Origin of the sequence: Kitasatospora sp. NPDC089509 (genome assembly GCF_044749365.1) — a bacterium.
Taxonomy (GTDB): Bacteria; Actinomycetota; Actinomycetes; order Streptomycetales; family Streptomycetaceae; genus Kitasatospora.
On record NZ_JBIVHS010000012.1, the window covers coordinates 1 to 56788 of the forward strand.

General features: G+C 72.9%; 48 protein-coding genes (1 of these 48 cut by a window edge). 23 read left to right on the forward strand and 25 right to left on the reverse strand.

The features are described 5' to 3' along the window. The first annotated feature begins 244 nt into the window (after window positions 1-244). The 4 genes from ACIP4P_RS24135 (at window position 245) to ACIP4P_RS24150 (ending at window position 4088) form a co-directional block, all read left to right on the forward strand. Window positions 245-1726: an FAD-binding protein gene (locus tag ACIP4P_RS24135; protein ID WP_400921571.1), complete on the forward strand. Its 1482-nt coding sequence runs from the start codon at window positions 245-247 to the stop codon at window positions 1724-1726. A gap of 42 nt (window positions 1727-1768) precedes the next feature. Continuing rightward, a complete protein-coding gene (locus ACIP4P_RS24140; protein ID WP_400921573.1) occupies window positions 1769-2257 on the forward strand; it encodes a hypothetical protein in 489 nt (162 codons plus the stop codon). Window positions 2258-2530: 273 nt separating this feature from the next. Next, the gene (locus tag ACIP4P_RS24145) at window positions 2531-3310 is read left to right on the forward strand and encodes a class I SAM-dependent methyltransferase (protein WP_400921576.1); all 780 of its coding nucleotides are present in this window, start codon (window positions 2531-2533) and stop codon (window positions 3308-3310) included. Window positions 3311-3419: 109 nt separating this feature from the next. Continuing rightward, window positions 3420-4088 (forward strand): calcium-binding protein, encoded by a 669-nt coding sequence (locus ACIP4P_RS24150; RefSeq protein ID WP_400921578.1) that lies wholly within the window; start codon window positions 3420-3422, stop codon window positions 4086-4088. 49 nt (window positions 4089-4137) lie between these two features. On the opposite strand, the gene ACIP4P_RS24155 is transcribed toward ACIP4P_RS24150, so the two are convergent. Both ACIP4P_RS24155 and ACIP4P_RS24160 read right to left on the reverse strand, forming a co-directional pair. Continuing rightward, window positions 4138-5037, reverse strand: coding sequence for a DUF1906 domain-containing protein (locus tag ACIP4P_RS24155; protein ID WP_400921580.1), 900 nt, complete (start codon window positions 5035-5037; stop codon window positions 4138-4140). Window positions 5038-5146: 109 nt separating this feature from the next. Then, a complete protein-coding gene (locus ACIP4P_RS24160; RefSeq protein ID WP_400921582.1) occupies window positions 5147-5899 on the reverse strand; it encodes a TetR/AcrR family transcriptional regulator in 753 nt (250 codons plus the stop codon). 89 nt (window positions 5900-5988) lie between these two features. Here ACIP4P_RS24160 and ACIP4P_RS24165 point away from each other — a divergent pair, with 89 nt between their 5' ends. Beyond that, a complete protein-coding gene (locus ACIP4P_RS24165; RefSeq protein ID WP_400921584.1) occupies window positions 5989-6534 on the forward strand; it encodes a DUF1707 domain-containing protein in 546 nt (181 codons plus the stop codon). Window positions 6535-6589: 55 nt separating this feature from the next. Here ACIP4P_RS24165 and ACIP4P_RS24170 read toward each other — a convergent pair whose 3' ends face one another. Continuing rightward, window positions 6590-7402, reverse strand: coding sequence for an SAM-dependent methyltransferase (locus ACIP4P_RS24170; protein WP_400921585.1), 813 nt, complete (start codon window positions 7400-7402; stop codon window positions 6590-6592). 226 nt (window positions 7403-7628) lie between these two features. Between ACIP4P_RS24170 and ACIP4P_RS24175 the strand changes: the two genes are divergently transcribed. Both ACIP4P_RS24175 and ACIP4P_RS24180 read left to right on the forward strand, forming a co-directional pair. Then, entirely contained in the window at window positions 7629-8378 is a 750-nt protein-coding gene (locus tag ACIP4P_RS24175; RefSeq protein ID WP_400921587.1) for a hypothetical protein, read from the forward strand. A 165-nt stretch (window positions 8379-8543) separates the two neighbouring features. Next, window positions 8544-9881: a M64 family metallopeptidase gene (locus ACIP4P_RS24180; RefSeq protein WP_400921589.1), complete on the forward strand. Its 1338-nt coding sequence runs from the start codon at window positions 8544-8546 to the stop codon at window positions 9879-9881. Between the two features lie 220 nt (window positions 9882-10101). On the opposite strand, the gene ACIP4P_RS24185 is transcribed toward ACIP4P_RS24180, so the two are convergent. The 4 genes from ACIP4P_RS24185 to ACIP4P_RS24200 all read right to left on the reverse strand — a co-directional run bounded on the left by ACIP4P_RS24185 (window position 10102) and on the right by ACIP4P_RS24200 (window position 13137). Continuing rightward, a complete protein-coding gene (locus ACIP4P_RS24185; RefSeq protein ID WP_350517133.1) occupies window positions 10102-10458 on the reverse strand; it encodes a hypothetical protein in 357 nt (118 codons plus the stop codon). A gap of 277 nt (window positions 10459-10735) precedes the next feature. After that, on the reverse strand, window positions 10736-11338 hold the full coding sequence (locus ACIP4P_RS24190; protein WP_400921591.1) for a DUF1772 domain-containing protein: 603 nt from the start codon (window positions 11336-11338) through the stop codon (window positions 10736-10738). 248 nt (window positions 11339-11586) lie between these two features. After that, window positions 11587-12234 (reverse strand): hemerythrin domain-containing protein, encoded by a 648-nt coding sequence (locus ACIP4P_RS24195; RefSeq protein WP_400921593.1) that lies wholly within the window; start codon window positions 12232-12234, stop codon window positions 11587-11589. Between the two features lie 60 nt (window positions 12235-12294). Next, window positions 12295-13137 carry an NmrA family transcriptional regulator gene (locus ACIP4P_RS24200; RefSeq protein WP_400921934.1) on the reverse strand — a complete coding sequence of 281 codons (843 nt, stop codon included), beginning with the start codon at window positions 13135-13137 and terminating at the stop codon, window positions 12295-12297. Between the two features lie 524 nt (window positions 13138-13661). Here ACIP4P_RS24200 and ACIP4P_RS24205 point away from each other — a divergent pair. Further along, window positions 13662-15209, forward strand: coding sequence for an MFS transporter (locus tag ACIP4P_RS24205; RefSeq protein WP_400921594.1), 1548 nt, complete (start codon window positions 13662-13664; stop codon window positions 15207-15209). 9 nt (window positions 15210-15218) lie between these two features. Here ACIP4P_RS24205 and ACIP4P_RS24210 read toward each other — a convergent pair whose 3' ends face one another. Beyond that, window positions 15219-16859: an alpha/beta hydrolase gene (locus ACIP4P_RS24210; protein WP_400921596.1), complete on the reverse strand. Its 1641-nt coding sequence runs from the start codon at window positions 16857-16859 to the stop codon at window positions 15219-15221. Between the two features lie 222 nt (window positions 16860-17081). Between ACIP4P_RS24210 and ACIP4P_RS24215 the strand changes: the two genes are divergently transcribed. From ACIP4P_RS24215 to ACIP4P_RS24240, 6 genes are all read left to right on the forward strand, one after another. Continuing rightward, window positions 17082-18803, forward strand: a complete 1722-nt coding sequence (locus ACIP4P_RS24215; protein ID WP_400921598.1) for a serine/threonine-protein kinase — start codon at window positions 17082-17084, stop codon at window positions 18801-18803. 233 nt (window positions 18804-19036) lie between these two features. Further along, window positions 19037-19858 carry an AfsR/SARP family transcriptional regulator gene (locus tag ACIP4P_RS24220; RefSeq protein WP_350517126.1) on the forward strand — a complete coding sequence of 274 codons (822 nt, stop codon included), beginning with the start codon at window positions 19037-19039 and terminating at the stop codon, window positions 19856-19858. Between the two features lie 50 nt (window positions 19859-19908). Further along, entirely contained in the window at window positions 19909-20697 is a 789-nt protein-coding gene (locus tag ACIP4P_RS24225) for an SDR family NAD(P)-dependent oxidoreductase (RefSeq protein WP_400921600.1), read from the forward strand. A gap of 59 nt (window positions 20698-20756) precedes the next feature. After that, a complete protein-coding gene (locus ACIP4P_RS24230; protein WP_400921602.1) occupies window positions 20757-23111 on the forward strand; it encodes a condensation domain-containing protein in 2355 nt (784 codons plus the stop codon). 120 nt (window positions 23112-23231) lie between these two features. After that, entirely contained in the window at window positions 23232-25163 is a 1932-nt protein-coding gene (locus tag ACIP4P_RS24235) for a PIG-L family deacetylase (protein WP_400921604.1), read from the forward strand. 56 nt (window positions 25164-25219) lie between these two features. Continuing rightward, complete coding sequence (locus ACIP4P_RS24240) at window positions 25220-25702, forward strand: SRPBCC family protein (protein ID WP_400921606.1); 483 nt, start codon at window positions 25220-25222, stop codon at window positions 25700-25702. On the opposite strand, the gene ACIP4P_RS24245 is transcribed toward ACIP4P_RS24240, so the two are convergent. Both ACIP4P_RS24245 and ACIP4P_RS24250 read right to left on the reverse strand, forming a co-directional pair. Beyond that, window positions 25692-26507: a hypothetical protein gene (locus tag ACIP4P_RS24245; RefSeq protein ID WP_400921608.1), complete on the reverse strand. Its 816-nt coding sequence runs from the start codon at window positions 26505-26507 to the stop codon at window positions 25692-25694. The genes ACIP4P_RS24240 and ACIP4P_RS24245 overlap by 11 nt on opposite strands. Window positions 26508-26663: 156 nt before the next feature. Further along, window positions 26664-27605, reverse strand: a complete 942-nt coding sequence (locus ACIP4P_RS24250) for a TIGR01777 family oxidoreductase (RefSeq protein WP_400921610.1) — start codon at window positions 27603-27605, stop codon at window positions 26664-26666. 298 nt (window positions 27606-27903) lie between these two features. Here ACIP4P_RS24250 and ACIP4P_RS24255 point away from each other — a divergent pair, with 298 nt between their 5' ends. Continuing rightward, window positions 27904-29280 carry a sugar porter family MFS transporter gene (locus tag ACIP4P_RS24255; protein ID WP_400921612.1) on the forward strand — a complete coding sequence of 459 codons (1377 nt, stop codon included), beginning with the start codon at window positions 27904-27906 and terminating at the stop codon, window positions 29278-29280. 27 nt (window positions 29281-29307) lie between these two features. Here ACIP4P_RS24255 and ACIP4P_RS24260 read toward each other — a convergent pair whose 3' ends face one another. Continuing rightward, the gene (locus ACIP4P_RS24260) at window positions 29308-30111 is read right to left on the reverse strand and encodes an NAD-dependent epimerase/dehydratase family protein (RefSeq protein ID WP_400921614.1); all 804 of its coding nucleotides are present in this window, start codon (window positions 30109-30111) and stop codon (window positions 29308-29310) included. 200 nt (window positions 30112-30311) lie between these two features. Between ACIP4P_RS24260 and ACIP4P_RS24265 the strand changes: the two genes are divergently transcribed. Both ACIP4P_RS24265 and ACIP4P_RS24270 read left to right on the forward strand, forming a co-directional pair. Beyond that, window positions 30312-31235, forward strand: a complete 924-nt coding sequence (locus ACIP4P_RS24265; protein ID WP_400921616.1) for a 5-dehydro-4-deoxyglucarate dehydratase — start codon at window positions 30312-30314, stop codon at window positions 31233-31235. Next, window positions 31232-32425 carry a hypothetical protein gene (locus tag ACIP4P_RS24270; protein WP_400921618.1) on the forward strand — a complete coding sequence of 398 codons (1194 nt, stop codon included), beginning with the start codon at window positions 31232-31234 and terminating at the stop codon, window positions 32423-32425. Before ACIP4P_RS24265 ends, ACIP4P_RS24270 begins: the two co-directional genes overlap by 4 nt. A gap of 36 nt (window positions 32426-32461) precedes the next feature. Here ACIP4P_RS24270 and ACIP4P_RS24275 read toward each other — a convergent pair whose 3' ends face one another. Then, a complete protein-coding gene (locus ACIP4P_RS24275) occupies window positions 32462-33244 on the reverse strand; it encodes an IclR family transcriptional regulator (RefSeq protein ID WP_400921621.1) in 783 nt (260 codons plus the stop codon). A gap of 212 nt (window positions 33245-33456) precedes the next feature. Between ACIP4P_RS24275 and ACIP4P_RS24280 the strand changes: the two genes are divergently transcribed. Both ACIP4P_RS24280 and ACIP4P_RS24285 read left to right on the forward strand, forming a co-directional pair. Then, window positions 33457-34317 (forward strand): polysaccharide lyase, encoded by an 861-nt coding sequence (locus tag ACIP4P_RS24280; protein ID WP_400921623.1) that lies wholly within the window; start codon window positions 33457-33459, stop codon window positions 34315-34317. A gap of 29 nt (window positions 34318-34346) precedes the next feature. After that, entirely contained in the window at window positions 34347-35690 is a 1344-nt protein-coding gene (locus ACIP4P_RS24285) for an alginate lyase family protein (protein ID WP_400921625.1), read from the forward strand. A 168-nt stretch (window positions 35691-35858) separates the two neighbouring features. Here ACIP4P_RS24285 and ACIP4P_RS24290 read toward each other — a convergent pair whose 3' ends face one another. Both ACIP4P_RS24290 and ACIP4P_RS24295 read right to left on the reverse strand, forming a co-directional pair. Next, window positions 35859-38003 carry an alkaline phosphatase family protein gene (locus tag ACIP4P_RS24290; protein WP_400921627.1) on the reverse strand — a complete coding sequence of 715 codons (2145 nt, stop codon included), beginning with the start codon at window positions 38001-38003 and terminating at the stop codon, window positions 35859-35861. Then, on the reverse strand, window positions 38000-38509 hold the full coding sequence (locus ACIP4P_RS24295) for a hypothetical protein (RefSeq protein ID WP_400921629.1): 510 nt from the start codon (window positions 38507-38509) through the stop codon (window positions 38000-38002). Before ACIP4P_RS24295 ends, ACIP4P_RS24290 begins: the two co-directional genes overlap by 4 nt. 158 nt (window positions 38510-38667) lie before the next feature. Between ACIP4P_RS24295 and ACIP4P_RS24300 the strand changes: the two genes are divergently transcribed. Both ACIP4P_RS24300 and ACIP4P_RS24305 read left to right on the forward strand, forming a co-directional pair. Continuing rightward, window positions 38668-39930 carry a haloacid dehalogenase-like hydrolase gene (locus tag ACIP4P_RS24300; protein WP_400921631.1) on the forward strand — a complete coding sequence of 421 codons (1263 nt, stop codon included), beginning with the start codon at window positions 38668-38670 and terminating at the stop codon, window positions 39928-39930. 73 nt (window positions 39931-40003) lie between these two features. After that, window positions 40004-40420, forward strand: coding sequence for a hypothetical protein (locus ACIP4P_RS24305; protein ID WP_400921633.1), 417 nt, complete (start codon window positions 40004-40006; stop codon window positions 40418-40420). A 115-nt stretch (window positions 40421-40535) separates the two neighbouring features. Here ACIP4P_RS24305 and ACIP4P_RS24310 read toward each other — a convergent pair whose 3' ends face one another. The 11 genes from ACIP4P_RS24310 to ACIP4P_RS24360 form a co-directional block, all read right to left on the reverse strand. Then, complete coding sequence (locus ACIP4P_RS24310) at window positions 40536-42350, reverse strand: APC family permease (protein ID WP_400921635.1); 1815 nt, start codon at window positions 42348-42350, stop codon at window positions 40536-40538. Between the two features lie 181 nt (window positions 42351-42531). Beyond that, window positions 42532-44502 carry a LamG-like jellyroll fold domain-containing protein gene (locus tag ACIP4P_RS24315; protein WP_400921637.1) on the reverse strand — a complete coding sequence of 657 codons (1971 nt, stop codon included), beginning with the start codon at window positions 44500-44502 and terminating at the stop codon, window positions 42532-42534. A 254-nt stretch (window positions 44503-44756) separates the two neighbouring features. Next, complete coding sequence (locus ACIP4P_RS24320; protein ID WP_400921639.1) at window positions 44757-45452, reverse strand: alpha/beta fold hydrolase; 696 nt, start codon at window positions 45450-45452, stop codon at window positions 44757-44759. A gap of 213 nt (window positions 45453-45665) precedes the next feature. Then, window positions 45666-46391, reverse strand: coding sequence for a siderophore-interacting protein (locus ACIP4P_RS24325; RefSeq protein ID WP_400921641.1), 726 nt, complete (start codon window positions 46389-46391; stop codon window positions 45666-45668). A gap of 42 nt (window positions 46392-46433) precedes the next feature. Then, window positions 46434-47609, reverse strand: coding sequence for a CopD family protein (locus ACIP4P_RS24330; protein WP_400921643.1), 1176 nt, complete (start codon window positions 47607-47609; stop codon window positions 46434-46436). Between the two features lie 47 nt (window positions 47610-47656). After that, window positions 47657-48352, reverse strand: a complete 696-nt coding sequence (locus ACIP4P_RS24335; RefSeq protein ID WP_400921645.1) for a DUF2470 domain-containing protein — start codon at window positions 48350-48352, stop codon at window positions 47657-47659. A 107-nt stretch (window positions 48353-48459) separates the two neighbouring features. After that, on the reverse strand, window positions 48460-49881 hold the full coding sequence (locus ACIP4P_RS24340; RefSeq protein WP_400921647.1) for an MATE family efflux transporter: 1422 nt from the start codon (window positions 49879-49881) through the stop codon (window positions 48460-48462). 8 nt (window positions 49882-49889) lie between these two features. Continuing rightward, window positions 49890-50918, reverse strand: a complete 1029-nt coding sequence (locus tag ACIP4P_RS24345) for a cysteine synthase family protein (protein WP_400921649.1) — start codon at window positions 50916-50918, stop codon at window positions 49890-49892. Window positions 50919-50938: 20 nt separating this feature from the next. Further along, the gene (locus ACIP4P_RS24350) at window positions 50939-52279 is read right to left on the reverse strand and encodes a Y4yA family PLP-dependent enzyme (RefSeq protein WP_400921651.1); all 1341 of its coding nucleotides are present in this window, start codon (window positions 52277-52279) and stop codon (window positions 50939-50941) included. Next, on the reverse strand, window positions 52270-53259 hold the full coding sequence (locus tag ACIP4P_RS24355; protein ID WP_400921653.1) for an ornithine cyclodeaminase family protein: 990 nt from the start codon (window positions 53257-53259) through the stop codon (window positions 52270-52272). Before ACIP4P_RS24355 ends, ACIP4P_RS24350 begins: the two co-directional genes overlap by 10 nt. Window positions 53260-53297: 38 nt before the next feature. Next, a complete protein-coding gene (locus ACIP4P_RS24360; RefSeq protein WP_400921655.1) occupies window positions 53298-54287 on the reverse strand; it encodes a TauD/TfdA family dioxygenase in 990 nt (329 codons plus the stop codon). 373 nt (window positions 54288-54660) lie between these two features. Between ACIP4P_RS24360 and ACIP4P_RS24365 the strand changes: the two genes are divergently transcribed. Next, window positions 54661-56220: an ABC transporter substrate-binding protein gene (locus ACIP4P_RS24365; RefSeq protein WP_400921657.1), complete on the forward strand. Its 1560-nt coding sequence runs from the start codon at window positions 54661-54663 to the stop codon at window positions 56218-56220. After that, on the forward strand, window positions 56217-56788 hold the 5' portion of the coding sequence (locus ACIP4P_RS24370; protein WP_400921659.1) for an ABC transporter permease. 427 nt of this gene lie beyond the right edge of the window; 572 of the gene's 999 nt are visible here — the first part of the coding sequence; its start codon is at window positions 56217-56219; its stop codon lies off the right edge, out of view. The genes ACIP4P_RS24365 and ACIP4P_RS24370 overlap by 4 nt, the downstream gene beginning before the upstream one ends.

The window sequence follows — 56788 nt, forward strand, 5'->3', positions numbered from 1 at the left end:
CGCTACCAACACCAAACCCGCACCTTCGACCTCACCAACTACCACACCACCACCCACACCCCCACCAACCCCAACCCCCCAACCCCCTAACCCCCACGGCCCGCCGCCCGACCCCCACACGGGCGGCACCCACCCACCCCCACGGCCTGCCCCCTGGCAGGCCGCACGCATACCACCACCCCGAACCACCAGCCCCACCCGACCGACTCACCACCCGCAACCAACCCGAAGGAATCGACCCCGAATGAACCGCCCACCCCTCGCCCGACGCACCCTCCTCACCGGCCTGGCCGCCACCGTCATCGGCTTCAACACCACCACCCGCGCCTGGGCCACCACCAACACCCCCACCACCGGGTGCATCACTCCCGTCCCCCCGCTCGACGGCACCCTCACCACCAACGCCGCCACCATCACCGCCCACGCCCACGACTTCGGGCGCCTCACCACCAACACCCCGCACGCCGTCCTCAACCCGGCCTCCGACCAGGACATCGTCAAGATCATCAACTACGCCCGCGCCAACGGCCTCAAGGTCGCCATGAACGGCCAGGCCGGCACCGACAACGACCTCGAATCACACTCCAACTACGGCCAGGCAGGCGCCGCCGGCGGCATCAGCATCAACGCCCGCGCCCTCAACCGCATCCACACCATCACGCCGACCAGCGCCACCGTCGACGCCGGCGTCACCTGGGCCGAACTCACCGCCGCGGCCCTCGCCCAGGGCCTCACCCCGCCCTGCCTCACCGACTACCTCCACCTCACCGTCGGCGGCACCATCTCCATCGGCGGCATCGGCAACACCGTCCAGAAGTACGGCCTTCAGACCGACACCGTCGATTCCCTCGACATCATCACCGGCACCGGACGCCTCGTCACCGCCACGCCCACCAAGAACGCCCGGCTCTTCCACGCCGCCCTCGCCGGCGCCGGCCAGGTCGGCCTCATCGTCCGCGCCACGCTCAAGCTCATCCCCGCGCCCGAACGCGCCCTGGTCTTCAACCTGTTCTACACCGACCTCAGCGCCTACATGAGGGACCAGGAAGCCATCCTCGAAGACGGGCGCTTCCAGGGCCAAGTCGGAGAAATCCAGCCCCAGCCCGCCGGACAGCCCACCCGCTTCAAAATCGAAACCGCCATCTACTACAACGGCAGCACACCCGCCAACCCCCAAGCCCTAATTGCCGACCTCACCCCCCTCCCCCAAGAAACCACCATCACCGACACCACCTACCAGGAATACATCTACCGCGCCAACGCCTTCGCCCAGAACCTCAAGAGCATCGGCTACTGGGACCAGCCCAAACCCTGGCTCTCCCTCTTCCTCCCCGCCACCACCACCCACCAATTCATCACGCAGGCCCTCTCCGTCCTCACCCCCGACGACCTCGGCCAGGGCCTCCTCCTCTTCTACCCCTTCCACACCAACAAGGTGACCACCCCGCTCGCCATCACCCCCGGCGAACCCGTCGCCTACCTCTTCGACTTCCTCACCTTCCCCCACCCCGGAACCGACCCCCAACCCGCACTCGCCCGCAACCGTGCCCTCTACGACAGCGCCACCCGACTCGGCGGCAAGCGCTACCTGGTCGGTGCCGTGCCCAACATGACCACCACCGACTGGCAACGCCACTACGGCCCCCACTGGCGCACCCTCACCGCCAACAAGAACACCTACGACCCCACCCACACCCTCACCCCCGGACAGCGCATCTTCCAGTAACCGCACCCCCGACCCACCCCCGACCAGGCCAAAGGAAAGATCATGCACACCATCAACCACACCCACGAAACCGTCTACCCCCACCCCACCCACACCATCTGGCACCACCTGATCAACCAACTCAACAACACCGGTACCTGGCAACACCCCAAGAACACCTTCCAACCGGGCCCCACCCCGCCCCAGGAAGTCACCGGAACCACCCTCACCACCGTTCACACCAACGGCCCCGGAAAGCCCGGCCCCAAGATCCACTTCACCAGCACCACGACCCACACCACCCCCAGCTCACCCACCGACGACCGGTACCACTACACCGCCACCCACAGCGGCCACTTCACCGGCACTACCACCATCACCCTCACTCCTCTCGACAACAACACCCGGACCCGCCTCAGCTACACCTTCACCGCCACCCCCCAGGGATGGACGAAGCTCCTCCCCACCGCCAAGATCCACGCCAACCACACCACCGCCACCATCGCCAACCACGACATCCTCCAGCGGATACTCAGCAAGCTGGACCAGTAACCCGCTTGGCGGACAGGCGTGTCGGCACTCCCGCAATGCGACGGCGCAGGACCGGATCGAACGGCCAATGACGGTCGATCCGGTCCGCAACCCGCAACCCGCAAGAAATCCGAAACCCACCGGAACCCGTCCCACCTCCTTTCGCTTGAAGTTGAGTCAGACCAACGGGTCCTGACGACCCTCAGCGGACATTGCCCGACGAGATCTCGGACGCGGTCTGAGGAACCGATGAGAAACGCACCCGTCCCGCAGCGACTCCGTTAGCGTGGCCGGATGGATCAGGATGAACAGCGCCTCCACGCCTCCTCGTTCGGCGCGGCAGCGGTCGCCTACGCAGAGCACCGTCCGGACTACGCGCATGCCGCGGTGCAGTGGGCACTTGAGGGCGCGCCCGGTCGGCGGGTGCTCGATCTCGGTGCGGGCACCGGCAAGTTGACGGCCACTCTGGCCGAGCTCGGGATCGACGCCATCGCGGTCGAGCCGGACCCCGCGATGCTGAGCGAGTTGCGACGCTCGTTGCCGACCGTGCGGGCGCTGTCGGGCCGTGCCGAGGCGATTCCGCTGCCGGATGCCTCGGTCGATGCCGTGCTGGCGGGCCATGCGATGCACTGGTTCGACATGGCGGTCGCGGGGCCCGAGATCGCCCGGGTGCTGAGGCCCGGCGGGGTGCTGGCCGGGCTGTGGAACGTCATGGACGACCGGGTCGCGTGGGTTGCCGGGCTGGCGCGGGTGAGTGGGGCCGCGGCGATCGGTCCGCGGGACACGCCGGCGAGTTGGCGTGCGGAGACGGCCACCGCGCACCTCCCGAAGGAGTCCGGGCAGGCCAGGTTCGGTTCACCGGAGCAGGAGCTCTTCCCGCACGGGCAGCTCCGCACGGCCGACTCCCTGGTCGCGACGCTGGCGACGCGCGCGGGGATGCTGGTCATGCCGGACGGGGAGCGGGAGGCGGCGCTGCGCAGGATCCGCGACTTCCTCGCCACCGAGCCCGACACCGCCGAAGGCGAGTTCACCCTGCCGATGCTGACCGGCGTACTGCGCACCCGGCGGCTGTGACTGCCCCACCCCGAGCCACCCGGCCGGCCAAGCCTCTGCGGCACGCCGGTGTCGACGTCGAAGCCGCTGGTCACGCCCGGTCCGGCCGCCGCGGGCCATACTCGACGGCATGAAGCGCGTTCCCCGCCTCCTCGCCCTCACCCTGCTCACCGCCACCGCGGTCGCGGGGCTCGCCCTCGCGGTGATCGCGGACTGGGGTGGCGGGGGCGGGGAGGCGGCGCGCCCGTGGCGGGACGGTTCGGTCCACGGGCCGTGGCGGTCGGTCTTCGACGGTCACGGGGAGAATCTCGGCCTCCCCGACGGGCTGTCCCTCTCCCCGATGCCCGCGCGGACGCCGGAGGTGACCCATGCCGGGTTGATCGTCTCCACCCGGCAGTACCGGGACATGGACCTCCGGGCGCGGATGCGTACCGTCGCCCAGCTGCGGACGCCCACCCCCAACCCGTGGGAGGTGCCGTGGCTGGTGTGGGCGTACTCCGACCCTGAGCACTTCTACTACCTCGTCCTCAAGCCCAACGGGTGGGAGCTGGGCAAGCGGGACCCGGCCTACCCCGGCGGCCAGCGCTTCCTGGCGACGGGCCCCGAGCCGTTCCCGGTCGGGCAGTGGTCCGCGGTGAAGGTGACCCAGCGCGGCGCGCTCATGGAGGTGGGCGTCGACGGCCGGGTCCTGGTGTCGTACCAGGACCCGGAACGCCCGTACCTGGCCGGCAGCATCGGGGCGTACACGGAGGACGCCCATGTGCTGTTCGAGGACATCGCGGTGGTCCCCGCACAGTGACCGCGGGGCCGAAACCGCCCACCCCCGGTCCCGCGGTTCCGGCCCGCTCTCAGGCCCCGTCGGCCACCAGGCCGTCGAGCTGGTCGGGGCCGACGTCGAGCGTGACCCCACCGTAGGTCTCGTCCGCGTCGACGCGGTACTGGTGGATTCGGTGGTTGGTCCACAGGTCGTCGGGCAGCCCGGCCTGCCCGGTGAGGATGGGGTGCCCGTCCCAGCGGGCGTACCAGATCGCGTCGGGCATCGGGGTGCGGCCCGCGCGGGTGGCGGCGACGATGTCCGCGACGCCGGAGTCCATGCTGGAGTAGAAGCCGGAGCGGTAGCCGGCCCGGTGCAGGGCGCGGGTCCAGCCGACGGTGAAGTCCACGACCGCCCGGGTGCACACCTGGTCGCCCGTCGGGTAGGCCTCCATGTCGAGATAGACCGGGCTGCCCGGACCGAGCCCCAGCACCCGCAGCGCGACCGCCGCCTCGTCCGCCTCCTGTCCGCCCTGCTCCTCGGCCCGGGCGGGGTCGATCCGCACCGGCTTGTCCGGACGGGCGGCGCAGGGTGCTTGGAGTCCGACGTGGGTGGGCACCAGTCGCCACCCCGTCGCCCGGGCTTCGGCGACCCACTGCGGTGTCAACTCGGGCTGCTCGCAGGCACGCTGGCCGCCGCTGCTGTAGATGTTCACGGCGCCGTACGGCGAGGCGGTGCGCCAAGCGGCCAGGGCCTCCAGCGGCGGTGCCGAGCAGGAGTCGAACCCGGCCCCGGTGAAGCGGTACTCGGGCAGGGGGTCCGTGGACCCTTCGGTCGGCGCGGCGGCGGGTGGTGCGGCGGCGGAACCGGCCGGTTCCCAGCCGCCGGGACCGGGTTCGCGGAGGGTGCCGGGAAGCAGGGCGAGCAGGACCGCCAGGGCCAGGAGCACGGTCGGAGAGGACGGCGGGGACGGAGTCGGAGTCGGAAGTCGCATCTCCCCGTCCTAACCGTCGGCCGCCGGTCTCCCCCGCCGTCAGGCCCTCGCGTCGCGCCCCGTCACCCGAACCCACCACGCACCCGCCGGCGACTCCCCGCAGCCGACGTCACCCGGCGTCGCGCCGCTCGGTCGCCTCGGCCGCCTCGGCGGACACGGCGGCGCCGACGCAGTCGAGGACGCGCTCCAGCCCCTGGCGGAACTGCTCGTCGCGGCCGAGCCGCGGCCGGCGTGCCTCCACCGCGATCCTGCCGAAGATCGGGTATTCCCCGCTCTCCAGCAGCTGTCGCACGTACGGGTAGCTCTGCGCCAGCCATTCCTCCTCGCTGACGCCACTGCGGCGGACCTCCTCGGTCCAGCTGACCTCGTCGCGGGCGGCGCCTTCGACGTAGCCGTTGAGGACGGCCATCAGGCTGAGGTTCTCGTCGATCGGGAGGTGGGGGTCGAGGACGCCCATCACCGCTTCGATCAGGCGCAGTTGGTTGGGCCCGAAGCCCGGCAGCGCCCGGTGGGCGGTGGCGATCCACGGGTGGCGCAGCCACATGGCGCGCAGTTCCCCGGCGTAGCGGGTGAGGTCGGCCCGCCAGTCGCCGGTGGGCATGCCCTCGATGTCGATCTCGCCCATCAGCCGGTCGGCCATCAGTTGGATCAGGTCGTCGCGGCTCGGGACGTACCGGTAGAGCGACATCGCGCCCGCGCCGATGTCGGCGGCGATCCGGCGCATGGTGGCGGCCTCCAGGCCCTCCGCGTCGGCGATCCGGATCGCGGCTTCGGTGATCCGGGCACGGCTGTAGGCGGGTTTCGGCCCGCGGGCGGGGCGTTCGGGCCGCATCCAGATGTTCACGTGCTCGGTGTCGGTCACCGTCGCCCTCCTTCTTGCGTACGCGGTACCCAGTAACCTACCGTGGCCGCCATGACCGCGTACAACGTACTCAGTCCAGGGGTGGAGTGATGGGCGCCGGAGGCGGCGGCCCCGCGCCCATCGCCGCCGGGGACCGCGACACCGCCGTACGGCGACTGCAGGAGGCCTACGGCGAAGGACTGCTGCCCGACGGGGAGTTGGACGGGCGCCTGCAACGGGCCCTCACCGCCGACAGCCACCACGAACTCGCCGAGGCGCTCGCCGGGCTCCCCGAACCGCCCCCGCCCAGCACGGCCACCCTCACCGGCGCCACCCTCGGCGGGCGGATCCATCGGCGCGGCGCCTGGGAGGTCCCCCGGACCCTCACCGTCGCCTCGGCGCTCGGACGGGTCCGCCTGGACCTGGCCCGGGCGGTGATCGAGCATCCGGTGGTCGACATCGACCTGCGACTCGGCACCGGCGGGGCCCGCATCACGGTGCCCCGGGACGCCGTCGTCGACCTCACCGGCCTGCTCCCCGGCCTGCGGGAGCCGCGGTACCGACCCCGTCGGCCCGCACGCCCGGGCGGGCCGACCATCAGGATCACCGGGGTGCTGGGAGTCGGGCGGCTGAGGATCCGTCACGCCCGCTGGTGAGACCCGCTGACGACAGTGAGAGGGTCTCACCACACGGGTTCGGCCGGGCAGAAACCTATCTGCGCACCGCCTCGATGAACCCGCTGTCCAGCCCGACACCCTCCGGCAGCGGTCGGCCGCAGTCGGCCCCGCAGTCCGCGAGGCTGGTGGTCCGGGTCTGCCAGCCACGGGCGTTCAGCCACTGGTCGGTGTCGGGGCCGAGCCCGCCCTGCCAGAGTTCGATGACGTGCGCCAGGGCCGGGTCGTACGGGGTGAGGGAGACGTCCCGGCCGCGCTCCATCAGCAGCCGGCTGCCGGGGGCGGAGAGCGAGCCGACGGCCGTGAGCAGTCCGGCCGCCTGCTCGGCGCTCAGGTACACCACCAGGCCCTCGGCCAGCCAGGCGGTGGGCCGCTGCGGGTCGAAGCCGGCCGCCACCAGGCGGCGCGGCCAGCCCGGGTCCAGCAGGTCGCCCGGCAGGACGCCGCGCTCGCACGCGGGCTCGGCGCCGGCGGCGTCGAGCACCTGCTGCTTGAAGTCCAGCACCGGGGGCAGGTCGAGTTCCCACAACCGCGTCCCGGAGGGCCAGTCCAGCCGGTACGCCCGGGTGTCCAGTCCGGCCGCCAGCAGCACCACCTGCTCGGCACCGGCGGCCCGCAGCCGGTCGTCGTAGAAGCGGGTGCGCAGCGTGATGTGCACGACGAGCCCTGCCACCAGGCTGCTGAGGCGCACGCCGCCGGGGGCCGTCAAGGGCATCCCGGCGGCCTCAGCGAACCCGGCCGCGTACGGGTCGACGAAGAGCGGGTCGGGCCGGCGGCTCTCGTGGGCCCGCACCCGTGCGACGGCCAGGGCGGTGCGCGAGACCGGGCTCATCTCATCAGGCGTCGTCATGCCCGACAATCTACCGCCGTCGCACAAGTCCCCTCCGGCCAGCGGGAATTCCTCGCGCACTCCGCCGTTCCCTGGCATGATCCCGGGAGCGCCCGGCTCCCGCGCCGACGGCCCGTCGCGCATCCGGCGCGGCACCGACCGGGGTACCAGCCGGAGCACGGGCAGGCGGGGAAGGTACTACCGGTGGGGATGCCGATGAACGTGAGGACCGTACGGACGCCGGACGGTGACGATGCCTGAGGACTCGGTTCCCCTCCGGGACACCCCGCCGACGCCGGAACCCGGGCCGCAGCAGCCCCCGAAGCCGTCGCCGAAGCCGAGGCGCAGTGCGGGCGAGCTGCTCCGGGCCGCCGCCCCGGCCGTACTCCTCGTCATCGGCCTCGCCCTCACCGTGCTCGGCTTCGTCCAGTTCACCGAGACCTACCAGCAGACCCGCGCGTACCTCGCCACCCCGGTCTGCGCCGCGGACGCGAAGCCGGGCGCGGACTGCGTGACGCTGGAGAGCGGCCGGGTGACGAAGAAGCAGGAGGAGGCCGGCTCCGATTCGACCGACTACCTGCTGACGGTGGCCCGCGAGAAGGCGCCCAGCGACCGCTACGGCGTCGGCAGGGCCTTCTACGACGACGTCGACACCGGCACCTACGTGGAGTTGAAGATCCTGCACGGCAAGGTCTTCGAGCTCAGCTACCAGGGGCACAGCTCCCGACCGCCGAACACCCCGTACCTGGCGGTCGTGGAGTTCAGCGTGCTGATCGCGTTCGGCATGATCATGATGGTGCTCGCGCTGAGCGTGGACGACGTCGAGTTCATGCTGCCCCTGGCCCTGGGGTACGTGCTCGGAACGGCCATCGCGACCGGCATCGGCTCCCTCACCCTGATCGCCCTCCAGTGGCCGCTGGCGGTCACCCTGGCCATCGCCGTCGTCCTCTGGCTGATCGTCGCCGCCGTCAGCCGCGCCACCTTCGAGGGCCTCTGACCCCGCACCGGCTCCACCGCTCCCCGCTCCCCAGCGACCGACCGACCGGGCGGGGTCGAGCCGTGGCCGCGCCGAGGAGGGATTGTCAGATCCCGAACAATGGAATGTCAGGTCCCGAACAAGGGAAGGAACCTCCCCACACCCACCACCCCCGGGAGGACCTCCGTGCACGTCCGGACCAGAACAGCAGCCGCCCTGCTGACCGCCGCCCTCGCCACCGGCCTCCTCGGCGCCGCCCCCGCCTGGAGCGCGCCCGCCACGGACGGCCCGAGCTCCCCGACGGCGAGCGCCTCCCGGCACCAGGTGGAGGCCTTCGCCGAGGACGGCACCATCTCCCGCGGCACGGCGCCCGCCGCCTCCCCGTACCTGGCCGCCCCCTCCCCCGCTCTGAGCGCACCGACCGCCGGCGGTGACGGCGACGGCGAGGTCACCGCCCTGGTCCACAACGGCGACCCGGCCACCAAGCTGGACGTGGTGGTGATCGGCGACGGCTACTCCGCCCAGGAGCAGGGCAGGTTCCGCACGGACGCCGCCGAGAAGTGGCGCGAGATCACCGCCGTCGAGCCCTACGCCACCTACCAACGCCTGTTCAACGTCTGGGCGGTGAACGCGGTCTCGCCCGAGTCCGGCGTCACCGGCGATCCGGACCGGGCGACCGTCCGGCACACCGCGCTCGGCTCCTACTTCTGGTGCGACGGCGTCGAGCGGCTGCTCTGCGTGGACGAGAAGGCCGTCGAACGCTACGCCGCCAAGGCGCCGCAGGCGGACCTGGTGATCGTGGTCTCCAACAGCACCAAGTACGGCGGCGCGGGCTACAACGACGTCAAGTCCACGCTGGGCTACGAGGGCATCGCCACCGTCGCGGGCGGCAACGCGAAGTCCGGGCAGATAGCGGTGCACGAGACCGGGCACTCGCTGGGCAAGCTCGCCGACGAGTACGCCTACGACGGCCAGGGCACCTACCAGGGCGCCGAGCCGCCCGAGGCCAACCTCAGCACCCTGACCGCCGACCGGATGCGCGCCCAGGGCACCAAGTGGTCCCGCTGGCTCGGCCAGGCCTCGCCCGACGGCGGAACGGTGGGCGCCTACGAGGGCGCCGGCTACTACCCGACGGGGCTGTACCGGCCGACCGAGAACTCGATCATGCGGTCGCTCGGACGGGAGTTCAACCTGCCCGGGCGGGAGGCGATGATCGCCGGCTTCTACCGCCACGCCACCCCGCTGACCAGCACCACCCCCACCGGCACCCGGCTCACCGCCGCCGACCGCCTGGCGGTCGACCTGCCGGTGCCCGGCACCCGGTTGCACTGGTACCTGGACGGGCGCGAGCAGACCGCGCTGCGCGGACGCACCACCCTCGACCTCGGCGCACTGCACCTGACCGGCCCGCGCTCGCGGCCGCACCTGCTCACCGTCGTCGCCACCGACCCCACCCCGGCGGTGGCCGACCCGACACTGCGGGCGGAACTGACCCGCAGCCTGTCCTGGTCGGTGACCCGCTAGCGCGGACTCCGGCGGCCCGGGCCCGGGCCGCCGGAGGCGCCCGCCGGGGAGGTTCCGGCGGGCGCCGAGGAAGTGGTCCCGGCCGTCCTCGAAGCCCAGCGGCCCCGGCAACCCCTCCAGTGGCGCCCACAGTTGTCGCGGTACGGGTTGGCTGCCCGCCCATCATCCGGTCGTCGTCGGCGGCGGCGACGTGATCACGGCCATCCTGCCGACCCAGGACCTACAGCGGCCGACGCCGCACCACGCTCTCCGGCGGCCGCCGCCGCAGCGGCGCGAGTTCGCGCTCCAGGGTCCGGACGTCCCGGGCGATGCTCGCCGCGAGGTCCCTCGGCCCGGTGTCGCTCGGCAGCCGGCGCGTCCAGGAGCGGGACTTGGCCGGGCCGTCCTGGATCATGTGGAAGGTGAGGCCCACCACTCCGCCGACGTCGGCCAGGCTCACCAGGATCCGGGTGTCGGCGAGGTCGATGGTGACTTCGTTGCCGATGCACGAGCATGCCACCAGCCCCTGGATGTCCTCCTCCGCCAGGTACCTGGCCAGCGGAACCGCCCTCCCCCGGACCAGAAACGGACGTGCCACCGTACCCACGGGAACCGCCTCCTCTCGCCGTACGCGTGCCACCCCGGCCGGGCGCAAGCGCGCCGCAACTGACCGGGCCCCGACCATGCTCCACCACCCTGCCGAAAAGCGCCAACTCAGCGTCTCACCAAGTGAATTGAGCGCATGCATCCGACCGGCGCACCGGCGCACACCCGGGCGCACCGGGTGGCGCCCGCGGGGCGGCGCCCCCGGGCAGCGCGAGTGCCCGCCCGCGCGAGGCGGACGGGCACCGGGGAAGCGCGACGGGCGGGCGGGCTCAGCGCCCGGAGCGGCCGAACCGGCCGTGCAGGACCAGGGAGCGGGTCAGCGCCAGCAGACCCGCCGTGCACAGCGCCGTCCGCAGCATGTTCGCCGCCACCCACGTCCCCTCGAACTTCGTCCGCACCGCGGCGAAGTCGTGGATCTGCGACGGGTCCCCGGCGGCCGCCAGGTCGTTGTTCAGCGGGATGTTGACGCCCATCGTCACCATCAGCGCCACCACGTACAGCAGGGTCGCCCCCGCCGCCCACAGCGCCGCCTGCCGCCGGCCCGCCTTGTGCTGCAGCCAGGCGGCGACGCCTGTCGCCACGAAGGCGCCCGTGAAGACGAGGCCGAACATTCCGTTCTCGATCGACTTGTTGATGTGCTGCATCGCCGTCACGTACGTCCGGTCGTCACCGGCCGCCAGGCCCGGCATCACCGACACGTCGAAGGCGAAGAACAGCCCCGCCATCAGCCCCATCGCGATGGTGGCGCCCACCAGCACGGGACCAGCGGCCTTGCCCTGACCGGTACCGTGCACCGAACTCCCGCGTCCCGTACCGCCGATGGCGGACGGCGTGGAGTAGGACAGCGGAACCGTGCTCTGATCCGAACGCATCCAAGGACCCCTTTACTCTCCCGGCTCCGCGGGGTGCGGCGCCGACGAACTTCGGAAACACGCGGCACCGCCCACCGTGCGGCGGGCCGCGCAACAGAACCGCGACAACCGGAACCTCCCCTCGCGTCACGGCACTTGCCGTGCTCGTCGGTGCCGGGCCGGATCGGCCGAACGGGACAGCGGCCGGGCCTTCGGGCCGCCCCTGAAGGCCCGGCGGACAGGGTCGGAGGACGGGGTCGGAGGACGGGTCAGAGGACCGGGCCGAGGGTGCGCCGGTAGCGCCGGTCCAGCACCGTCCGGCCGAGCAGCCGCACCGGGGCCGGGATGGTGGCGGACACCGCCCGCACCGAGGCCTGGTCGGCGCCGTCGAACATCCACGGCTGGAGGTAGGTCATCACCTGGGCCGGCGCGCTGCCGATGATCCGCCGCTCCACCCGCAGGTACTCCTGCACCGGCAGGCCGGCCAGCGCGGGGAAGACCACCGGCTCCTCGTGCCCCAGGTGCTCGCGCACCAGGGACTGGAACGCCCGCGCGGCTTCCGGCAGTTCGGCGCTGCGACCGGCGGCCAGCACCCCGGCGACCCGGGCCATCACCCGGTCCAGCGCCTCGTGGTCCTGCTCCAGCACACCGCTGCCGTCGAAGCCGGCCACCCGGTCGCGCAGGTACGGCCAGAGGATCTCGTCCTCGCTGTGGTGGTGCCAGTCGATCACCGCCCGCAGCCGCCCGAACCAGTCGGCCAGCCCGGCCAGCGAGCCCGATCCGCCGCGTGCGGCGACGGCGCACAGCCGTGCCGCGTCCCGGCGCATCGCGACGTGCATCAGGCCGAAGCCCCGGATGTGTTCGGGCAGTGCGCCCAGTGACTGCTCGCTCGACCAGACCGTCGTACCGTCCGACATGACCAGACCTCCAGAGTCCGTTCAGCTACTCGACCACCGCCCGTCGGACGACGGGTCGGCTCAGGTGTTCCACACGCCGGTGGCGGCGGCCGCCCGCGCGTAGTCCGCGAAGTCCCTCGGCTCACGCCCCAGCGCCCGCTGGACCCCGTCCCCCAGCGAGGCGTTGCGACCGTCCAGGATCACCGCGAACAGCTCCGCGAAGTCCCCCGGCAGCCCCGCCTCCTCCAACACGGCCCGGTACGCCTCCAGGGACACCGCCTCGAACCGCACCTCGCGCCCGATCGCCGACGACAACTCCCTTGCCACGTCGGCGAAGGAGAGCAACCGCGGTCCGGTGAGCTCGTACACCTCCCCCGCGTGGCCCGCCTCGGTCAGGGCCGCCACCGCGACGTCGGCGATGTCCTCCACGTCGACGAAGGGCTCCACCGCGTCCCCCACCGGCAGGGCCAACTCCCCGGCCAGCACCGGCTCCAGGAAGAACGACTCGTCGAAGTTCTGGTCGAACCACGCGCACCGCACCACCGTCCATGCGGCCCCCGACTCCATCACCGCCTTCTCTCCCGCCTCCGCCGCCTCCTCGCCACGGCCGGACAGCAGCACCAGCCGCCGCACGCCGCGCTCGGCCGCCAGCCGGGAGAACGCGCCCACCGCCTCCACGGCCCCCGGGAACGCCAGGTCCGGGTAGTACGTCAGATAGGCCGCACTCACTCCCTGCAGCGCCGCCTCCCAGGTGTTCTCGTCGTGCCAGTCGAAGGGCACCGCCCCGGCCCGCGAGCCCACCCGCACCTGGTAGCCCAGGGCGGTCAGCCGGTCCGCCACCCGCCGACCCGTCTTGCCCGTACCGCCGACCACCAGCACCGCACCCGCACCGGTCGGCAGATCCACAACGCGCGTTCCAGTCATCATGACCACCCTCGTTCGAAGACTCGGAGGAACCCTGACACCGGCTCGTCGGGGGCACAGCGGGCCCCCGGCCGGTTCGACGCGATCCGCGGGCTCCGTCGGTTTCCCGAGCCCGACCGGTTCGTCGTCATGCATCAATTCAACGGTCCCCCGGGCCGGCGAACCATAGCCTCCGCACTCACATGCATGCGTGAGCGTCTACCCCGCTCGGTTCGGCGGCGGCCACGGCTCTCCGTCACCCACGACAACACACCGTTCCCGGGGTCGAAAGCGCTTTCCAGCGGCCCTCGACCGGCCTTCCAGTGGCGGGTGGACGCCGGGGGCAGCGCGTTGCGCGAATGCCGGAGCGACGCTCGCGTATGCGCCCGGCGCCCGCCCGCCGCCGGACGGGCCGCCCGACGGCCGATCGGCGTACTCCGCCACCCGGCCCGGCCGCTCTCGGGGCATCCTGACGGAGGAGCCGCTGCCGTTCACCGAACGTGACGGTCGTACGGCAGCCATCCGCCCGGCGAAGGAGGCCCGTCATGACCGATCCGGCGCAGCCGACCTCGCCCTCGTCCCAACCCCCGTCCCAGCCCCCGCCCTCGGTGAGGCCCTCCCCCGACCGCCGGCGGCCCACCCCGTCCGGGGTGATCGCCACCCAGGTGCCCGCCCGGCTGGACCGGCTGCCCTGGTCCCGCTGGCACTGGCGGATCGTGATCGGTCTGGGCACCGTCTGGATCCTGGACGGCCTGGAGGTGACGATCGTCGGCAACATGGCCGGCCGGCTCGCCCAGCACGGCAGCGGCATCGCCATCACCACCGCCCAGGTGACCACCGTCGCGGCCGCCGTCTACGTGGCGGGCGCCTGCACCGGGGCGCTGTTCTTCGGCTGGCTGACCGACCGGCTCGGCCGCAAGAAGCTGTTCATGGTCACCCTCGCCGTGTACCTGGCCGCCACCGCCGTCACCTCGCTGTCCTGGACGGCCTGGTTCTTCTTCCTCTGCCGGTTCTTCACCGGCTTCGGCATCGGCGGCGAGTACGCGGCGATCAACTCGGCGATCGACGAGCTGATCCCGGCCCGGGTGCGCGGCCGGGTCGACCTGATCATCAACGGCAGCTTCTGGGTCGGCGCGGCGATCGGCGCCTTCGCCTCGATCGCGCTGCTGAACACCGCGCTGTTCGCCACGGACCTCGGCTGGCGGCTCGCCTTCGGCATCGGCGTGGTGCTGGGCCTGGTGATCCTGCTGGTGCGCCGGCACGTCCCGGAGAGTCCGCGCTGGCTGTTCACCCACGGCCGGGCGCCGGAGGCCGAGCAGGTGGTGGCCGAGGCGGAGGAGGCGGTCGAGCGGGAGACCGGGCGCCCGCTGCCGCCGGTCACCGGGGAGCCGATCCTGATCCGCGAACGCGCGCCGCTGGGCTTCGGCACGATCCTGCGGACCGTGGTCGCCCGCTATCCGCGCCGCACCGTGCTCGGCCTCGCGCTCTTCATCGGCCAGGCCTTCCTCTACAACGCGGTGACCTTCGGTTACGCCACCATCCTGACCACCTACTTCGCCGTGCCGGAGGGCGACACCGGCTACTACTTCGCGGTGATCGCGGTCGGTAACTTCCTCGGTCCGCTGCTGCTCGGCCACCTCTTCGACTCGGTCGGCCGCAAGCCGATGATCGCCGGCACCTACATCGGTTCCGGTCTGCTGCTGTTCGCCACCGCCGCGCTCTTCCAGCGCGGTTCGCTCTCCGCCGCCACCATGACGGCCTGCTGGACGGCGGTGCTGTTCCTCGCCTCGGCCGGGGCCAGCGCGGCCTACCTGACGGTCAGCGAGGTCTTCCCGCTGGAGACCAGGGCGCTGTCCATCGCCTTCTTCTACGCCGTCGGCACGGCGGTCGGCGGCATCAGCGGCCCGCTGCTCTTCAACGGCCTGGTGAGCAGCGGCAGGGTCTCCGACACCGTGCTCGCCTTCTGCATCGGTGCGGCGCTGATGACGGCCGCCGGCCTGGTCGAGGCGGCGATCGGGGTGCGGGCGGAGCGGCGCAGCCTGGAGTCGCTGGCTGCGCCGCTGAGTGCCGTCACGTCGTCGGATCAGCCCTGACGGGCGTCGCTACCGCAGCATCCCGCGCACGGCCTCCGGGTCGGTGGGCGCGAGCGGGCCGGCCGAGGCGGCGGTGAGGTCCTTGGCGGTGGCCGGCGGCGGGGTCACGTAGACCGGCGCCGGTTCGGCCTCGGGAGCGCAGGTCTTGGCGATCCGGCCCTTGCCCTGGGGCAGGCTGCCGTCGCGCAGGTAGGCGGCGAAGGTGTCGTCCAGGCAGGCGTTGCCGTGGAAGAGGATCTCGTGGAAGCTGCCGCCGTTCTGGACGACCAGCTTGGAGCCGGGCAGCGCGTCGTGCATGGCGAGGCCGCCCTCGTACGGGGTGGCGCCGTCCTCGGTGGACTGGAAGAGCAGCACCGGGGGCAGGTTCTTGCCGGTGATCTTCAGTCGGCCGGCCGGGTTGCCCTGGTAGGGCCAGAACATGCAGGCGGCGTTGTACCACATGTTGTTATAGGTGTAGAAGGGCGCGACGGCGTTGACCTTGGCCTGGTCCTTCTTCCAGACCTCCCAGTCGCGCGGCCAGGCGTTCTCGGTGCACTGGGCGGCGTTGTAGGCGGGGAAGGCGCCGTCGTCGGGGCCGGGGGCCGCGTACTTGTTGTAGGCGATGTTCAGCGGCCGGGTGTCGTGCTGGGTGAGGTAGGCGGAGAGCACGGTGGCCATCCGGGGCCAGCGCAGGAAGTTGTAGCCGCCGCCGTAGAAGGTGTCCTCGAACTCGGCGGGGCCGATCTTCCCGGGTGCCGGGGCGGCGTCGACCGGGTCCTTGCGCAGGGCGGCCTCGACCTGGTGGTAGGCCTGTTCGACGGTCTTGGCGTCGGTGCCCAGGTGGTAGACGGAGTCGGCCTTGGCGGCCCAGGCGGTGAAGGCGTCGAAGCGGCGCTGGTGCTCCTTGTCCTGGAGGATGTTGTGGTCGTACCAGCTGATGCTCGGTCCGACGATGCTGTCCAGCACCATCCGGCGCACGTGCGAGGGGAAGAGCTGGCCGTAGGTGGAGCCGAGCGAGGTGCCCCAGGAGCCGCCGTAGTAGTTGATCTTCGGTGCGCCGAGGGCCCGGCGGATGCTGTCCAGGTCGCGGGCGTTGTCGATGGTGGTCATGTGCGGCAGCAGCCAGGACCAGTCGGCCGCGCAGTCGGCGGCGTAGCCGGCCGCCTTCTTCAGCCAGGCCTTCGAGGTGCCCTGGTCGGGCTGGTAGTCGGGGCGCTCGGCGTCGAAGTAGTGGGCGTCGCAGATGACATGGGGGTCGCTGCCGTTGGTGCCGCGCGGGTCGAAGCCGATCCAGTCGTAGTCGGCGGCGACGTCCTTGGGGACCTGGCCGGAGATGTAGGCGGGCATCCAGAGGCCGGAGTCGCCGGGACCGCCGGGGTTGAGCAGGATCGGGCCCTGCTGCTTGTCCTTGGGGGCGGTGGCGGGCAGCCGGTTGAGCTTGATCTTGATCTTGCGGCCGCGGGGGTCGGCGTAGTCCACCGGCACCTCCAGCATCGCGCACTGGAGCGCCGGGGTGGTGGCGTCGTTGCAGGAGGTCCAGGCCAGCTTTCCCTGGCCGGTGTCGGCCAGGTCGGGGCCGTCGGGTTCGGCGGCGGAGGCGGCGGGGCCGACGAACCCGCCGAGGGTGGCGACGGCCGCGGCGGCCGCGAGGAGGGCGATGGCTTTTCTCATGAGGAGCATGATGTGACATGTGCAATAACACCTCCAGAGGGTGGGCCGGACTTTGCCAAGCTTTGACCGGATCTCCGCCGACAGCCGACCTCCGGGACCACCCCGGCATCGGACGGGCCGCCAACTGCCCACTCCCCCATCGGAACCGGCACTCCGGGCGGTACCGTCTGGCTGGACGACGACGGGCGGCACAACGGGCATCACGGCGAGGGGAGCGGCTGGGTGGAGGCGCTGGAGGACGGGGATCCGCGGCGGATCGGCGAGTACCGGCTGCTCCGCAGGCTCGGCGCGGGCGGGATGGGCCAGGTCTACCTGGGCCGCACACCCGGCGGGCGCACCGTGGCCGTCAAGACGGTGCACGCCCAGTACGCGGCCGACCCGGAGTTCCGGGTGCGCTTCCGCAACGAGGTGGCCGCGGCCCGCCGGGTGGGCGGCCGGTGGACGGCCCCGGTGCTGGGCGCCGACACCGAGGGCCCCCGGCCGTGGGTGGCCACCGCGTACGTCGCCGGGCCCTCCCTGAGCACCGCCGTACGGGACTTCGGTCCGCTGCCCGCCGCCGCCGTCCGCTCACTCGGGGTGGGGCTCGCCGAGGCCCTCCAGGCCGTCCACGAGGGCGGGTTGGTGCACCGGGACGTCAAGCCCTCGAACGTGCTGCTGGCCCTGGACGGCCCCCGGCTGATCGACTTCGGCATCACCCGGGCGCTGGACGCGGCCACCGCGCTCACCCGCTCGGGCTTCGTGGTCGGCTCCCCCGGCTACCTCTCCCCGGAACAGGCCGAGGGCCGCCCGGCCGGGCCCGCCTCGGACGTGTTCTCGCTCGGCGCCGTGCTCGCGTACGCGGCCACCGGCCGGGCGCCGTTCGGCTCCGGCGTGAGCGCACCCGTGATGCTCTACCGGGTGATCCACGAGCAGCCCGAACTGCACATCACCGACCACGAGTTGCTCGGCATCGTGACGGACTGCCTGGCCAAGGAGCCGGCCCGGCGCCCCACCCCGGCCCAGCTGCGGGCCCGGCTGAGCGCGGGCGATCCGGCGGCGGGCGAGCGGCTGGAGCGCCGGAGCTGGCTGCCGCCCGCGATCTCCGCGGCGCTCGCCGCGCTCGCCGTCGAACTGCTCGATCTGGAGGGCGAACAGGCCGGTGAGCCGGGCCGGTTCGGTCCGCCGCCCGAGCCGTGGACGGCTCCGCTGCCGCCACCGACCGCAGCGGCCACCGTGCCCGTCCCACCCCCCGGTTCCACCCCGCCGCCGCCCGGCCGACCGCCCGCGCCCACGCTGCCGTACCCGGCCCAGCCGTACCCGACCCAGCCGACCCAGCCGCAGCCCGTCCGCGGCCGCCCGGGCCGTACCGCGCTGCTGATCGCCGTCCCGCTGGCGGCGGCGGTGGCCGCGACGGGCGTGTACCTGGCCCTGCCGGACGACCGGCCCACCGACCGGTCCGGCGGGGCCACCGCGGCCGCCACCACTCCGCCGGCCCGACCGGCGGCCACCAAGGACCCGACCACCCCGGCCGCCGTCCCGGCCGCCACCTCCCCGACCTCCCCGACCGCTCCGGCGACGACCTCCGCCGCCGCCAGCACCCCCGGCACCCCCGCCTCCCCGCCCGCCGACGGCGCGGTCCCGGCCGCCTTCCTCGGCAGCTGGCAGGGCCAGCTCGCCGGCCAACTGACCGGCCTCCGCGTCGACTTCACGATCACTCTCGCCCAGGGCCAGGTCGGCACCCCGGTCGCCCGGATCCACAACAACTCCGGTACCGGCACCGGCTACTGCGACGCCGTCGCCGACCTGATCTCCGCCACCACCGACCGCGTGGTGCTGCGCACCTCCCCGGTCGGCATCACGCCCGGCTGCGTGCCCGACCCGCACGAGCAGGTGTACACCCGCACCGCGGACGGCGCCCTGCACGTCACCGTGTCCACCCTCGCGGGCGATCTCCGGAAGAAGTGACGGATCGTCAACTCTGCTGACGGTGACGGGACCACGGCCGACCGGTCGACCGCCACACGTCCGCGCCAGCCTGCCCGGAACCGTGCTCGATCCGCACTAGAGGAATCCGGCCGGCCGCCCCCGCCGCAACTAGGGTGCGACGCGTCCGCCCCACCATCCCTCGGAACCATTCCTCGGATTCGAACTGACATCCGCCAGGCCGAGCCGCCGCCCCGTACGAGAGGAGAACCGCCATGCACCTCAAGGTCCTCGGCCCCCTCACCGCCGACCTCAACGGCATCTCCGTCGTCCCCACCGCCGCCAAACAGCGCCAGATCCTCGCCCTGCTCGCGCTCTACCCCAACCGGATCCTGCCCACCGCCACCCTGATCGAGGAGATCTGGGGCGACGAACCGCCCAGACAGGCGCTCACCACCATGCAGACGTACATCCTGCAGCTGCGCCGCCGGATCGCCCAGGCCCTCGGGCCGACCCCGCACACCACCGCCAAGGACGTGCTGACCACCCGGCACGGCGGGTACCAACTCACCGCCCACCCGGACGACCTGGACGTCCACACCTACAACCTGCTGATCACCCAGGGCCAGCACGCCTTCAACCACGGCCACGACCACCAGGCCGCCACCCACTTCCGTCAGGCCCTCGCCCTCTGGCACGGCCCCGCCCTGGTCGACGTCCGCCCCGGACCGATCCTCACCATCGAGATCATGCGTCTGGAGGAGAGCCGCCTGATCACCCTCGAACGCCGCATCGACACCGACCTCCGGCTCGGCCGGCACGACGAGCTGATCCCCGAACTCACCCACCTCACCCACCAGCACCCGCACCACGAGGGCCTGCACGCCCAGGCCATGGTCGCGCTGTACCGGGCGGGCCGGCAGACCCACGCGCTCTCCGCCTACCACCACCTGCGGCACCGGCTGACCAGCGAACTCGGCATCCAGCCCTCCCCGCACCTGCAACACCTGCACCACGCCATCCTCACCCTCGACCCCACCCTCAACACCCCGGCCACCGCCCACCACCCGACCACCTACAACCTCTACCCCGCCTAGGCGGCACCCAGGACCCACGACCTCTCCCGCCCTCACCCACAGGACCCGTCATGACCACCGAACCCGAGAAACCCCTCGCCCTGATCACCGGCGGCACCCGCGGGATCGGCCTCGCCATCGCCCGCGAACTCGGCAGCCGCGGCCACCACGTCTACATCTGCGCCCGCACCGCCGACCACATCCGCCAGGCCCTGGACACCCTGCGCGGCGAGGGCCACCAGGCGGACGGCTCCACCTGCGACGTCCGCGACCCCACGCAGGTCAGCGAGTTGATCCAACGCGCGGTCGCCGCCCACGGCCCGATCACCGTCCTGGTCAACAACGCCGGACGCACCGGCGGCGGGCCCACCGCGACCACCACCGACGACCTCTGGTACGACGTCATCGACACCAATCTGAACGCCGTCTTCCTGGTCACCCGGGAGACCCTCAAGCACGGGCGGATCACCACCACCACGCACCCGCGCATCATCAACATCGCCTCCACCGCCGGGAAGCAGGCCGTCACCTACGGCGCCCCGTACACCGCGAGCAAGCACGCCGTGATCGGCTTCACCCGGGCGCTGGCCAAGGAGCTGGCGCCGACCGGCACCACCGTCAACGCGATCTGCCCGGGCTACGTGCACACCCCGCACACCACCCGGATCCACCACGAGTACGCCACCGCGTACAACACCACGCCCGAGACGATCCACCAGCACTTCCAGACCCACATCCCGCTCGGGCGCTACACCACCCCCGAGGAGGTCGCCTCGCTGGCCGGCTACCTCACCAGCCCGACCGCGGCCAGCATCACCGCCCAGGCACTGAACGTCTGCGGCGGCCTCGCCACCCAGTAGCCCCGGCGCACCAGGCCGGACGACGGGAAGGAACCGGGCCCGGAGCCCGCTGATCAGCGATGACGAACCGCCAGTTCTCCAGCGCACCCGTCACCCTGCTGGTGGCCGGTGCCCCCGCGCCCGCGCCCTGCCTGCCCGCCGCCCGCCCACCGGGACCGCTCGACCCGGCCAAGGTGCGCGCCGCGCTCGCCCGCACCGCGCCCCGTCCCCGCGTCCAGGTCCGCGTCCACCGGGCCGTCGCCGAGCACCCCGACCCCCGGCCGCCCGAGTTCCTGCTGGTCGAGCTGCACCGGGTCCACCGGCCCGAGGTGCTCCTCACCGCCCTGCGGGCCGTCGCCCCGGCGTCCGCCGCCGACCTGCTCTGGCGGCGGACGGTGACCGGCCCGGCCGCACTGGACGGCCTGCTCGCCGAGCTGGGCCGCTCGCTGGCCACCGGGGCGCCGCTGCGGGCCGTCCTGGTCACCGACCTCCGGGACGGCCCACAGGACTCCCCCGCCCCCCAGGACCCGCAGAGCCCCCAGGGCCGCCGGCGCCTGTTCGTCGGGATCGCCCCCGGCCCGCCCGGACACGCCGCGCGCCTGCTGGCCGAGCTGCGGGAGGCCCTGGCCCACCCGCCGGAGCCGGTCACCGTCCCGACCAGCGCCCTCCAGCGCGAACTGCTGCGCGACGTCCTCGGCCGCCCCGACCACGGCGGGCGGCACATCGAGCAACTGTCCTGGAACTGGCACGGCCCGCTGGACACCGAGCGCTTCACCGCGGCCTGGCAGGCGGTGTTCGACCACGAGACGGTGCTGCGCGCGGCCTTCGACTGGGCGCCGGACGGCAGTGGCGAGCCGTGGACGGTGCTGCACGAACGCGCCGTCCCCGAGGTGACCAGGCACCCGCACGGCAGTGTCGGGTGGGACCAACTGCTCGCCGCCGACCGGCTGCGCGGCTTCGACCTGCGCCGCCCCGCCCTGCTGCGCGCCACCCTGCTGGACGCCCCGCAGCCCACGGACGAGGGGCCCGTCACCCGGGTCCTGCTCACCTACCACCACGCCATGCTGGACGGCTGGAGCGTCCGGCTGCTGCTGCAGTCCTTCTACCGCGCCTACCTCGGCGGCGGCGTGCTCCCCGGCGGCGAACGGCGCCCCGACCTGCGCGACCACGCCCGTTGGCTGGCGGCCCAACCCACCGACGCGGCCGAGCAGTTCTGGTCCACCCGGCCCGACCCCGCGGTGCTGCTGCCGCTCGCCCCCGACCCGCGACGGCGCGGCAGCGGCCGGGCCCGGCGTCGGCTCTCCCCCTACGAGGCGGTCCGGCTGCGCGGCTGGGCGGCGGCCTGGGGCGCGGGCGAGAGCACCGCGCTGCAGGCCGCCTGGGCGCTGCTGCTCTACCGCGCCGCACTGTCCGACCGCCCCCGGCGCCCGGCCCGGCCGGTCCGGGTCGGCTTCGCGGTGACCGTCTCCGGCCGGGGCATCCCGCTGGAGGGCGTCGACCGGCTGCCCGGCGCCCTGCGCACCCCGCTGCCGATCTCGGTCCGGGTCCACCCGGGCGCCACCGTGCCCCAGTTGCTCGGCACGCTGCGCGACACCGTGCTCGACCTCTCCTCCTACGAGTGGGTCTCGCCCGGCCAGGCCGAACGCTTCGGCCCCGGCGGGCGCGGCCGGCGGCCGAACAGCCTGGTCGTCCTGGAGCACCAGCCGATGACCGCGCACCAGCTGCGGCTGGAGACCGACCTCGCGGCGCACGGCATCCACGTCGAGAGCCCCGTCCCGGCCGGCACCCTCACCTCGTACCCGATCACCCTCGCCGCCCACTACGACGCCACCGGCGGCCTGGTCCTCACCGCGACCCATGACCGGGCCCTGCTCGCGGACCAGGACGCGGCCGAACTCCTCAGCCAGAGCGCCCACTTGCTGCGCAGCTTCCCCGACCTGCCGAGCGGGCTGAGCACCACCGAGGTGCTCCGCTCCACCCTCGCCGGACAGCCCACGCCCCGCCCCGGCTCCGTTGCCGACTCCGCCACCTCCCCCGACGGCGAGCCCTCGACCGTACGGCTGGACGTGCTGTGCCGCGCCACCCGCCCCGGCGCCGGCTGGGTCCTGCTGCTCCCCCCGCCCGGCGCCCCGCACACCGGCTACCCCGGTACTGCGCGCGCCTGGCCCGGCCCGCAGGCCCTCGGCGTGCTGCGCCCGGGCGCCGAGGACACCCCGCCCGGCGCCTACCGCCCGGTGCTGGGGCCGCTGTTGGCGACGCGGGCCCCGGTCGCCCTGCTCGCCCCACCCGGCCGCGGCCTCACCGCGTACGAGATCGCCCGGCTCGGGGCACCCGGCCATCCGCCGCTCGTCGTCCTGCTGGCGGCCGACACCGACCCCGCGACGCTGGGTCCACTGCTGGAGGAGGTGGGCCACTGGACCGTTCGGCTTGACTGATCGTCAACTATCCCTTGCGGGGCGAGCTTTACCTTCCGCATTCCCTGTCATGACCTGCTCGAAGGTGGGTTAGTCTCCTCTTGGCACGATCACCTGTCGATCTCGCGCTGGGGGAACCACATGGTCATCGGACGACGGCAACTCCTCACCTCCGTCGCGCTCGCCGCCCTCGCCGGGCCGGTCCTGGCCCGGGCGACCGCGAGCGGCGCAACCGCGGGCAACACCCTGACCGCCGGCTCCGGCCCGCTGTTCATGCAGATCGTCGCGCACGAGGACGACGACATCCTGTTCATGAACCCGGACCTGTCCACCGCGATCGCCGACGGCACGCCGTCCGTCACGGTGTTCGTCACCGCGGGCAACGGCACCGGCGACCCCTGCGCCACGGTCTGTTGGGACACCGCGGGCGAACCGCTGCGCACCTGGAACCGGCAGATGGGCGCCGTCAACGCCTACTCCCGGATGGCCGGGGCCGGCGACACCGACCCGTCGACCGACGAGGTCGGGCACTGGACCGTCGAGGCCTGGACGGTCGCGGGCAAGCAGGTCGAGCGGTACGTCCTCAAGGACCACCCGGTGCACCTGATCTTCCTCAACCTGCACGACGCCCAGCTCGGCGGCGTGCTGGGCGGCAACACGGACACCAGCATCGTCCCGGTCGGCAGCCCACTGACCGGGCCGTCCGGCTACACGGCCGCCGATGTCGTCGAGGTGCTACGGCAGTTGATGGTGACGTACCAGCCGACCGTGCTCCGGGCGCAGGACGAGCTCCCGGACCGGCGCTACTCGGGCGACCACGCGGACCACATCGCCGCCGCGAAGTTCGCCGGCCTGGCGGCCTCGCTCTACGGCGGCCCCCTGATCCAGGTGAACTACCGGGACTACAACATCGGCGACGCCCCGGTGAACCTCGAACCGGCGGCGTCCGGCCCCAAGGGCGTCTTCTTCTCCGAGTACGCCAGCCACGACCACTCCAGCGGGAACTACTCCGCCGACTGGTTCTCCCGGATGTACTACCGCTGGTCCCGCGGCACCTCCTGGGCCGGGCTGAACCAGGACGGCCGACCGCAGGTCTTCGTGGTCCGGGCCGGCGCCCTGTACACGTACTGGCGTCAGCCGGACGGCAGTTGGAGCGGCTCACTGCGGCTGGCCGACCCGGGCGGGCGGCTGGCGCCCGGCATCGCCGTCGGCAGCAACGCCGACGGCCGACTGGAGGTCTTCGCCCGACGGCTGACCGACCACCACATCGTCTCGCTGCCCCAGGCCGCGCCCAACGGCGGGTGGTCGGACAGCTGGGCCGACCACGGCAACCCCAACTCCGGTCTCGGCAACGAGGACCAGGTCGGCGTGCCCGTGGTGGCCGACGACCAGGACGGACGGCTGGAGATCTTCGTCAAGAACGGCGGCGGCGGCCTCAGCAGCACCTGGCAGACCGCCCCGAACGGCGGGTGGTCGAGCACCTGGGCGGACCAGGGCGGCAGCGACGTCCAGGACCCGGTCACCGCGATCCGCAACGGCGTCGGGGCGATCGAGGTGTTCGCCAGCACCCGCAGCGGCATCCTCGGCTGGTGGCAGACCGCCCCCAACGGCGCCTTCAGCGGCCCGGGTCAGATCCCCAACGCCCGGCCGGCCAGCGCGCCCAAGGCCGTGCTCGACCAGGACGGCCGGATCGAACTCGCCTACCGGGAGGCCGACACCGGCACGATGCTGGTCAGCTACCAGGTCCAGCCCGGTGGTTCGTGGAGCCGGTCCCCGGCCCCGCTCGGCGGACACGGCGGGGTGGGCGAGCCCGCGGCCGCGAACCTCGGCGGACAGGTCGTGCTGTTCGAGCGCAACCGCGGCGGCGGCGTCAGCACCACCGCCCAGACCGCCCCCAACACCGGCTACGGCGCCTGGCAGGACCTCGGCGGCACCGTCCTCGACTTCCCGACCGCGATCGTCGACGGCAGCGGGGTGCTCCACGTGTTCGCGATCGGGACGGACGGCCGGGTCTACTACCGCGCGGGCTCCACGCCGACCGGCTTCGGCGGCTGGCAGGGCCTGCCGCTCTGACCCGCCCGGGCGGCCGTCCGAGGGGGCTCCCGGACGGCCGCCGGTTAGGCTGCGGCATGGCCCGATTCGTCCTGACCCGCCGCTCCCCGCTGCCGCCCGCCGACTGCTGGGCCCGGCTCACCGCCTGGCCCCGGCACGGCGACCGGGTCCCGCTCACCCGGGTGAGCGTGGTGCGCGGCACCGGGCGGCAGCTGGGGGACGTGATCCTGGCGCGGACGGCCCTCGGGCCGCTGCGCTTCGACGACCCGATGGAACTGGTCGAACTGGCGCCGCCCGCCCGGTGCGTCTTGGCCAAGCGCGGCCGGGTGGTGCGCGGCGGCGCCGAGCTGCGGGTGCGCGCGCTGAGCGCGGGCGGCTCGGCAGGCGCGGGCGGCTCCGGCGGAGGCTCGACCGGCGGCAGCGAGGTGGTCTGGGCCGAGGAGCTGCGGATCACCGGCCTGCCCCGGCTGTTCGACCCGGCGGTGGCACTGGCCGGGCGCCTGGTGTTCGGCCGGGTGCTGGACCACCTGCTGGCCACCCCTCCCCCGACTACCGATTGAGGGTGCGCCAGCTCAGGTACTGCTGCCGGACGTACCTCCGCTGGTCGCCCTCCACCGTGAGCAGGTCGTACCGGACCAGCTCCCCCGCCGCACTCAGCGCGATCCCCAGCGCCAGCCCGTCCCGGTCCCGCAGGAACACCCGGTCGGCCAGAGCGGCCCGCCGCAACAGGTGCTCGCGCCGGTACCGCTGCCGGGGCCGCTGCCGCCAGTGCGGCAGGGCGGCCGACTCCGCCGCGATGTCCGGCGCGTCCGCGTAGGCCCGCTCCGGCTCGGGCACCCCTTCGGCGGGCTCGGCCCACACCCGCAGCGGGGACAGCAGCGGGAGGCCGCGCACCCGGAGCACCTCGTTCGCGAACTCGGCTTCCTCGACAGGCAGTCCGCGCTCCCCGAAGACCGCGAACAGCTCGGCCATGGCCCGGGGCGGGACCCCCGACGGGGTGTCCTCGTCGGTGACGTCGACCTTGCCGACCAGCGGTCCCGCGACCCGCCCCGGCGGATCGGCCAGCCGCAACCGCAGCCGCAGGAAGTGGGCGTCGGTCTCCACTTCCTGGCCGAACTCCATCGCCAGCCCGTCGATCTCCGCCCAGCCGAACCGGCGAGGCACCAGGCACCGGACCAGGGTGACGCCCTCCTCGTCCGCCCGGAGCCAGAAGGTGTACGGCGCCGCGAAGAACGCGGCGGCGCTGACCGCGCACCCGGCCAGGAAGATCCCGAAGCCGTCCGTGGCACCGCAGGCCGGCAACAGGGCCAGCGTGCCGATCATCGGCAGGACGCCGGCACCGATGAGCTCGGTCCGCATCCGCATGGACGACAACCGCACCGTACGCATCCCGACGCCCCCTCCCCAGTGGCCGCTCCCCGCGACCGGTCCCACCGTCCCGGCCCGGACCCGCCCCGGGCAACCGGCGGCGGGAAGCTGTGACAGCGCCGTGACGGAAGGCCCCGACCGGCCGGCGAGGGCCTACCGCCCGCGCAGCCGCCGCACCAGGTCGCGGGCGGCCCGCGGCCAGTCCGGGTGCTCGAAAGCGAAGCCCGCCTCCAGCAGCCGCCCGGGCACCACCCGGCGGCTCTTCAGCAGCAGTTCGCTCTCCGAGCGCAGCGCGAACGCCCCCAGCTCCGCCATCCAGCGGGACGCGGGCAGCGCCAGCGGCATGCCCCAGGCGGCCCGCAGCTCCCGCATGAACTCCCGTTGGGGCAACGGGTTCGGGGCGGCGAGGTTGACCGGGCCGTCGATCTCCTCATGCGCGATCAGGAACTCGACGGCGCGGGCGAAGTCCCGCTCGTGGATCCAGGACACGTACTGCGCGCCGCCCGCGATCGGTCCGCCGACGCCGAGCCGGGCCAGCCAGGACAGCGAGTCGAGGGCACCCCCGCGTTCCGGGCCGAGGACGACGGCGGTGCGCAGCGCGAGGCGGCGGGTGCGCGGGGTGTCGGCCGCGCTCTGGGCGCCCTCCCAGGCCCGGGCGATGTCGATGCTGTAGCGCCAGGAGGGCGGGGCGTCGGGTTCCTCGCCGCCGATCAGGCCGTCCCGCTCGTCGTTGGGCGCGTCGTGGCGGTGGGCGTAGACGGTGGCGGTGCTCATCTGCAGCCAGACGGCGGGCGGTCGCCGGGCGGCGGCGATCGCCTGGCCGACGGCCCGGGTGGAGTGCACCCGGGAGTCCATCATCGCGCGCTGGTTCTCGGGCGTGTAGCGGCAGTTGACGCTGCGCCCGGCCAGGTTGAGGACGGCGTCGCTGCCGTCGACCTCCGCCGTCCAGGCGCCCGGGGTGCGGCCGTCCCAGCCGACCTGGCGCGGTCCGGTAGGGCGTCGGCTCAGCACCACGACCTGGTGGCCGGCGGCGGTCAGGCTGCGGTCGAGCAGGGTGCCGAGCGCGCCGGAGCCGCCGGGGATGACGATCTTCATGGGTTCCCCCTCATTTCCGACCGTCAGCGTAGCGCGAGAATTGAACGTGTTCAATTCACTCGCGCGCGCATGCCGGACGAGCCCGTGGATGTTCCGAAACCTGTCCATGATTCATGGACGTGAAGGGGTGAATCGCCAAATCCTCTCCCATACAAGGCAATTGGCCACGCCAATTATTCGCGGATACGAACGAGAGGTCTTGACCTGTTCCCTGCCGGCCGCTTCACTCCCGGAAACGGCACCTCCCTCGCACGGCACCGACCACCCCCGCGCCACCCCCGAGACGAGGCGGTCCCCCATGCGCCAACCCCCGCGCCAACCCCGCAGCACCCCCCGCAGGATCAATCCCGTCACGCTCTACGCCTTCGGCGCCCTCGGCGGCATCCTCTTCGGCTACGACCTCGGCGTGATCGCCGGCATCCTCGTCGTGATCGCCAAGTCCTGGCAGCTGTCCGGCTTCCAACAGGGCGTCCTGACCGCCTCGCTGTCCGTCGGCGCGATGGTCGGCGCGGGCCTGGCCGCCCGGCTGACCGGCCGGATCGGCCGCCGCCGCACCATCATGGCGGCCGGCGGCGTGGTGATCGTCGGCACCCTCGCCTGCGCCCTCGCCCCCGGCTTCGGCGCCCTGGTGGCCTTCCGGACGGTGCTCGGCCTCGGGATCGGGCTCTCCTCCGCCACCGTGCCGACCTACCTCTCCGAGCTGGCCCCCGCCCGGATCCGCGGCGCGATGGGCGCGCTCAATCAGATCTTCATCGTCAGCGGCATCCTGATCGCCTTCCTGGTCGACTACTGGCTCCAACCGCACCACCTGTGGCGCTGGATGTTCGCCGGCGCGCTGGTGCCCGCCGCGGTACTGGTCGCCGGACTGCGGTTCCTGCCGGAGACCCCGCGCTGGCTGGTCAACCTCGGCCGGGAGGAAGAGGCCCGAGCCGTCCTGACGGCCACCCGCCCGGCGGCGGAGGTCGAGGCCGAACTCACCTCCATCCGCGACGTGATCCGCCTCGACGCCGAGCAGACCACCTACCGGGTACGGGAGTTGTGGGCACCCTGGGTGCGCCCGATGCTGCTGGTGGCCCTGTTGCTCGCGGTGGGGCAGCAGTTCAGCGGCGTCAACGCGATCAACGCCTACTTTCCGACGATGCTGGTCTCGCTCGGGCTGACCGCCAACACCGCGCTGTTCTCGGCCGTCATCCTCGGCATCACCAAACTCGCCTTCACCGCCTGGGTGGTGTTCGTGGTGGACCGCTGGGGCCGCAAGCCGCTGCTGCTGATCGGCAGCGCCGTGATGGTGGTGACGCTGGGCCTGACCGGCTGGGTCGTCACCCACGTGCACGACAAGTCCACCCTCGGCACGCTGACCGTGGTGCTGCTGGTCCTCTACCTCGCCGGGTACGAACTGGGCTGGGGCGCGGTGGTGTGGGTGATGATGGCGGAGGTGTTCCCGCTCAAGGCGCGCGGCGCCGGGATGGGCGTCGGGTCCGTGGTGCTCTGGGCAGCGACCGGCCTGGTCACCGCCGTCTACCCGATCATGTCCGACCGGCACCACCTCGGGGTCGGCACCTCGATGTACGTCTTCGCCGGGGTCAACGCGGTGCTGCTGGTGCTGACCCTCCGTCTGGTGCCCGAGACGAAGGGCCGCACCCTGGAGCAGATCGAACTCGGCCTGCGCGGGTGACCACCGCCGCCGGATCGTCGCCCTTGCTCAGAGCCGGTCGGCGTCGAGGTCCGGGAAGGTGAAGTGCCCGCCCAGGTGGGCGAAGACCGGGTCGTCGACGGGCGGGCTCCCGTGTGCGGCGAGGACGGCCTCGGCGTGCACCTCGGCGTCGTCGGCCGGTTCGTAGCCGAGCGCGCGGGCCTCGTCCAGCGAGACCCAGCCCCCGCGGGTGTTCGGGGAGACGCCGTAGACGATCCGGTAGCCGGGCCGTTCCACGGCGAGGCAGGCCTCCAGCAGGCGGGCGCAGTCGTCCGGGGAGAGCCAGGTGGAGAGGGCGCGGGGGTTCGGCGGTTCCGCGAAGCAGGTCATGATCCGGATGCAGACCACGTCCAGGCCGTAGCGGTGGTGGTAGAGCGCGCCGAGCGCCTCGCCGGCCGCCTTCGAGACGCCGTAGTAGGTGTCGGGCAGCGGCGGACTCGCCGCCGTGAGCGGGTACTCGGCCGGGGTGTGGAAGCCGACCACGTGGTTGGAGGAGGCGAACACCACGCGCGGGACACCGGCCCGGCGGGCGGCCTCGAAGACGGTGTAGGTGCCGTTGATGTTGACGTCGAGGATCCGCTCCCAGGGCGCTTCCAGCGATATCCCGCCGAGGTGGACGACGGCGTCGACACCCTCACAGGCGGCGCGCATCGCGTCCGGGTCGGTGACGGAGGCCTGGACGGCCTCCTCACCCTCGCCCGGGTCGAGGGGCAGCAGGTCGAGCAGCCGGAGGGTGCGGCCGGGGCGGGCGAGCCGGGGGCGGATCAAGGTGCCGACGGCGCCTGCCGCGCCGGTGACGAGGATGCGGGGCACGGTGACTCCCTAGGTCGGAGACGGGTGTGCGGTGCGGGCCCATGGTCACAGAGCTTCGGACCGTCCACAAGAACAGCGGTTCACAGGAATGACCCTCATTCAGATATGCGAACGCGGCTCCCTTGACCTTCGCACCCGGGCCCTCCTACGCTCCTCGGTGTTCCCACCGCTGGACGCTCTCCACGAAGGGACCCATCCCCGTGCCCGCACGCACCAGCCTGCCGCCGCTCGACGGCCTGCTGTTCTTCCCCGTCACCGCCTTCGGCCCCGACGGCGCCTTCGACGCCGGGGCCTACCGCGCCCACCTCGACGCCCGCCTCGCCGACGGCCCCGCCGCCGTGTTCGCCGCCTGCGGCACCGGCGAGTTCCCCGCCCTCGCCCCCGCCGAGTACGAGCGCTGCGTCGCCGTCGCCGTCGAGGCGGCCGACGGACGGGTACCCGTCGTCGCCGGCACCGGCTACGGCACCGCCCTGGCCCTCGACTTCGCCCGCGCGGCCGAGCGCGCCGGCGCCGACGCCCTGCTCGTCCTGCCGCCGTACGGCCCCGGGGGCGGCCAGGACGGCCTGGTCCGCCACATCACCGCGCTCGCCGAGGGGACCCCGCTCGACCTGATCCTCTACCAGCGCGACCGGACGGTCTACGAGCCCGGGACCGTCGCCCGGCTGGCCGGGCTGCCCGGCGTGGTCGGCTTCAAGGACGGCCTCGGCGACCTCGACCGGATGCTCCGCACCGTCAGTGCGGTCCGCGCCGCCGGGCACCAGGGCTTCCAGTTCTTCAACGGCATGCCGACCGCCGAGATGACCCAACTCGCCTACCGGGCCATCGGCGTGCCGCTCTACTCCTCGGCCGTCTTCTGCTTCGCCCCGGACCTCGCGCTCGCCTTCCACCGCGCCCTCGCCGAGGACGACCGGCCCACCCTGACCACCCTGGTCGACGTCTTCCTGCGCCCCTACGTCGAGCTGCGCAACCGCCGGCCCGGGTACGCCGTGTCCCTGGTCAAGGCCGCGACCCGGGCGGCCGGACACCCGGTCGGAAGCGTCCGGGCGCCGCTCACCGAGCCCGAACCGGCGCACCTGCGCGAACTGTCGGAGCTCCTCGACCGCGCCCGGAAGGCGCTGGCGTGAACGCACCCGAGGGTGCGCCGGCCGTCGCGGTCGGCGGCTACCTCTACCCCTGGGACGCCGACGGCGCCCCGGCCTGCGGCGAGCGCCTCACCGGCCTCGGCATCCGCCGGGCCGCCGTCGCCGCCGCGTACCACAGCGTGCGCGCGCTGACCCCGCGCCACCCGCGCCACAAGGTCGTCACCGCCGAGCACGCCGCCGTCTACTTCCGGCCCGACCCGGACCGCTGGTCCGGCACCGGTCGGCTGAAGCCGGTGGAGGCGCCCTGGTCGCCACGCTCCTTCGGCCGCGCCACCGAGGCACTGACCGGGGCCGGGGTGGAGGTGTACGCCTGGACCGTCCTCGCGCACGGGCAGCGGCTCGGCGCCCGGCATCCCGACGTGGCGGTGCTCAACGCCTACGGCGACCGCTACCCGTGGGCCCTGTGCGTCGCCTCCCCCGCCGTCCGGCTCTACTGCGCCACCCTGGCCGCCGAGACGGCCGCCCAACCGGGCCTGGCCGGGCTGGAGTTGGAGTCCTGCGGCTGGTACGGCTTCGACCACCTGCACGCCCACGACAAGGTCGCCGGGGTCACCCTGCCACCCTCGGCGCGGCTGCTGTTCTCGCTCTGCTTCTGCCCGCACTGCCAGGACGGCTACCGGGCGGCGGGGGTCGACCCCCGGGGCCTGCGCGCGCGGGTGCGGAAGGCGCTCGACCCGGTCTTCGCCGGCACCGCCCCGGACGCGGCGCTGGACCCCGAGTCGGCCGCGGCCGTCGCCCGGATGCGGGTGGGCGCAGCCGACCTGCTGCGGCGGTCCGTCCTCACGGCCGTCGCGGCGGAGCGCCCGGAGCTGCCCGTCCTGCTGCACGGCCAGCCGGATCCGCTCGGCTTCGGCCCCTCCCCCGGCCTGCCACCCGAGCGGGCCGGAGCCGCCGCGCCCGTACTGCTCACCCCCACCCGCTCCACAGCCGCGCTCGCCGCCGTCCGCGCCTACGCCGACCCGACGGCGCCCGGACGACGCGTCGTGGCCACCGTCGGCGCCGTCGCAGGGCTCGGCGGCGACCCCGCCGACCTGCCCGCCTGGTGCGCCGAGCTGACCGCGGCCGGGGCGACCGAACTGCGCTTCTACCACCTGGGCCTGGCCTCCCGGCCGGACCTCACCGCGATCCGCACCGCCGTCGAGGCGGTCGCCGGGACACCGGTCGGTCCCTAGCCCGCCCGCCGGTAGCCCGCCCCTGCCGCCGGCGGCTCAGAGGTGACGCGTCGCCAGCGCCAGCCGCTCCCGGGCCTCGGCGAGCGCGTCCCGGATCATCTGCTCCCGCCCCGGCGTGAGCCGCGCGACCGGCACCGAGCAACTGACCGCGTCCCGGGCCGGCGTGCGGTACGGCACGGCGACCGCGTAGCAGCACAGGCCCAGGGTGTTCTCCTCCCGGTCGGTCGCGTAGCCCCGCTCGCGCACCTCCCGGAGGTCGTCGAGCAGGGCGGCCCGGCTGGTGTGGGTGTGGTCGGTCAGCGGGTCCAGGCGCTCGGGGAGCAGCCGCTCGACCTCTTCGTCCGGCAGCGTGGCCAGCAGCGCCTTGCCGAGCGCCGTCGCGTGGGCGGGCAGCCGACGGCCGACCCGGGTGAACGGGCGCAGGTAGTGCTGGGAGGCGCGGGTGGCCAGGTAGACCACGTCGGTGCCGTCCAGGCGGGCGAGGTGGACGGTCTCGGTGGTGTCGTCGGCGAGCCGGTCGAGCACCGGACGGGTCGCCGCCACCGCCTCGTCGCCGTCGATGTAGGCGGTGCCGACCAGCAGCGCCCGCACCCCGATGCCGTACCGGGTGCCGGTCAGGTCGGTCTCCACCCAGCCCAGGTCGACCAGGGTGCGCAGCAGCATGTACAGGCTGCTCTTGGGGTAGCCGAGCGCCTCCTGCGCGTCGGCGAGGCTGTGCAGTCCGGGGCGCGCGGCGAAGTACTCCAGCACCTCGATCGTGCGGACGGCGGACTTCACGCCCGCACCGGCGGCTGGGGCGGCGGGGCTCGGCTGCGCCATCGGGGATCCTCCCTGTTCACGTGCGCGTGGGCTGCGAGCAATATAGCCCGGTCGGCTCAGCCGACACCCTCCATTCGTTCACACTTCTGAACTTCGTCCAGACTCTTGACTGAGCCATGCCCGCAGCCGTGTCATGGTGGACGCCCCCGCACCGCTCCCCGCGCTCCCGCACCGCCGCACGACTCCCCTTCCCCGCCAGCCGAAGGACCGTCATGAAGCGCTTGCTCACCGCCCTGTGCGCCTCCCTCGCCCTGCTCGCCACCGCCCCCGCCCAGGCCGCCACCGCCGTCCGGGCCCGGCCCGCCGACGCGCCCGCCTGGACCGGCGACTTCACCGGTTACGGCACCGGAGCCTGGACCTCGGCCTGGGGCACCCTGACCAAGGGCCAGTGGGGGCAGCAGGACCTCAGCCTGGTCAACGACTCGGCCGCGCCCGGCGACGGCTCGGCCCTCCAGGTGTTCTACGGCGCCGGCTCCTCCGCCAACTCCTGCTCCGACTGCCCCTCCGCCGGCGGCGGCCAGTTCTACACCGACCTCCCCACCCTCGGCCTGGACAACCTCGCCAACTCCACCACCCTGGACCTCAAGTACAGCCTCAAGCTGTCCGCCGGCTTCGACTTCGGCAAGGCCGGCAAGCTCCCCGGCCTGTACGGCGGCACCCCCGGCGAGGCCTCCGGCGGCAACCACGGCAACGCCTGGTCCACCCGCTACATGTGGCGCAACCCCGGCTCCGGGGTCGGCAACGGCGAGGTGTACCTCTACACCCCGTCCAACTCGGGCCCCACCGGCTACGGCGTCGACCTCGGCCTGGGCTCCTGGCAGTGGCCGGCCGACGGCGCCTGGCACGACATCGAGCAGCTGGTCGACCGCAACAGCGGCGACATCACCGTCTGGCTCGACGGCACCCAGGTCTTCACCCAGGCCGGCGCGGGCGCCCCGGACCTCGCCTCGATCCCGTTCAGCGGCGTGTTCTTCTCCACCTTCTACGGCGGCCACGACACCTCCTGGGGCCCGGCCACCGACCAGTACGCCTACTTCGCGCACTTCAGCCTCTCCACCGGCGTCCAGCACTGACGACCCACCGACCCACCACGGAGGCCGAGTTGCGCACCCGAACCCCGCGCACCCGAACCTGGCGGACCCGTCTCGGTCTGCTCGTCGCCGCGAGCCTCACCGCGGCCGTCTCGGCCTCCGGCGGAGCCGTCGACGCGGCCGCCGCACCCGCCGGGGGCCACCCGCGCTGCGCCGGGCACGACCACCACACCTGCGTGCCGCGGACCGTCGTCCTCGACGGTCACCGGCTCGCCGAGACCCGCCGCGCCCTGCACGAGGGCTCCGACCCCGCCCGCACCGCCGCCCTCACCGCCCTGCTCGCCCAGGCGGACGCCGAACTCACCACCGGGCCCTGGACGGTGACCGGCAAGCAGCAGCTCCCGCCCAGCGGCGACCGGCACGACTACCTGAGCCTCGCCCCCTACTACTGGCCGACCGAGCCGCAGACCCCCGACAACCCGTGGGGCTGCCCGTACGAGAACCGCGACGGCCAACGCAACCCGATCGTCGACACCATCCCCGACCACGCCGGCCGCCTCGACGCCTTCACCGCGATCTACCAGCTCTCCCTCGCCTGGTACTACACCGGCGACCGCCGCTACGCCGACCGCGCCGAACTCGACCTGCGCACCTGGTTCACCGATCCGGCGACCCGGATGAACCCGAACATGAACTACGCCCAGGGCATCCCGTGCCAGGTCGACGGCCGCGGCATCGGCATCATCGAGTTCTCCTACCTGCTCACCCAGGTCGTCGACGCCACGGCGATCCTGGACGCGGGCGCCCCCGGCTGGACCGACGGCGACCGGCAGGGCGTCCTCGGCTGGGACGGCGCCTTCCTGGACTGGCTGCGGACCAGCAAGAACGGCCGGGAGGAGGCGGCCGCGTCGAACAACCACGGCTCCTTCGACGACCTGATGACCGCCGCCCTCGCCCTCTACACCGGCCGCACCGACACCGCCCGCCGGATCGTCCTGGAAGCCGCCGGCAAGCGGCTGGACGTACAGATCGACGCCGACGGCAGCCAGCCCCAGGAACGCACCCGCACCCGCACCTGGCACTACTTCAACTTCAACCTGGTCGCCCTGACCCGGCTGGCCCAACTCGGCCGGCACCTCGGCATCGACCTCTGGGACCACCGCACCCCGGCCGGCAGCGACCTGGCCGACGCCGTCGACTTCCTGATCCCCACCGCCACCAGCACCCCGGCCAACTGGCCCTACCCCGAGACCGACCTGCGCCGCTACGCGGCCCTCGACGTCCTGCACGCCGCCGCCGACGCCGGCGACGACGCCGCCCGCCGCGCCCTCCCGGACGTCCCGCCGCCACCCGGCGGGGACCTCTACCCGGTGCGGCCGGCGGCGGAGCAGCTGGACGACATCTCCAAGGCCTGACCGACCGCCGAGCGGTGCACCGGGATCGGATCCCGGTGCACCGCTTGAGCAGGTCCGCTACCGGAAACCGTTCCGTCCCTCATCCGCAGCACCCCCACCGTCCGCCCCTGTCGACCGGCCGGAAACCTTGCGACACAGCCGACCGCTTCGTCGGATCGGGCTTTCATCTCAGCCGGTGATGCTCGGTCGGCCGTCCTCGATGTGCCCCATCAGGCGGCGACGGAACTCCTTGTCCTCCGCGATGGAGACGTCCAGGTCGTACCAGCCGTCGGTGCCCTGGGTGTCCCAGGAGATGACGAAGGGCGCTCCCTGGACGGCTTTGCCGCTCTTGGACTGAGCGGGTTCCTGGTAGTGACGCGAGGTCACGGTGACGTTCAGCGGGGTGGTTCCGGCGGTCGTCAGCGTGAGGGTGAGGGCGCGGGGGGAGGCCGGGTCGGTGCCGATGGCGGTGGTGAGGTCGGCTTTGGCGGCGGCTCCCGCGGAGGTGCCGGCGAACTCGCGGCGGAAGCCGTTGGGGCCGGTGAGGTAGAAGTCGTACGCCCCGTTCTTGAGCGGCACGCTGAAGGGCTCCGCCGGGGCACCGAGCACGTCGAAGTGCTGCGGCTTCTCGAAGACTTGGTAGGCGTAGAGGGTCACGTGCGCGGACGCCTTGCCGGTACTGGAGCCGGTGTTGGACATCGACAGGGCCACCGCGTCGGAGGTCCCGTCGGACTTCCGGTGCAGCGCGCCGTGGACGTCCACCTGGTACGGCAGCGGCCGGGCCAACCGCCGGGTCGGGTCGGTGGGTTGCTTCGGCTTGTCCCCGGTGCGGCCGAAGTCGAACACCGAGGTGAGGTCGCCGGCCACGGTCCGCCGCCAGCGACTGATCGCGGGCTGCCGGACGCCCAGCCACTCCTCCAGGAAGCGGACCTGCGACGTGTGGTCGAAGACCTGGGAGTTGACGTACCCACCCACCGTCCACGGGGAGACGACGATCATCGGCACCCGATTGCCCAGGCCGATGGGCCACTTGGGCCCCCCACCGCGCTGGGCGTACTCGTCCTCGACCTCGGGCCGGGGCACGGGCGGCGGCATGTGGTCGAAGAACCCGTCGTTCTCGTCGTAGCTGATGAACAGCACGGTGGATTCCCACATGTCGGGGCGGCGGGCGATCACGTCCAGGACCTGCTTGACGACCTTCTCGCCGTCCCTGGGAGTCGAACTGCCCGGGTGCTCCGAGTCGGGTTCCGCCGGTACCAGGTAGGACACCCGGGGCGCATTGCCGGTGCTGACGTCCTTGAAGAACTCGTAGACGAAGTCCGCGTACCCTTCCGGATTGTCCATGTCCAGCGGGGGCGCGTGCCGGGCGAGCCCTCGGCGGTAGAGGCTCTTGTCGGTCGCCGACAGGGTCTTCGAATCGGCGGCCGCATTGTCCAGGGGGACCACTGCCGCCCGATAGGCCTTCTTGGCCTTGTCGATCCCAGCCGGGTCGTTCTTCTCCATGGCATCGTGCATGGCCTTGACGAAGGGCTGGTAGTAGTCGTACAGGCTGATCGTGTGGGGGTAGCCGGCCTCTTTCAGGACCGTCGCGGAGATCCTCTTGAACTCTTCGTGGAACTCCAGGTTGTTGTCGTAGAAGTTGTCACAGCCCTGGTAGACCTTCCAGCTGATCGTGCCGGAGCCGAAGGGGTCGTTGTTGACCTCCAGGATCTCCGGGTAGCTGGGCCAGTTGTAGCCCGGCTTCCGGTCCTCCTCGTGCACGTCCGCGTCGGGATCCTCACGATCATGCGCCTCGGCCCCGGTGACCCGGTCGCCCTTGGGCTCCCAGCCGCCGAAGCCGCTGAAGAGGTAGTTGCGGTTGCTGCTGGTCTCGCCCATCACCGAGGCGTGGTAGGCATCGCAGATGGTGAAGGCCTTGGCCAGGTCCTGGTACAGCCCCACGACCTCGGGCTGGTCCAAGTAACCCATGGTGATTCCGCCCTTGGCCATGATCCACTGGTCGTAGCGGCCGTCGTTCCACGCCTCGTGGCCGGTGTTCCAGTCGTGGGCGCGCGGCTCCTTGATCGCGTCGCCGGGCTTGATCTGATAAGGGCGGTAGACGACGGGGACCGCGCTGTCCTGGTCGGGCTGGTCCAGGACGGACTGCCCGTCGGGGAGGGTGACGAGGTTGCGGTCGTCCTGCCCTCGGACCCCGCCGAGGCCCTTGCCGAAGTAGTGGTCGAAGGAGCGGTTCTCCTGCATCAGGAAGACCACGTGCCTGATGTCCTTCAGGCTGTGGAGGCTCGGTGGCCGCTTCGCGGCGTCCTGCAGGGACTGGGGCAGCTCGCTTGTCACGCCTTCTCCTGGAGGTTCGGGGCCGGCCGGTAGTCGAGGTAGACGAAGTCGCCGCCGGCGTCGAAGTTGAGGTCGGCGTCGGCGCCGTCCCGCTGGAGTCGGCGATACCCCTCCTTGGGCTTGACGGCGTCACCGGACTTCGACCAGTGCACGATGTCGAGGTCGGCGATCGGCTCACCCCCCTCGCGGGTCACTGCCAGGTAGAGGGCCGTCGCCTTCACGATCTTCTTGTCCGGGCCGACTCCCTTCTCGATGCCCTTGTTGAGGTCGATCGGAAGCTTCTGGTACCCCGCGGGCGGCCGCTCCTCGCCCTTCAGGATGCGCAGACCGGTGATGGCCTGGTCCCCCGTGTGCCTCTCGTAGACGAGATACAGGCAGGCGCCGCCCGCACCGCTGTTCAGGTTGACGGGAATCGGCGTCCACCCGGTGGGCACGTGGTCCGGAGTGTTGTTCGGCGGCTCCTTGTACGGGACCAGGATGTCGATGTCGGTGATCAACTGCCCCATGGGCAGGCCTCCTTCGCAAGGCGTTGAACGCAGGACAGCGGGAGAGTCGTCCCGCCCCTGCCATCACGGCCAGTGTCGCTCCGTCACCGTCCGCAGCGGAGTGTGACACTCTGCCCACGACCGATTTTGTTCGTGGGCGATCTTGAACGAGGTGGCGCATGAGGGTTCCAGGGTGGGTGGCCGCCGCGGTGGCCGCCGCAGTGGTCGTGTCATCGCCGACACCGGGAGGCGCGGCAGCCCCCCGTTCCGGCGCAGCGGCCTGTCCGACGCTGACCCCTGATCCGGACTGGTACGGCGACAACCTCGCCGCGCTGCAGGACTTCATCGACGCGGCCGGGACGTGCGCCCAGCCCCAGGCCCACCCGCTGGCGGTGTTCGACTGGGACAACACGATGGTCCGCAACGACACCGGTGACGCGACGCTGATGTGGCTGCTGCGGAACAGCAAGGTGCGCCAACCCGCGGGGAAGGACTGGTCGACCACCAGCCGCTACCTGACCCCCGCGGCGGCCGACGCGCTGAGCACCGCGTGCGCGGACGCGGCGGACGCCGGACAGCCCCTGCCGACGGCCGACCACGCGCCGTGTGCGGACGAGATCCTCTCGGTCTACCGCGACGCCTCGACCACGGACCACCAGGCGGCATTCGGGAACCACGACCACCGCCGGATCGAACCGGCCCTCGCCTGGGCCGCCCAACTCCTGGCCGGCTACACCCCCGACGAGGTCCTGGCCTTCGCCCGCGCGGCACGCGAGGACAGCCTCGCCGCATCACCGGGGTCCACCCGGACCGTGGGCACCCACCAGGTTCCGACCTGGGTGCGCTACTACCGGCAGATGGCCGACCTGGTCGACACGCTGCGCCGGGCCGGCTTCGACGTCCGGGTCGTCTCGGCCTCGCCCGAGCCCGTCGCCCGGGTCTGGGCCGAGGCGCTGGGGCTCACGGCGGACGAGGTCATCGGCATCCGCAACCAGGTAGGTGCCTCAGGTGAGTTGACCCCGCATCTGGCCGGCTGCGGCGGCGCGGACACGGACACCGTGATCACCTACATCGAGGGAAAGCGTTGTTTCATCAACCAGGAGATCCTCGGCGTCTCCGGCGCCGCCGCCTTCGCACCGGCACCGGCCGAACGGCGGCAGGCCTTCGCGGCCGGGGACTCCACCACGGACGTCACGTTCGTCGGCGACGCCACCGGGCTCCGCCTGGCGATCAACCGGAACCTCCCGGAACTGATGTGCCACGCCTACGACAACGACGACGGCCGCTGGCTCGTGAACCCGATGTTCATCGACCCGCTGCCCGCCCGGGCCACCCGCTACCCCTGCTCGACCACCGCCTACACCCGACCGGACGGCTCCGCGGGCCCGGTCCTGGACAGCCGGGGCCGGGTGATCCCGGACCAAGCCGACACCGTGCACTGATCCGCCTGACCGTGCGGGTCGCGGCACCGCGCGTTCCCTCCCCCGACCGACCACGACTTCTCGGAGACCGACCATGACCGTGACCGACATCGACATCCTGGACGGCAAGAACACCCCGCCACCCGCAGGCTGGCTCAAGGACGGGCACGACCTCAACAAAGGGGTCCGTGGCAGCGCGGACCTCTTCCTGACATGGGAGAAGGACGGGAAATCGAGCCCGATCACCGACCTCACCATCCTCGTCGACACCGAGACGGCCCCTCCGGGTTTCGAGCCCCCCGTCCTCAAGGACCTCAACAAGGGCGCCAAGGGCGCCACCCTCTACCTCTGCTTCTCCAGGAAGCCCGGAAAGCCCATCACGGAACTGGCCGTCGTCCTCTCCGGCGACCCGGACGCGCCCGCTCCGCTGGGCTTCACGCCGTGCAGAACGGACCTCAACAAGGACGCGGGCGGGGAGTACGTCTTCCTCTGCTACAAACGGCAGGAATGACGGGCCCGATCCACCCGATCGTGCCGCGCCCCGGCCCGGCACGGTCGGGTCCGTGCAGACCGACGCCGGTCGAAGGCCACGCACCGGCGCGCACGGCGTTCGCGGCCGGCCGTGATCAGCGCGGGATGTCGATCCGGAAGCGCAGCCGGCAGATCACCGCGTCGGTGTAGCGCCGCAGGGCCCGGTCGAGGACCGCGCCGCGCTGGTTCTGCAACAGCCGGTGCCACGGGCGGGGAAGGTGCATCTCCGGGATCAGCACCACCAGTTCGTCGTGCTCGTCCTCCGCCGCGAGCGCGCGCAGATGGTCGACGATCGGCCGGGTCAGCGACCGCGTGCGGCTGGTCAGCACCGTCAAGGGGACGTTCGGGTGCCAGATCTCCCACTCCTCCCGTACCTGCTCGGCGCTCGGCGCGTCGGTGTCCTCCGGGTGGACGACGGTGACGGCGCGCACCTCGTCGCCGAGGGACAGCGCGGCTCCGATCGCCTCCCGCGTCAGCAGGTTCACCGCGCCGACCGGGACGACCACCAGCGAGTGGCGCTCCTGCGGCGGCCCCGGCACCTCACCGACGTGCAGCGCCCGGCCGATCCGTTCGTACGTCCGGTGCACCGACTCGAACGCCACCACCAGCACGGCCACCGCGACGAAGACCAGCCAGCCGCCCTCGCCGAACTTGGCGATCAACTCGATCACCGTCGCCGCCGCCGTCAGCACCGCCCCGGCCCCGTTGAGCACGGCCCTGCCGTGCCAGCCCGGGCCGCGCTCGGCCCGCCAGTGCCGCACCATGCCGATCTGCGAGATGGTGAACCCGATGAACACCCCGATCGCGAACACCGGTACCAATGCCTGGGTGTCGCCCTGCGCGCCGATCAGCAGCACCAGGGCGGCGCCCGCGAGCACCAGCACGCCGTGCCGGTAGACCTGACGGTCCGCCCGCAGGCCGAAGACGTGCGGCACGTGGTGGTCCCGGGCCAGCAGCGACGCCAGCACCGGCATCCCCCCGAACGAGGTGTTGGCCGCCAGCGCCAGCAGGGCCATGGTGGCGAACTGGACGACGTAGAAGCCGAGGTTGTGGCCCAGTGCGCCGTCCGTGAGCTGGGCGAGCAGCGTCTTGGTGCTGCTCGGAGCGACGTGCCACCGTTGGATCAGCAGCGCGAGTCCGAGCAGCATCGCCCCCAGCAGCGCGCCGAGCGCGACCTCGGTCCGCTGGGCCCGCCGCACCCGGGGCGTGCGGAAGGTCGGCACCGCGTTGGCGATCGCCTCCACCCCGGTGAGCGCCGCGCAGCCGGAGGCGAAGGCCTTCAACAGCAGGAGCAGCCCGACGGTCTCGGTGGCCCGCGCCACGTGGGCGGGCTCGGTCGCCGGGTGCGCGCGCAGCAGGCCGACGGCGATCACGGTGAAGACCGCCACGACGAACACGACGGTCGGCACGATCAGTGCCTTCGCCGACTCGGCGACGCCGTACAGATTGACGCCGGTGATCAGCGCCAGAACGACCACGCACAGGCCCACCCGCTCCGGGTACAGCCCCGGGAAGGCCGAGGTGAGCGCAGCCACCCCGGCCGAGACCGACACCGCGACGTTCAGCACGTAGTCGATCACCAGTGATGCCGCCGCGACCAGGCTCACCCGCCGCCCGAGATGCGCCCGAGCCACCGCGTACGCGCCGCCACCGTTGGGGAACGCGGCGATCACCTGCCGGTAGGAGACGGTCAGCCCGATCAACAGCACCACGATCGCGGCCGTCACCGGCAGCGTGAAGCCCAGCCCGTGGGTGCCCGCCACGGCGAGGACCAGCACGATCGCCTCTGGGCCGTAGGCGACGGAGGCCATCGCGTCCAGCGAGAGCGCCGCGATCCCCTGGGGAACCGTCAGCCGGTCGCGTTCCCGCCCCGTGACGGACACTTCTCCCGGCGCCGCGCCTGCCGCCATCCCCGGACCTCCGCCTCGATCGTCCCGACCGTCCCGAAAGGGCCGACGCTAGCGGCAGCCGGACGGGCGGGGCACCGCGACGCGCGACACCGCCGTGTCCTCTCCCCCAGGAGGACCCGGCGGTGTCCGCGGACCCGATGCGGACGGCGGCCGGCGGCCGGACGGTGGGGCGGACAGGCCGTCAGGCCGTCATGAACTCGCCGACCCGGAGCGCCCGCTTCACGATCCGGACGTCGCCGACGTACCCGTGGAACACCTTGTCCAGGACGCCCGCGTAGGAGTAGCCGCCCAGCATCCAGGGCCGCCCGGACGTCACCAGCCCGACGGCCGGGGTCGCCGGGTTGCGGGCCACCTCGCAGCCGTCGACGTACATCCGGCTGAGCTGCCCGTCGTTGACCACCGCGACGTGCCACCACCGGTCCAGCGGCAGCTGGTGGCCCCAACAGGTCGACGGCCCGGTCTGGTTGACTGGGTAGACGCACCACTGCAGGGCGGGCGCCTCGTTGACGCTGAGCGTGAGGACGGGCTCGTCCGGGTCCGTCCCCGGGCCGCTCCTGCCCGCCTCGCTCGCCGTCCCCCACCGGCTGAGCAGCGCGGACCAGCGGCTCTGCGCCGAGTCCCAGTCGGCGGGCAGCTTGCAGAAGGCTTCGACGGTGAACCCGCGCTCGAAGGTCTCCCGGTTGATCGGCGCGGTGGGCACGGTCTCCAGGTAGCCGCCGTGGACCGGCGGGCGGGTGCCCTTGAACAGCAGGCTGCCGTGGCCCGGCTGGTCCGGGTGGTGGTCGGCGGACCAGGTGAGCGCGCCGTCGGGGGTGCCCGGGGCGCTCTGCCGGAGCAGGTCGTTGCCCTGCCCCGTCAGGTCCTTGACGACCTGCTGCGGGGAGACCGCCGTACCGTCGCCACCGCCGCCGTCGAAACGCCAGTACGCCACGGTGCCCCGGACCAGCAACTCGGCCGCCCGGCGGGCCGGCCGCTGCGGAACGGGCGCGAAGCCGGCGAAGCGGCGGTCGAAGTCGATCGCGAGCGAGAAGCGGTCCACGTCCGAGGTCAGCTCGACCTCTTGCGCGGCCAGGGTGTTGCGCTCCTCGGCCGCGATCTCCTGGATCCACGGCGAGAAGGTCGACACGTCGACCGTGTTCCGGTCGAGGTCGAAGCGGTACGTCCGGATCATCGCGGCGCCGCCGTAGTAGCGGTCCTGGTAGTTGGTGATGTGGACGTGGACGTCGTGGCCCGCCTTGTTCCGCAGCACCGTCCGCCCGGGCGGCCAGTAGTGCCCGTTGACGGTCAGGAAGATCTGGTCGTTGCCGCTGATCAGCCGCTCCCAGAGCTGCTTTCCGTAGTCGGACAGCTCGGCCCGGCCGCCGTCGTCGGCGTACGCCAGTTCGTGGGTGGTCAGGATCACCGGGACCTTCGGGTTGGCGGCGATCACCGCGTTGGCCCAGGCGAAACCGGCGTCCGAGAGCCGCCAGTCCAGCGAGAGCAGCATCCACGGCCGCCCGCCCGCGGTGAAGATGTGGCAGGTGTTGTAGCCGTCCGGGCTGGAGCTGTGGTACCCGGAGGTGCGGGCGGCGCGCTCCTTGCCGAAGGTCTCCAGGTACGGGGTGCTGCCGCGCCGGTCGTCGGTCGAGGAGCGGACGTCGTGGTTGCCGGCGAGCACGCCGTAGGCCGCGCCGGCGTCGTCCAGCAGGCCGAACACCTTGGTGACGGCGGCGTACTCGACGGCCAGTCCGTTCTCGGTGACGTCGCCGAGGTGGGCCAGGAAGACGATGTTGTCGTCCGTCCCGTCCTCCCGGTTGACCCCGCCGTCGAGCACGTAGCGGATCGAGGCCTCCAACGGGGCCGGGTGGATCCGGTCCTGGTCGAACAGGTACTGGGTGTCCGGCATGACGACGACGGTGAACCGCCGGGCGTCCGGGTCGGGCTGCCAACGCCCCCGGCCCTTGGCCTGCTTCGTCTTCTCCGACGCGTCCGCCGAGGCCGCCCGCGCCGGCGCCGCGCCGAGCAGGCCCAGCCCCACGGTCCCGACGCCGGCGCCCAACAGGCCGGCTCCGCGCAGGAATCGGCGCCGGCCGGCCGCGGCCGCTCCGTCCCCGTCGAGGTCGGCCGTCCGCGGGCATTCGCATACCTGCCCGGACTCGTGGATGTCGTGCATGTTCGCTCCCGGAGATGGTGTGGGCCCTGACGGTACGTACCGGGTCTGGTCGCAGATCATCCGCCGAGCCACGCGCCGCTGAACAGCGGCCGAACCGCCGACCGTCGACCGCCCGTGGGAGCCGATCTCGGGTCGGAGGCACACCCCCTGCTGCTGCCCCAGCAGGGCCGGCGCGTGGCGGCAGACGAAGACCGGGCAGACGGAGGCTTCGGCCACCACGGATCGTCGGGCCACAAACCTGATGTCGGCGTCGTTCACCGCCAGGCGGTGGTGACGGCGACGACGGTCCGGGCCAGGGCCACGGGCCGGTCGCGGGCGATGAGGTGCCCGGCGCCTTGGACGGGCCGGACCGTGGTGTGGGGAGCCAGGCGCAGCAACTGGTCGATGTCCTCGTCGGCGAGCGAGGAACCGTGGTCGCCGTGGACGAGCAGGATGGGCAGGTCGAGTTCCGCGGTCACCTGCCGTAGCTGCGGAACCTGGGTGAGGATGTCCTCGACCAGCTCGGTGCGGGTACCGAGCAGGCCGGCGGCGGCCAGGAAGCGGCGCACCCGGGAGGGCTCTAGGCAGGGCACGACGTCGACCAGCACCAGCCCCGCCACCCTCGCCCGCACCGCCGGGTCGGTGAGGGCGGCGACGGCGGCGAGGCCGCCCAGTGAAGCACCGACGACCACGCATCCCGGCGGCTCGGCGCACAGCATCGCGGTGACGTCGTCCGCGCACGGGGACAGCGCCCGGGCGTCGCCGCTGCTCTCACCGTGGCCTCGTTGGTCGTAGGCCACGCACCGGTACCCGGCATCGACGAGGACCTCGCCGACCGGCCCCCACACCTGACGCCGCTCGCCACCGGCGTGCAGCAGCAGGAAGGCCGGTCCGGCACCGATCTCCTCCCCGCGCAGGATCGCGTCAGGGCGAGTGATCCGCCGTGGCCGTGGGACGGCAGGGTCGATCATGAAACTGACACCTTCCCCCTCGTGCCGCACATGCGCCGCCAGGCGGCCGGGGGCCGGCCGGCGGCTCACCTCCAACGCGACGCCGCGCGCTGCCCGCAGGACGCGTTGGAAACCGTACCCCGCCCCGTGCGCGCGTCGAACCATGGTTGATGTGACCGGGCGTGGCGACCTTCACAACCGCCCCGGGGGTCCCCGCACACGACCGGCGGGGCTTCAGGCCCGCCAGTACCCGAGGGCGTGCGTACGGGACTTGGGGACGGCGAGGTCCTTGCGGACGAAGCGGGCGAGGTCGCGGGTGGTGGCGGTGTCGCAGGCGATCCACACGTAGGCCTCGGCCGGGTCGCCGAGCAGCTCGGGCAGGGCCGTGCGGACCCGGTTCGCGAGGTGGGCGCCGGCGTTCTCCCGGGGGACGAGGCGGACGTCGTGGTGCTCGCGGCCGGTCCGCGCGACCGGAAGGTCCTCGTCGCTGTCGTGCTGGGTCTCCAGCCAGACGGTGGCCGGTACGTCGGGCAGCGCGTGCAGCAGGGAGGCGATCGCGGGAGCGGAGGCGCGGTCGCCGACCAGGAACATCCGCGCGGGCGTCGGGACGGGGGCCACGAAGGCGGAGCCCTGGACGGTGGCCTGGAGGGTGTCGCCGACCGTCGCCGCGCCCGCCCAGCGGCTGGCCGGGCCGTCGTGGAGGGCGAAGTCGACGCTGAACGCGGCCCCGGTGGGGTCCGGGTCGACCAGGGTGTACGCCCGCTGGTGCGGGCGGCCGGAGTTCGGGAACCAGAGCCGGACCCACATGGTGGGGTGGACGCCGGTGGCGTCGAGCATGCCGCCGTCCGCGAACCTCAGCCGACGGCAGTGTGCGGTGACGTCCTCCACGGCGGTCACGGTGAACTCGAAGTCCCGGCCCCGCATCATCTTGAGGGCCACGCCCTCCCAACCACGTCCCATGTCAGGTTTCCAATCTCGGAGTTGGCGAAATCGATCGGCAGGTCAGGCGGTTGCGGGTGCGGCGGGCCGCCGCCGTGCCAGGGCGTCCGACACCCTCGCCGTGGCGTAGAGGGAGGCGACCAGTGCGACGGTCAGGGCGGCGCCGCCGGCGAACAGGGTGCCGGAGGAGACGGCCTTGGGGCTGCCGGCCTCGGTGCGGGCCGAGCCGGAGATGAACGGCATCACGGCGAGCACGGCGACACCGAGGACGACCTCGCCCCAGACCACCACAGGAAAATGACGAAGCGTCAGGTGCAGTAGCGAGGCGGTGTCGTCGGCGGTGCGGGCCCGGACGATCCGGGGCATCAGCCAGAACTGGTTGAAGGCGCCCGCCACGACCAGCCCGGCGACCAGCAGGACCTTGAGGAGCAGGGCGAGGCCGTAACCGGTGGTCCACAGCTGCGAGATGCCGCCGACGTGCCGCCAGCTCAGCCACAGGCCGGAGACGGTGACCGCGCCGACGCAGACCATGGCGACCAGCCCGAAGCGCCGCCACAGGTCGGCCCAGAGCAGCCCGGCGCCGTCGCCGAGGTACTTGCGGGTGCCGGCCAGGGCGACCAGCAGTGCCAGGCCGCCGAGCCAGACGACGCCGGAGACGATGTGGGCCTGGTCGAACAGCAGGTTCAGCCACGCGTCGAGGCCTGCGGGGGCCGTGGTCGGTACGGCGGTGATCAGGGTGACGGCGAGGGCGAGCGGCAGCGCGGTGAGGGCGATCCGGTCCGTGTGCCGGCGGGCGGCCGGCCGGAAGAGGGCGATCAGGGCGGCGGCGGTCACCACCAGGACGGCGTTCTGGACCAGATAGACGGTGCCCTGGGCGATCCAGGCGCCCTTGGCGGCGGGAGCGCGCAGGAAGTCCCACTGGGCGCTCGGGGCGAGGGCGTCGCCGAAGGGCATGCCCTTGCCCGCCCGGGCCACCCGGCCGGCGAGCTGGAAGTAGCCCGCGACCAACAGGGCCACGCCCGACCAGGCGAGGAAGACCGCCGACCGTCCGCGCAGGACGGAGGCGTCCTCGGCGGTGCGGTGGGCGGAGCGCAGCGCGGGGCGCACGGTGGTGGCGTAGGTGACGGTAGCGCCGATGGCCCCGCTGAGGCCGAGGAAGTAGCCGGTCTTGGTGAGGACTCGCCAGAGCTGGGGCATGGCGTATCCGGCCGTGGTCGCGGCCAGGGAGGCGGTGTTCATGGAGCTTTGCCTGTCTGAGGGGGTGGTTCGTTCGAGAGGGGGGTGGGTCAAGCCCGGTGGTAGTGGCCGGCCCGGGTCCGGACGAGCAGCTCCTGGAGCCGCTTCCCGGTGTCCCGTGGGTCGTCCAACGTGGTGCGGAACGGGAGCCGTACGTCCTGGTGGTCGCGGGCGCGTTCCAGCCGCAGCACGATGCCGTGGCGGTCCAGGCACAGCGGCAGGACCCGGACCACGCCCAGCAGTTCGCGCGCACCGAGCCGTCGGGTGAGCGCGTCGACGAGGTCGGCGTGGTGATCGGCGAGGTGGAGGAGGAGTTCCGCTTCGCGGGCGGCCAGCGGGTCCGGTTCGGCGCGGGCGAGGTCGTCCAGCTCCACCGGGCGCGTGCGGGAGCCCTGTTGGAGGGTGGCCGTGGCGGGGGCGAAGCCGAGCAGGCGACCGGAGATCAGGGTGATCCGGCCACGGAGGGCGAGCCTGGCCCGTACCCGCTCCCGTACGGGGTTGGCGGCGAGGTCGGTGATGTCGACGACGGCCGCGAGCCGCTGTCGGGGTGCGGCGCCGAGGGAGTGCGCGAGGGCCGCGTCGGGTGGACTGTCGAGGACGAGGTGGCCGGTGTGGCCGACCGAGACGAGTCGGACCGGGTGGGCCGGTCGCCCGGCGGTGGTGAGGGCGGCGGAGGTGGCCGTGCTCAGGATGGTGCAGGTCGTTTCGGCTGTCGAGGGCCGGGCGGGGGATACGGGGACGGTCATGGGCACCCCTGGTGGTTCAGCGGGGGGACGGGTGGTGGGTGCTTCGGACCGTGGGGGCCGGACCGGACGGGTCGGTCCGGCCCCCGCGGGTACGGGCGGTGCGTGGTTCAGCCGGTGACGGCCGGCTCGGGAACCACGGCCGCCCTGGCGGTGAGGGCGAGTCCGTAGCGGCGCAGCAGCAGGACCGCGGTGGTGGCGAGGCCGAGGAGCAGGCCGAGCCACAGGCCGCGGGTCTCGCCGCCGAGCGGGTAGGCGAGCAGCCAGGCGGCCGGCAGGCCGATCAGCCAGTAGCCGATGAGGGTGATGCGGAAGCCGCTCCGGGTGTCGTCGAGGCCGCGCAGCAGGCCGACGCCGATGTTCTGGGCGCAGTCGAAGAACTGCAGCACGGCGACGACGGCCAGCAGGCCGGTGGCGATCTGCAGGCCCTGCTGGTCGGCGGCGGTGTCGGGGTCGAAGTACGGCCGCAGGACGAGGTCGGGGACGGTGAGGTAGGCGATGCCGACGAGGGTGGTGACGACGGCGCCGCAGGCGAGGGCGGTGTTCTTGATCCGGCGGGCGGCGGCGTACTCGCCGAGGGCGAGTTCGCGGCTAACGTTGATGGAGGCGGCGTGGGAGAGGCCGACGGCGACCTGGAAGACGATGTAGATCAGCTGGTTGACGGCGGTGTGGGCGGCGAGGGCGGCGGCGCCGAAGCTCCCGGCCAGCAGGGCCGTGACGGAGAAGAACCCGGCCTCGGAGCCGTAGGTGGCGGCGATCGGGGTGCCGAGGCCGAGCAGGCGGCGCACGGTGGGTGCGTCCGCGCGCCAGAAGTCCAGGCCCAGCAGCGGCGCGAGCCGGGGGTCGCGGCGGGCGGAGGCGTAGAGGGCGAGGAAGGAGAGCAGGTAGACGCTGCTGGTGGCGACGCCGATGCCGGTGAGCCCGAGCTTCGGCAGGCCCCAGGTGCCGTGGATGAAGACCCAGTTGAGCCCGGCGTTGACGGCGACGGAGACGATGGTGATCTGCAGCAGGGCCTGGGGGCGGCGCATGCCGACGGTGAACTGGCGGATCGCCTGGAACCAGAGGCAGGGCAGCAGGCCGGGTGCCAGGGCGGCGAGCATGCCCTGCGCCCGGTGGGCGACGTCCGCGTCCTGGCCGAGCCAGGTCGCGGCCTGGCCGATGAGGACCATCAGGACGGCGCCCGCGAGGCCGGCGATCGTGGCGACGGCCATCGCCGCCCGGACCAGGCCGCGTACTTCGTCTCCGTCGCCGACCGTGGCGGCCTGCTCCGGCTCCTCGGCCTTCTCTGCGCGGACGGCGGCCGCCGCGACCTGGTTGCCGACCGAGGTGACCAGCCCGACGCCCATGGTGCGCAGCTGATTGAAGATCACCAGGGCGAGGCCGCCGGCCGCGAGGGCCTCGGTCCCGAGGGCGCCCATCATGATGGTGTCGGTGGTGGTGAGCGCGACCTGGGCGAGTTGGGTGAGGGCGAGGGGGACGGCGAGGGCGGCGAGGGCCCGGCTGTCGCGGGCGAGGGCGGTCAACTGCTGCATCGAGATACTCAGTTCCTGCGGAGTTTGGTGAGGGTCTCGTCGATCCCGGCTTCGACGGCGGGGTCGACGAGGGAGCGGGCGTCCATCCAGTCGTCGTTGAAGACGGTGTCCATGTACTTCTCGCCTCCGTCGTTGATGAAGGCGACCATAACCGCGTCGGGGGCGAGGCGGGGCAGCCGTTCCAGGGCCTCGTACACGACCCCGCCCGCGGAGCCGCCGATCAGCAGGCCGGTGCGGCGGGCGACGACGCGCGCGGTGGCGAAGGCCTCGATGTCGCCGACCTTCACGCCCTCGTCGATGAGGTCGTAGTCGACCAGCAGGCCGATGGTGGCGCCTTCGGGGGTGCCGGTGCCGGACTGGTAGTAGTCGTGGGCGGGCGGGCCGAAGGCGATCGAGCCCTTGGGTTCGACGCCGACGACGGTGAGGTCCGGGACGGTCTTCTTCAGCTCCGCCCCGGTGCCGCACAGGCCGCCGCCGGTGCCGACGGCGCCGATCAGCACGTCCACCCGGTTGTCCAGGGCCTGGGCGATCTCGCGGCCCACGGCGTGGTAGCCGACGGCGTTGCTGGGGTTGTTGTGCTGTTCGGTGAAGAAGGTGTTGTCCTTGCCGCGGGCCATCTCCTCGGCGAGGTCCTCGCGGGCGGCGGTGTGCAGTTCCTCGCCGCCGTCCTCGTCGACGTAGACGAGTTCGGTGCCCATGGCCTTCATCCCGCGCAGTTTGTCGGCGGCGGCGTGGTGGTCGACGACGGCGGTGAAGCGGTAGCCGCGTTCGGCGGCGACGACGGCCAGGCCCAGGCCGGTGTTGCCGGAGGTGGACTCGATGATGTGGCCGCCCTCGCGCAGTTCACCGCGCTCCTCGGCGTCGAGGACCATCTGGCGGGCCATCCGGATCTTGGCGCTGCCGGTGGGGTTGTACATCTCCAGCTTGAGCAGCAGGCGGGCGCCGTTGTCGGCGCGGGCGAGTTCGAACATCGGGGTGTAGCCGATGAGGTCGGATATCCGGCTGACCACCGGGGGGCGGTGCAGGGCGTCGGTCATGGTGGAGGGCTCCAGTGGGGTCAGCGGTCGAGGCGCCAGCGCGGGCAGTCGCCGTCCTGGTCGATGACGACCTTGGGCGGCAGGGGCAGTTCGTGGAACGGGGACTCGTTGGAGTCCATCTGGTAGCCGGCCGTATTGGGGTAGACGAGCAGGTCGCCGAACCGGGGCCGGACGGGGAAGCGGATCCTGCGCCAGGTCAGCAGGTCGGAGTCCAGGCAGCTGGCGCCGCCCACGCAGGCCTCGTACGGGCCGTCCTCGCGGTCGCCCTCGGAGTCCTCCGCGGGCAGCAGGACGGGTTCGGGCAGGTACTCGCTGTTGAACCACTGCTCGGACAGGCTGAGGCTGGTGCCGTCGACGGTGACGATGCCGTACCCGGCACGGTCCTTGACGCCCTGGACGCGGAAGACCGAGGATCCCGCGCGGTCGAGCAGGGCGCGGCCGGGTTCCAGCAGCAGCATCACCCCGGCCTGCCGCAGCCGTTCCGCCAGGCTCGCGCCGTTGCCGGCCGGTCGGGCGGCGAGGATCGCGCGCAGCGCGTCGGCGCCGGCGACCGGCGAGTGGTACGGGTAGAAGTCGCCTGCGGCGAAGGCCTTCTGGCCGTGGTAGTGCTCGGGGCCGTGTTCGCCGAGGAAGGCGTCCCAGGCGTCGGCGGCCACGTAGTCGACGGGGAAGCCGCCGCCGATGCTGATCCGGTCCGCCTGGAGGCCCAGCACCCGGGCCTTGAGGCAGAGTTCGACCAGCTCTCCGGCGAGGTCGGCGCGCGGCTGGAGCGCATAGCCGGAGAGGTGGAAGCTGAAGCCCTCCATCCGGACGGCGTCCCCGGCGGCGGCGCAGCGGCCCAGTGCCTCGTGCAGTTGGGCGTCGTCCAGGCCGAAGCGGCTGCGCAGTTGGGTCGGCGGGTGCCGGCGCAGCAGCACCCGGGCGGGGCGCTCGCCGCCGAGGGCGAGCAGGCGGTCCAGCTCGTCCAGGGCGTCGACGGCGATCAGCGCGCCCTGGCGGACGGCGACCCGGAGCAGCTCCGCGGACTTGGCGGGCCCGGTGACGACCAGGTCCTCGCCGCGGACGCCGTGGCCGAGGGCGTCGCGCAGTTCGCCGAGCGAGGCGATGTCCGCTCCCCCGCCGGCGGCGGCGCAGCGGTCCATGAACACCGACGCCTTGTTGGCCTTCTTGGCGTAGTGGACCCGGCCCTCGACGCCGGCCTCGGTGAGGGCGGCGCGGAAGTCGGCCAGGTTGGCGTCGAAGCGTTCCGGCAGCAGGTAGTGGAAGGGGCCGCCGAGGCCGTGGGCGAGTTCGTGCAGCAGGCCGCCGGCGTGCAGGCGGTCGGCGAGCGGGTCGGGGTGGGCGGGCAGGGTCAGCGCCACAGGGCCACCTCGGTGCCGAGGTTCTGGGCGGCGGCGAGCTGGGCGAAGCGGTGGCCGAGCGCGATGTCGGTGACCACGAGGCCGCTGTTGTAGGCGAAGATGCGCTGGTCGTCGGCGGTGCGTGCGTTGGCGGCGCCGGAGATGACCACGGGCAGTTCCAGGTCGACGGCCGGGAGGTTGCCGTCCGTGTCGGCCATGTCGGTGCCGGTGACCCGCATCTGGGCCTCGCTGGTGGCGATCACCCGGTCCGCCCGGTGGAGCGTGGAGGGGGCGAGGCCGTGGCCGACGAGGACGGCGACCGCGCCGGGCCTGAGCCAGTCGGCCTCGACGGCGGCGGGGGTGTGGGCGCCGGCGGTGGCGACGATGACGTCGGCGTCGCGGGCGGCGGCCTCCAGGTCGGTGACCAGTTCGATCCCGCGGTCGGGGAAGTGCCGGGCGAGTTCGGCGCGGACGGCGGCGATGCCGTCCGGGTGGGTGCCGGACAGCAGCAGTCGCTCCAGCTTCGGCAGGGTGGTGAGCAGGAAGGGCAGGGCGAGGCGGCCCTGGGTGCCGGTGCCGATCACCAGCGCGGTGCGGGCGTCGGGAGCGGCGCACTCGCGGGCGAGCAGGGCGGAGACGGCCGGGGTTCGCAGCGAGCCGATCCGGGAGCAGTCCATCATCGCCACGGGCAGGCCGGTGACGTCGTCGTAGATGGTCAGTGTCGTGTAGTAGTGCTGGTTCTCGCGGCTCTCGTGCAGGCCGTGCTTGTAGGAGGTCTTGATCGCGACGACATTGCGCACGCCGTCGCGGCCGAGCATGGCGTAGGAGACGGAGTGGCCGTCGGCGGGCTTGACGGTGAGTTTGCGGGGGTTGTCGGACTGTCCGGCGGCCAGGGTGCGGTAGGCCTGTTCGACGGTGTCGACGAGGTCGGTGAGGGTGATGTCGAGGCCGGCGAGGTCGCTGGTGGAGAGTACCCGCAGGGTGGTGTCGTCCCGGTCCATGTGGTCTGCCCTTTCGAGGAGTTGAGGCGGGATGGCGCTCAGGCGGACCAGGCGGTGAGGGCGGCCTGGCCGTAGCCGTGCTCGCCCCGCTCGGCGGCCGGGCGGGTGGGGCGGTCCTCGACGCGCACCGAGGCGCGCTTGAGCCAGCGGTCGGTGCCGTCGTAGCGGGCCCGGAAGGGGACGCGGCCGTGGACGACGATGTCGTTGTCGACGACGAGGATGTCCCCCGGCTCCAGCGAGACGGCGACCGAGACGCGGGCCAGCTCCTCCCCCAGCCGTCCGTACGCCTCGCGCCAGGCATCGTCGGCGCCCTCCAGCGGGGTGTAGGCGGGGTCGTAGCGCATGGTCAGGCCCTCCGGCGTGTCGAAGAGCGTGGGCACCGGGTCGGGCCGGCCGCCGAACTGCTGGGCCTCCTCGTACGCGTCGTCCGGCAGGATCGGCGCGACGGGCCGCTGCAGTTGCTCCAGGTCGGCCTGGGCGAGCTCGGTCAGGCGCACGCTGGCGGCGGTGGTGGCGATGCCGTCGTGGTTGCGCATGCAGCACAGCAGCAGCAGGTGCGCGCGGCCGGGGTGGAAGGCGTCCTCGGTGTGCGGGGTGAGCAGGACGGAGCTGGAGGCGCCGGTCTGCTCGCTCTCGTGGCCGGGCGAGGGAACGATGTTGTGGACGAACCGGCCGTCCTGTTGGCCGTCCCAGGCGATCGGGGTGCCCATCAGCGTGGAGACGAGCAGCAGGGCCACGTCCCACACCGCACCGGCGTCGGCAACGGTCGACCAATGGCCGGGCGTGGGGCCGAGCTTCGCGTCGTCGACGTCCAGGCCGCGCAGGACGAACAGGCCGTCGGCGGTGTCGACCGGGCGCAGCCGGCGGCGCAGCGGCTCGCTGAGCTGGGCGCACATCACGGGCAGGTCGGCCAGCAGGGCGGGGCTGGTCGCGGAGCCGTGGAAGGCCAGCAGCTTGGCGGCGGTGGTGGTGAGTTCCTCGGCGGCGGCGGTGTCGAGACGGCGTACCGGGGCAGGGCAGGTGGGCACGGTGGGGCCTTCCGGGGACAGGAGAAGGGGAGCGGGCACGTGGCATCACCGCGCCGGTGCGGGACGGCGGCGGGAGCTTCGCGTGGGGCGGTCGGTCCGGGACGGCTCGAACGGCCGGACGGCAGGAACCTAACAACGACTTCGAAGTAAGGCAACCCTAACCCGGCTGGATGTCTACATTTACGTAGTCTCGATTCCGGATGACGGCGCACGCGCCGCGCGGGGTCAACGCGCCTGCTCAGAAGGCATGTTGCGGCGGGAAGGGCGCACGCCCCGGGGGTCGGTGCGCTCCGCCCGGCGGCTTGCGCTCTGGCTGAAACTTAGGGTAGGTAAACCTAAGTAAATCGAGCGCGACCCGAAACGAGGATCGAACGTGGGCGTCACCAGACGACAGCTGCTGTGGGCCGGTGCGGGTATCGGGGCGGTCGGCGCACTCGCTGCCTGCGGCGGCGGCACGGGAGGATCCAAGGACGCTGCCGCCTCCGCCGGGGCCTCCCAACAGCCCCGCGCCGGAGGCACGTTGAAGGTCGGTGCGCTCGGCAAGGCCTCCGCCGTCACCCGCGACCCGCACGGCACCCAGGCCAACGAGAGCGACTACCTCATCATCAGCCTGGTCTACGACACCCTCGCGATACCCGGGGCCACCACCAACACCGCCCCGCGCCTGGCCGCCTCCTGGAAGCCCTCGGACGACCTGAAGACCTGGCGCTTCACCCTGGCCGACGGCGCCACCTTCCACGACGGCACCCCGGTCACCGCCGACGACGTCGTCTGGTCGCTCAAGCGCCTGCGCAACACCCCGGCCGGCAAGAGCCGCCTGCCCGGCATCCAGCCCGAGGGCATCACCGCCGAGGACGCCAGGACCGTCGTCCTGGTCTCCGACTACCCCAACGCGGACCTGCCGCTGCTGACCCGCCTGACCACCTTCGTCCTCAAGAAGGACACCAAGGACGACGCGATCGCCGGCGCCCCCGGCACCGGCCCCTTCAAGCTCGACTGGTACCGCGACGGCAACGCCCGCTTGGTGCGCAACGACCACTGGTACGGCGGCACGGTCCTGCTGGACGCCGTCGAGGTGCGCCTCTTCGAGAGCCCCCAGGCGATGGCCAACGCGCTGCTCGCCGGGCAGATCGACGTCGCCTCCAACGTCGGCGCCGTCGCCGCCCGCACCGCCGAGGCCCGCAAGGACGTCCAGATCGTGCGGCGCGCCAACGACATGGCGATGCCGATCGTCATGCGCACCGCCGACGGCCCGTTCGCCGACGTCCGGGTGCGCGAGGCCGTCAAGCTCGCCGTCGACCGCGACGCCATGGTCAAGCAGGTCCTCTCCGGCTACGGCAGCGTCGGCAACGACATCCTGGGCACCGGCGACCCGGCCTTCGCCAAGGACGTCCCGCAGCGCACCCGCGACCTCGCCAAGGCCAAGCAGCTGCTCGCCGACGCCGGCTTCGACACCTCGAAGACCTACGACCTGATCACCACCGAGGACATCGCCGGCCTCGCCGAGTCCGCGACCCTGTTCGCCACCCAGGTCCGCGAGGCCGGGGTGAAGATCAACGTCGTGAAGCAGGACTCCAAGGTGTTCTGGGACGCCACCTGGCTCAAGGGCACCCTCTACACCACGTACTGGGGCACCAACGACTCGGTCGTCTTCTTCGCCTCCAAGACCATGCTCTCCGACGCCGGGCAGAACGAGTCCGGCTGGAACGAGCCGACCTTCGACGAGACCTACCGCAAGGCCATGGGCACCGCCGACGCCGCCGCGCGCGACAAGCTGCTGCACCAGCTCCAGGAGATCGAGTTCGCCAAGTCCGGCTACCTGCTGTGGGGCATGGCCGACGGCATCGACCTCGCCGGCGCGCCCGTCCGCGACCTGCCCAAGCTGCCCGGCTACGGCCGCGTCCAGCTCGAAAAGACCTGGCTGGCGCGTTGACCACCCTTCACCCGGTGGGCGCGCCCGCCCCCCGGAGCCTCCCGGCCCGCATCCTCCCCGGTGCGGGCCGGGTCGCCCGGCAGGCCGTCCGACGCCTGGTCATGCTCGTCGTGCTGCTCGCGGCCGTCTTCGCCGCCGTCGAGCTGCTGCCGGGCGACGCCGCGGGCGCGAGCTCCGACCGGGGTGTGACCGCCGCCGACCTCGTCGCCCGGCGCGCCGCCATGGGCCTCGACCGGCCGGTCGCCGAACGCTTCTGGGACTGGATGACCGGCCTGCCCACCGGCGACCTCGGCACCACCGCCCGCGGCCAGCACGTCACCGACGTCCTGTCCGGCCCCTTCCCCAACACCCTCCTGCTCGGCGGCCTCGCCCTCGCCCTCAGCACCATCGGCGCCCTCGCCCTCGGCGGCTGGGCCGCCCTGCGCCCGGGCGGGCGCGTCGACCGCGCGATCGACGCGCTGTCCACCGCGGCGTTCGCCCTGCCGGAGTTCGTCGTCTCCGTCGCCCTGCTCCTGCTGCTCTCCCAGTGGACCGGCTGGCTGCCCGCCGTCACCCTCACCGGCCCGGA

Coding starts and splice junctions, on each gene's coding strand:
- ACIP4P_RS24325 (WP_400921641.1), bottom strand. CDS start 46,391: ATGGGACGTGGTTGGGAGGGCGTGGCCCTCAAGATGATGCGGGGCCGG.
- ACIP4P_RS24255 (WP_400921612.1), top strand. CDS start 27,904: ATGCGCCAACCCCCGCGCCAACCCCGCAGCACCCCCCGCAGGATCAAT.
- ACIP4P_RS24340 (WP_400921647.1), bottom strand. CDS start 49,881: ATGCAGCAGTTGACCGCCCTCGCCCGCGACAGCCGGGCCCTCGCCGCC.
- ACIP4P_RS24310 (WP_400921635.1), bottom strand. CDS start 42,350: ATGGCGGCAGGCGCGGCGCCGGGAGAAGTGTCCGTCACGGGGCGGGAA.
- ACIP4P_RS24200 (WP_400921934.1), bottom strand. CDS start 13,137: ATGACTGGAACGCGCGTTGTGGATCTGCCGACCGGTGCGGGTGCGGTG.
- ACIP4P_RS24135 (WP_400921571.1), top strand. CDS start 245: ATGAACCGCCCACCCCTCGCCCGACGCACCCTCCTCACCGGCCTGGCC.
- ACIP4P_RS24225 (WP_400921600.1), top strand. CDS start 19,909: ATGACCACCGAACCCGAGAAACCCCTCGCCCTGATCACCGGCGGCACC.
- ACIP4P_RS24320 (WP_400921639.1), bottom strand. CDS start 45,452: ATGATCGACCCTGCCGTCCCACGGCCACGGCGGATCACTCGCCCTGAC.
- ACIP4P_RS24165 (WP_400921584.1), top strand. CDS start 5,989: ATGGGCGCCGGAGGCGGCGGCCCCGCGCCCATCGCCGCCGGGGACCGC.
- ACIP4P_RS24145 (WP_400921576.1), top strand. CDS start 2,531: ATGGATCAGGATGAACAGCGCCTCCACGCCTCCTCGTTCGGCGCGGCA.
- ACIP4P_RS24190 (WP_400921591.1), bottom strand. CDS start 11,338: ATGCGTTCGGATCAGAGCACGGTTCCGCTGTCCTACTCCACGCCGTCC.
- ACIP4P_RS24205 (WP_400921594.1), top strand. CDS start 13,662: ATGACCGATCCGGCGCAGCCGACCTCGCCCTCGTCCCAACCCCCGTCC.
- ACIP4P_RS24235 (WP_400921604.1), top strand. CDS start 23,232: ATGGTCATCGGACGACGGCAACTCCTCACCTCCGTCGCGCTCGCCGCC.
- ACIP4P_RS24300 (WP_400921631.1), top strand. CDS start 38,668: ATGAGGGTTCCAGGGTGGGTGGCCGCCGCGGTGGCCGCCGCAGTGGTC.
- ACIP4P_RS24275 (WP_400921621.1), bottom strand. CDS start 33,244: ATGGCGCAGCCGAGCCCCGCCGCCCCAGCCGCCGGTGCGGGCGTGAAG.
- ACIP4P_RS24240 (WP_400921606.1), top strand. CDS start 25,220: ATGGCCCGATTCGTCCTGACCCGCCGCTCCCCGCTGCCGCCCGCCGAC.
- ACIP4P_RS24280 (WP_400921623.1), top strand. CDS start 33,457: ATGAAGCGCTTGCTCACCGCCCTGTGCGCCTCCCTCGCCCTGCTCGCC.
- ACIP4P_RS24230 (WP_400921602.1), top strand. CDS start 20,757: ATGACGAACCGCCAGTTCTCCAGCGCACCCGTCACCCTGCTGGTGGCC.
- ACIP4P_RS24245 (WP_400921608.1), bottom strand. CDS start 26,507: ATGCGGATGCGGACCGAGCTCATCGGTGCCGGCGTCCTGCCGATGATC.
- ACIP4P_RS24250 (WP_400921610.1), bottom strand. CDS start 27,605: ATGAAGATCGTCATCCCCGGCGGCTCCGGCGCGCTCGGCACCCTGCTC.
- ACIP4P_RS24195 (WP_400921593.1), bottom strand. CDS start 12,234: ATGTCGGACGGTACGACGGTCTGGTCGAGCGAGCAGTCACTGGGCGCA.
- ACIP4P_RS24295 (WP_400921629.1), bottom strand. CDS start 38,509: ATGGGGCAGTTGATCACCGACATCGACATCCTGGTCCCGTACAAGGAG.
- ACIP4P_RS24150 (WP_400921578.1), top strand. CDS start 3,420: ATGAAGCGCGTTCCCCGCCTCCTCGCCCTCACCCTGCTCACCGCCACC.
- ACIP4P_RS24335 (WP_400921645.1), bottom strand. CDS start 48,352: ATGACCGTCCCCGTATCCCCCGCCCGGCCCTCGACAGCCGAAACGACC.
- ACIP4P_RS24140 (WP_400921573.1), top strand. CDS start 1,769: ATGCACACCATCAACCACACCCACGAAACCGTCTACCCCCACCCCACC.
- ACIP4P_RS24170 (WP_400921585.1), bottom strand. CDS start 7,402: ATGACGACGCCTGATGAGATGAGCCCGGTCTCGCGCACCGCCCTGGCC.
- ACIP4P_RS24155 (WP_400921580.1), bottom strand. CDS start 5,037: ATGCGACTTCCGACTCCGACTCCGTCCCCGCCGTCCTCTCCGACCGTG.
- ACIP4P_RS24345 (WP_400921649.1), bottom strand. CDS start 50,918: ATGACCGACGCCCTGCACCGCCCCCCGGTGGTCAGCCGGATATCCGAC.
- ACIP4P_RS24330 (WP_400921643.1), bottom strand. CDS start 47,609: ATGAACACCGCCTCCCTGGCCGCGACCACGGCCGGATACGCCATGCCC.
- ACIP4P_RS24355 (WP_400921653.1), bottom strand. CDS start 53,259: ATGGACCGGGACGACACCACCCTGCGGGTACTCTCCACCAGCGACCTC.
- ACIP4P_RS24220 (WP_350517126.1), top strand. CDS start 19,037: ATGCACCTCAAGGTCCTCGGCCCCCTCACCGCCGACCTCAACGGCATC.
- ACIP4P_RS24305 (WP_400921633.1), top strand. CDS start 40,004: ATGACCGTGACCGACATCGACATCCTGGACGGCAAGAACACCCCGCCA.
- ACIP4P_RS24315 (WP_400921637.1), bottom strand. CDS start 44,502: ATGCACGACATCCACGAGTCCGGGCAGGTATGCGAATGCCCGCGGACG.
- ACIP4P_RS24210 (WP_400921596.1), bottom strand. CDS start 16,859: ATGAGAAAAGCCATCGCCCTCCTCGCGGCCGCCGCGGCCGTCGCCACC.